Source organism: Saccharopolyspora sp. NFXS83 (assembly GCF_026241095.1).
GTDB lineage: Bacteria > Actinomycetota > Actinomycetes > Mycobacteriales > Pseudonocardiaceae > Saccharopolyspora_C.
The window spans coordinates 66556-124226 of sequence record NZ_JAPFGB010000013.1 but is presented as its reverse complement, the minus strand read 5'-3'; the positions used below and the strand labels follow the sequence as shown (position 1 = coordinate 124226).

The window sequence follows — 57671 nt, the reverse complement described above, 5'->3', positions numbered from 1 at the left end:
TCCGCGCCGAGCCGCACCCGTTGGATGGTGGGCGTGCGGTAGCCGACGAGCGCGAACATCTGCTGCCGCGTCAACGCCAGCTTCACCGGCCGTCCGCCCGCGACCTGAGCGGCCAGCACGGCGAGGACGTTGTGCGCGTGCGCGGTGCCCTTCGACCCGAAGCCGCCACCGACGTGCGGGGCCACCACCCGGATCCGCTCCGGTTCCAGCCCGAGCACCGGCGCGATCCGCGACCGCATCGCGTGCACCCCTTGCGTCGAATCGTGCAACGTGAGGACGCCGTTGCTCCAGGTCGCCATCGTCGCGTGCGGTTCCATCGGGTTGTTGTGCTCCATCGGGGTCGTGTAGGTCTGCTCGACCACGACCTCCGGCCGGGCGGCTTCGACGTCGCCATCCGCGGTGTCCGACGGGAAGGAAGGGTTCACCACTTCCGGCGCGTACAGCGCCTCGTGGTTCTCCCGCAGCACCACGTCGTGCCGTTCTTGCTGGTACTCGACCCGGACCAGGCTTGCGGCCTGCCGCGCGATCTCCGGTGTCTCCGCCAGCACCGCCCCGATCAGCTGGCCGCGGAACGCGATCTCCGGCGACTGCAGCACCCACAGCTCCGCGTCCGAATCGGTCGCCAGCCGAGGAGCGTTCTCGTGCGTGAGCACCGCCGCGACCCCGTCGAGGTCCTCCGCCGCATGAGCATCGATGTACTTCACCCGGCCACGTGCGATCTCCGACTGCAACGGGTGCACGTACAGCGGCGAGCTCGCCGGGTGCTCGACCGCGTAAGGCGCGGTCCCGGTGACCTTCGCCCACCCGTCCAGCCGTTCCAGCGGCATCCCCATGGACCGCGGTCGCAGCAAGTCGGTCATCGCGTCCCTCCCGTCAGCTGCCGCAGCACCGCGACCAGCGTGTTCCTCGCCATCGGCACCTTGAACGCGTTGCCGGTCAGCGGAGCCGCATCGGCCAGCTCGGCCTCCGCCGCATCCCGGAACGCCTCGTCGCCGGCGACCGCTCCGCGCAGCGCTTCTTCCGCCCGGACGGCCCGCCACGGCTTGTGCGCGACGCCGCCCAGCGCGATCCGCGCCTCCCGCACCACACCGCCGTCGAGGTCGACGACGGCGGCCACCGACACCAGCGCGAACGCGTACGTCGCCCGCTCCCGCACCTTCCGGTAGGCCGACCGCGACGCCGTTCCCGGCAGGTCCACCGCCGTGATCAACTCGCCGTGCCGCAGCACCGTGTCCCGCTCCGGTTCGTCGCCCGGAAGCCGGTGGAACTCCGCGACCGGGATGGCGCGCTCACCGTCCTCGCCCTGAACCCGCACCACGGCGTCCAGCGCGACCATCGCCACCGCCATGTCGGAGGGGTGCGTGGCCACGCACTGCCGCGAAGCCCCCAGGATCGCGGCGTCCCGATGATGCCCGCCGATCGCCGAACATCCCGCCCCCGGCAGCCGCTTGTTGCACGGCGTCGTCACGTCCTGGAAGTACGGGCACCGGGTGCGCTGCAGCAGGTTCCCGCCGGTTGTCGCGACGTTGCGCAACTGCCCCGACGCACCCGCGAGCAGCGCCTGCGCCAGCACCGGGAACCGCGTGCGGACCACCGGATGCGCTGCGAGGTCGCTGTTGCGCACCGCCGCACCCACCCGAATCCCGCCGTCCGGCAACTCCCGCACCTCGTCCAGCGGCAACCGGGACACGTCCACCAGCAACTCCGGCGCGCTCACCCCTAACTTCAGGTGATCCACCAGGTTCGTCCCCCCGGCCAGGAACATCGCCCGCGGATTGCCCGCCACCGCCGCCACCGCCCCAGCGGCGTCGGCGGCCCGCTCGTAGTCGAAGGGATTCATCGCGCGCCCTCCCCGGTCCGACGTGCCGCGTGCTCAGCTCGATCGGCCACCTCCCGGATCGCGGCCACGATGTTCACGTAGGCCCCGCACCGGCACAGGTTCCCGCCCATCCGCTCCCGGATCTCGTCGTCGCTGAGCCCGTCGACCTCCGCCGCGACGTCCTCGGTCACGTGGCTCGGCCACCCCTGAGCGGCTTCGTCGAGCATCCCGACCGCCGAGCAGACCTGCCCCGGCGTGCAATACCCGCACTGGAACCCGTCGTGCTCCACGAACGCCCGCGCGATCGGATGCTCCCCCAAACCTCCGGCGGTCGTGATCTCGGCCCCGTCGCACTGCACGGCGAGCGACAGGCACGTCGCCACCCGCCGCCCGTCCACCAGCGCGGTGCACGCCCCGCACTGACCGTGGTCGCACCCCTTCTTCACCGAGATGACCCCCAGGTACTCCCGCAACGCGTCCAGCACCGTCACCCGAGGCTCCACCGCCAGCACGAACAGCTCCCCGTCCACCGTCAACGTGATCTCCATGCCTGGTGCTCCCCTCCTAGACCAGTACCCGACAGGGTGAGCGCCAACCGAGTGGCCCGCTCGCCGCAGCGGTGACGGTGGAGGCGTGTTCGACGGCCCCGGCAGCCCGTTCGAGGTCGCTCTTCAGGGCGGCTCCGGGGATCCGCGAGGAAACTCCACCCGGGGCAGAGCGGCCACCCGTCGCTTCCGCCAATCCCCGAGGGCCGTATTCGAGTTCTGATCGTCGGCGTACGGTGTCGGCCATGGCTTCCCAGCGGCCGTCGGGAGCATCCAGCGAAGGCGTGCGCAAGAGCATGCGGGCCAACAAGGGTCGTGACACGAAACCGGAGCTCGCCTTGCGCAGGGCGGTGCACGCGCTGGGATTGCGCTACCGGGTTTCCACCCGGCCGCTCTCGACGGTGCGTCGAACAGCGGACCTCACGTTCTCGCGAGCCAAGGTCGCGGTCTTCCTCGACGGGTGTTTCTGGCACGGCTGCCCCGAGCACCACACCAAGTCGGCGACGAACTCCGAGTACTGGGCCGAGAAGGTGCACCGGAACCAGGAACGAGACCGCGAGACCGACCGCTTGCTGCGGGATTCGGGCTGGTCGGTCATTCGAATCTGGGAGCACGAGGATCCGGCGTGCGGTGCCGCCGCAGTCGAGCGCGAGGTCAGATCAAGGACTTCAGGACCACGAGACCGTCGGCAGGCACCGCCCTCTTGACGACCGAACAGCTACAAATGAGTCCACAATAGACTTCACCTCACGCCGCCCGGGTCCGGGTGGCGGTGCGGAGTTCGCGGCGTTCGGCCTCGTTGAGGCCTCCCCAGATTCCTGCTGTCTCGCCGTGTTCCAGCGCGTAGCGCAGGCAGTCCTCGCGGACCTCGCAGGACGCGCAGATGCGTTTCGCCAGGTGGGCGGTCCGGCCCTTCTCCGGGAAGAAGGCGTCCGGGTCCGTTTGGGCGCACAGCGCCGATCGGTGCCAGTCGGGCACTTCCACCCGTCCCGGACTCGTTGCGTCGATGAGCCGCATGTCTCGGCCCTCCACTCCCCTCGTTCTTCCACATCGGTGTTCAGGTGTCCTCGCGTTCGGCGAGTTCTCGAACGCAGGACGCGCATCGCGGCCGGTCGGCGAGCGGGTTGCCGAATGCGGGCGCCGTTGCGCAGCCGCATCCGCGGCACGTCCTTCGACAGCGCCGATGCGGACTCGCGGGGCAGCGGAATCCACGCGGTGCAGCACTTTCCGCGCGAGACCGGGCCACCAGCACGGCATCGTTCATGGTCACTTCGTTCGAGCAGGATCCTCGAACCGCCGACGACCGTCCGGAGAACTCCTCGCCAGCAGAGCGGGAAACGCGTTTTTGGTTTTTCGCGCAGCAACGACCGGCCGTCCGCCCGGACGATCGGCGGCGGTTCGGGAAGCCGCCGGATCAGCGGTCCTCAGCATGCCTGGAGTTCACCGGGCCACCACGTTCACGGCACCGCGACGACTCAACGGATCCCGCGTTCACCTGCTAGAACGATCTGAGTCCGCGGTAGGCGCCACATCTCGCGCCGCTCCGGGACGAGCCCGTTTCCGCGCCGGATCCTCGGCACGCGGTCGACCGGGGCGCGGTGCTGCGGTGGGTCAACATCACTCCTGTTCGACGAAGGTGTTCCGCAGCGGGCGAGCGCCGCTGCCCGGTACGGGCGAAGGAAGAGCTCACGTGATGGCGCAACCACTCATCACGGAGCAGAATGAAAGCTCAGATGCCCGAATCCGGGCCGAGCACTCAGCACGTGCGGTCGACAGGTCAATCCGGCGTCAACCGATGCCGTCACTTTAACCACCATAACGATCATTGTCCAGCAGATTATTCGAATCGCGGGGAAGAACCGGAGGACTTTCGACTCTTCTCCCACAGTGGACACCTGATGAACAGCACTGACTCCGCCGATTTCGCGCTGAATCCATCCACGGAGTCCGAGCGCCCAGCGGACGTAGCGCACATCCGGCCGACACGTCGCAGCACACCCCGCCGGAACCTCGATACGCTGCGGTTTCGTTGGCACGCCGCGCAGCGCGCCGGTACCGTGGTTGACGCCGACCGGACGTCGCCGGACGGGGCGGGAGCAGGTTCCGGGGTCACCTGCAGACCATTAGGCGCGCGTCGCCGACGGCGATGCCCCATTCAACTGCGCACCGCGCTGTCCCACCGCAGAAACGGAGATGTGGTGACCATGAGTGGGACACCGAACATCCCGGATGAGCCTTTTCCGCGAACCGGGGCACAAGTGGAGACCGAACGGCTGCTCGGCGCGCTGGCTGCCGACATGCGCGAGTACGCGATTTTCGCGCTGGACACCGAAGGCCGGGTCGCCAGTTGGAACTCGGGTGCACAGCTGATCAAGCAGTACACCAGCCGGGAGATTATCGGGCAGCACTTCTCGATCTTCTACCCCGCCGAGCTCGTCGCGTCCGGCTACCCGGCGTGGGAATTGCGGCAGGCCGCCGCGAACGGCTTCTTCATCGACCGCGGCTGGCGGCTACGCAAGGACGGCACCGCCTTCTGGGCGCACGTCGTGATCACCGCGCAGCGCGCCGACGACGGCCGGCTGGACGGCTTCATCAAGGTCACTCGCGACGAATCCGAGGCCTACGCGCAGCGGGAACGTTCGGACCGGCGGTTCACCGACCTGTTCCAGCTCGCCCCGGCGGGCATCGCGCTGCTGGACCGCCACGACCGGGTCCTCGACGCCAACGGCGCGCTGTGCGACCTGCTCGGCTACCGGCCGCACGACTTGCTCGCACCGGAGCTGATGCACGTCGACGATCCTCGGACCGGGCTGGTCCCGCACGCGGCGCCGGACGACGACGGCAGCGAGCCCGTCTCGCACCGCAGGCTCGCCCGGTCCAACGGTGAGCCGGTGTTCTGCGAAGTGCGGTGCGCAGCCTCGGTGGACTACGACGGCCGGCGCTTCTGGCTGGCGGTGTTCCAAGACCTCACCGAGCAGCAGCGCCGCACCGAGACCCTGCACTTCCAGGCCACCCACGACCAGCCGACGGGCCTGCTGAACCGGCGCGGCGTGCACGAACTGCTGGTGCCGCTGCTGTCCTCGGCCAGCGAGGACGTCGGCGTGCTGTTCTGCGACCTGGACAACTTCAAGCGGTTCAACGATTCGCTGGGCCACGACGCGGGCGATGAGCTGATCAACCTCCTGGCCGAGCGCCTCGTCAACGATCTGCCGAGCTCCTGCACACCCGCCCGCCTCTACGGCGACGAGTTCCTGATCATCTGCTCGGATCTGACGGCGTGCGGCGGGCTCGACACGCTCATCGGTCTCGTCTCGGACCTGCTGTGCGCCGAGATCCCGTTGCGGGACAGGCTGATCGGGGTCACCGCGTCGATCGGCGCGGCGACCCCGCCGGAGGTGGGCACCACCGCCGACGAGCTGATCCGCACCGCCGACGCGGCCATGTTCGCCGCCAAGGAGCAGGGCCACGGCCGCACCGCGCCACCCGCTCCCGTCGGCGGGCTCGCGCTGGAGGAGGACCTCCGCGACGCGTTGCTGCACGACGGCCTCCGGATGCACTACCAACCGATCCTGGCTCGCGACGGGACGATCCTGCTCGCGGAGGCCCTGGTGCGCTGGCCGCACCCGACGCAGGGCTTGCTCAGACCGGACGTGATCCTCCCGGTCGCGAGCCAGGCGAAGCTGCTCGGCGAACTGGACCGGTGGGTGCTGCGCACCGCCCTGCGCGAGGCGAGCCGGTGGCGCTGCCCGCACGGCGCGGCCCCCGGTGTCACGGTGAACCTCGCCGGACTGCGCCCGGATTCGGCGCACTTCCACGCCGAGGTCAGCTCGGCCATCGAGGACAGCGGCATCGAACCGGGCCGGGTGGTGCTGGAAGTCGTCGAGACGGTGCTGGTGGACCTGCCCGCGCAGCCCCGGAAGATGATGCGCCGGCTCAACGACCGGGGCGTGCGGTTCGCGATGGACGACTTCGGCACCGGCTATTCCTCGTTGGCACGGCTCAAAGACCTGCCCACGCAATTGGTGAAGCTGGACCGGAGGTTCGTGGTCGGCATGGAATCGGACCCCACCGATCTCGGCATCGTCCGGGCCGTGATCGAGCTCGCCAGGGGCATGGGGCGCACGTGCATCGCCGAGGGCGTGGAAACCCAGGTGCAGGCCGACCTGCTCAACGAACTCGGCGTCGACGCGCAGCAGGGATTCCTGTACTCCCGGCCCGTTCCGGACGCGCAATTCCGCGACCTGCTCACCGCGCCGCGGTCGATGCCCGCCGAGTGAGGCCGAATTCGATCAGTGGCGATCGGCGCGGAGCCGCCCGAATTGCTCCGATGGTGATCCTGGCGCGGCGCCGACGCCGAAATCGGCGAAGGCGACATCAACCGGCCGAAGAAGACGACAACGGGCGCGGCGGCCCTTTCCCGCGCCTCGGAAACGCACGAGGGCCGCACCGGGATTCCGGTGCGGCCCTCGTCGCGCGGTCACGTCAGCGGCGCGGCGCCTCCAGCGCGAGGCCGGAGCCGATGCCGGTCAGCGAGCGGACCTCCATCTCTGCCTGCTTCGCCGGGTCCTGGTCCTTCTTACCGACCAGCGTGCCGATGAACCCGGCCAGGAAGCCCAGCGGGATCGACACGATCCCCGGGTTCGTGAGCGGGAAGACGTCGAAGTCCGCGTTCGGGAACATCGCCGACGGGCGACCCGACACCGCGGGCGAGAACGCGATCAGCACGATGCACGAGATCAGGCCCGCGTACATCGACCACAACGTCCCCGCGGTGTTGAACCGCCGCCAGAAAAGCGAGTACAGCATCGTCGGCAGGTTCGCCGACGCCGCCAGCGCGAGCGCCAGCGAGACCATGAACGCCGCGTTCTGCCCGATGGCCGCGATCCCACCGACCGTGGACAGCACGCCGACGATCAGCGCGGTGATCCGAGCGACCCTGATCTCCGAGCCGGTGTCGGCCTCGCCGCGCTTGATGATGTTCGCGTACACGTCGTGCGCGAAGGACGCCGACGCGGTCAGGGTGAGACCGGCGACCACCGCGAGGATCGTCGCGAAGGCGATCGCGGCGACCACGCCGAGCAGCGGCGAACCACCGATGCGGTAAGCCAGCAGCAGTGCCGCGGAGTTCTCGCCGCCGGGCGCGTTGGTGATGGCCTCGGAACCGACCAGCGCCGTCGCGCCGAACCCGAGCAGCATCGTGGCCAGGTAGAACACGATCATCGTCCAGGTGATCCAGACGACGGAGCGACGTGCTTCCCGCGCGCTCGGCACCGTGTAGAACCGCATCATGATGTGCGGCAGGCAGGAGATGCCGAGCACGATCGCCATCGCCAGCGAGATGAAGTCGATCCGGGACAGCGAGGTCTGCCCGTACTGCGCGCCGGGCTCCAGCAGCGCCTGCCCGATCGGGCTGTTGTTCGCGGCCTGCTCCAGCAGCGCCGAGAAGTCGTAGGAGAACCGGCCGATCAGGAACACGGCCATCAAGGACACGCAGATCAACAGCAACGTCGCCTTGATGATCTGGACCCAGGTCGTCCCCTTCATGCCGCCGACCAGCACGTAGAAGATCATGATCAAGCCCACGGCCACGACGACCATCGCTTGACCGAATTTGCTCTGCACGTCGAGGAGCAATGCGACGAGACCACCGGCACTCGCCATCTGCGCGACCATGTAGAAGAAAGAAATGACCAGCGTGGTGTTCGCCGCAGCGGCCCGCACCGGACGCTGCCGCATCCGGTAACCGATCACGTCGCCCATCGTGAAACGGCCGGTGTTCCGGACGAGCTCAGCGATGAGCATCAATTCGATGAGCCACGCGACGAGGAATCCGACCGAATAGAGGAATCCGTCGTAGCCGTGCACCGCAATGGCGCCGGCGACTCCGAGGAATGATGCCGCGGAAAGCCAGTCACCGGCCAGTGCGACACCGTTCTGCGCGCCGGTGATATTGCCGCCCGCCACGTAATAATCGGACGCGGTCGCGTTCCGGGTCGACACCCGGTACACCACGAAGAGCGTCAGCAGCACGAATGCCACGAACACGCTGACGGTGGTCGTCGGGTCACCGACGGCCCCCGCCGCGAAGTTGATCGTCATCAGCGGCCGGTCCCTTCCTGCTCCCGAAGGCGCTCGACGAGCGGGTCGATGCGCTTGCGCACGTACCGCCCGTACGCCACGGTGACGATCGCCGTGGTGACGAACTGCAGCAAGCCCAGCACGATCCCCATGTTCACCACGCCGAAGACCGGCTGGCTCATGAAGTCCTCGGCGTAGGCGCCCAGCGCCACGTAGGTGAAGTACCACGCGAGGACGAGCAGCGTCATGGGGAACACGAACCATCGAAAACGACGCCGGAGAGCGACGAAATCGTCACTCTCCTGAATTGCGACGAAATCGGTACCATTCGGGTTGGTGGGGCGCCGAAGGCTGTGCTTCGAGATGTTGCCGAATCTCGGCTCTGGAGGCTGACCTTCAAGCCGACCTCGGCTTCGGTTTTCCGACGTTCGGGTCATGCTGTGGATCCTTCGGGCTTGCTCACGCGTCAAGGAATCAGGAGTCTAGTCCCACGGATGTGCGCGAAGCACACGCGGGGACTACCCGAAGGATTAGCTACATCGCCGCAAACAATTGGTCTCAATATGATCACAACAATGTGAGCGCGAACAGCTCTCCGGATCACTCCGCGTAACCCCCGAAGGGTCGCTTTCATATTGTTCAGTGCGTTTCGTCCGGCTCTCCGAGCCGCTTTCCCGTGCGCAGTAAGGCCCTTCCGCCCCACCAGCGATGATCACTTTTGGTGACGCCTCGCCGAGACCACCGGCCAGCGCATGATGTTTTTTCGCTGATTTCCCGTTTGACCAGGCAGGTAGCATCTCGAATTCGTGCGCCCCGACGTGCCGGGGCGCGTTTCCGGTACCAGACACCGGAACCCCTTGCACCAAGGAGGTTTACTTGTGACAGTGCGTGACGGATTCTCGGTCGTTGCGCCACCGACCTGGAACCGTTGGCTAGTTCCACCCGCCGCGCTGGCCATCCATCTTTCCATCGGGCAGGCCTACGCGTGGAGCGTTTTCAAGAGCCCGCTGGAATCGAGCCTCCAGATCTCCGGTACCGGTAGCGCGCTGCCGTTCCAGGTGGCGATCTTCTTCCTCGGCCTGTCAGCGGCGTTCGGCGGCAAGTTCGTGGAGGCCCGCGGCCCGCGCTGGGCGATGATGGTCTCCACCGTCAGCTTCGCGGCGGGATTCCTGATCTCCGCGTTGGGCATGTACGTGGGCCAGTACTGGCTCGTCGTCGTCGGGTACGGCGTGGTCGGTGGCATCGGTCTCGGCATCGGGTACATCGCGCCCGTGTCCACGCTGATGAAGTGGTTCCCGGACCGTCCCGGTCTCGCCACCGGCATCGCCATCATGGGCTTCGGCGGCGGCGCGATCATCGCCTCGCCGTGGTCGACGGCGATGCTCAGCGCCTTCGGCAAGACCGCGGAAGGCATCGGCACCACGTTCTTCGTGCACGGCGTCGTCTACGCCGTGTTCATGACGCTCGGCATCCTGCTGGTCCGGGTTCCCCCGCCCGGCTGGACCCCTCCCGGCTGGACCCCTGCCGCGGCGGCGAAGAGCGTCAGCACCATCCGCGTTTCGGCCAACAGCGCGATCAAGACGCCGCAGTTCTGGCTGCTCTGGATCGTGCTCTGCCTGAACGTCACTGCGGGCATCGGGATCCTGCAGAAGGCGTCGCCGATGATCCAGGACTTCTTCGCGGACACCAGCACGCCGGTGGTCGTCGCCGCGGCGACCGGCTTCGTGTCCCTGCTGTCGCTGGCCAACATGGGCGGGCGCTTCGTGTGGTCGGCGCTGTCCGACCGCACCGGCCGCAAGAACATCTACCGCGTCTACCTCGGGGTGGGTGCGCTGGCGTACCTGCTGCTGCTGTTCGCGGGCGACAGCAGCGTCGCCCTGTTCGTCGTCGCCGCGATGCTGATCATGTCCTTCTACGGAGCGGGCTTCGCGACGATCCCCGCGTACCTGAAGGACCTGTTCGGGACCTTCGAGGTCGGCGCGATCCACGGGCGGCTGCTGACCGCGTGGTCGATCGCGGGCGTGCTCGGACCGGCCATCGTGGATGCGCTGGCGGACTCCGGTGAGGCCGCGGGCAAGTCCGGTGCCGAGCTGTACACGGTGTCGTTCTACTTGATGACCGGATTCCTGGTGATCGGGTTCGTGGCCAACGAACTGATCCGCCCGGTGAAGGCCAAGTTCCACGAGCCGGCTCCGGAAGCGGTCGAGGCCGCGTCCGACGACGAGACCGGTGCGAAGGACGAATCCGAGGACCAGGTCGCTTCGAAGGACGTGAGCACGTCCGAGGACGAGGCCGAGCCGAAGGACGAGAGCACGTCCGAGGACGAGGCCGACTCCAAGGACGACTCCGGCGACGAGGTCTCCGACAAGGCCGAACCGGCCGACGACGAGGCCGGTGCCGCTGGTTCCGAGGACGAGAAGGCCGACGACACCGTCTCCGACAAGGCCGACGAGGACACCGGCGAGCAGGCAGGCGGATCGGCGGGCGAGCAGGCCGAGGCCGGCGAGTCCGACGAGAAGGCCGGCGACGATGCCCCGAGCACCGAGAAGGCCACCAGCTCTTCCGGCAAGCAGAGCAGCTGAGGGGACAGGCGAGACATGACCGAGCAGAAGACCGCGCCCGAGGGCGGAGTCAAAGTCCGAGCCCTTCTCACCGTGTCCTGGCTGTGGGTGGGCGTCCCGTTCGCCATCGGCGTCTACCAGCTCGTGATCAAGGCGTCGCAGCTGTTCATGTAGTGAACGGCGCCGCGTTGCGAGCAGCGGGAAAGCACAATGAGGCCGACCGTCCGAATCGGACGGTCGGCCTCATTGATCTGTGCTGCGATGACCTAGGAGCGAGGCTCCGCGATCATGCGCTCAGTTCGCCGGAAGGGCGATCAGACCACACGCACGGACTCGGCCTGCGGGCCCTTCGGTCCCTGGGTGACCTCGAAGGAGACCGTCTGGTTCTCCTCCAGGCTGCGGAAACCGGCGGCGTCGATCGCCGAGTAGTGCACGAAAACGTCGGGTCCACCCTCGGACGGCTCGATGAAACCGAAGCCCTTCTCCGAGTTGAACCACTTCACGGTGCCCTGTGCCATGTTGTTCTCCATCCTGGTAGCTGGTTGGTTCCGGTGCCGGTTTCGACACCAGGGTCGCGGATCTCAGACGGCGACTACTCCAGCTACTCCAAAGACAGCAGCGCGCCCGCATCAGCAATCCTGCGAGCGTGCGAAAACACGAACCCAGAAACAACGACCAGGTGCAACACTACACCTCGCCGCGCCACGGGTGGCCCACCGGTGGCTCCACGCAGGCCGCCACACGCCTCAGCCGGTGGGCTTTGCTGGGACTTTGCCGATCACAACCCCGAAAAAAGTGTCCTGAATCACACATTCGGCCGTGTCGGATCCCGCCCAGGTGCCGTCGAGCCGCGGTGGCACCTGGGCGGTGAGCCTCGTTCGGCGAGGCGCTCGACCGTCCCCCGCGGCGACCGGCTTCTCGTCGTGGGTCGGCTCCTCCCGCCCGGACCGGCCTTCCTCGTCTCCGGCGACCACCGGCCGGTCGGTTCGGTTCCGTCCGGCGCGCAGGTGCTGCGGTAGCCGACGACGCCGTCGAACCAGAGCAGGTACTTCCACCCGGCGAACTCCGGCACCTCGCGGACCTCGGCCTTGATCTCGCCCTGAACGCTCTGCTCGTTCCCCGGCGGTCGCTCGTGGCGGTAGGCGGCTCAGCGCGTCGCGGCGAGTCCGCGCTCATCGTGGGTGGCGACCGGCCACGGCCGCCGCGAGTGGTCGAGCGCATGCTCGATCCACGCCAGGACGCCCTCCAGTTCGGCGTTCAAGTCCTCCTGCTCGACCTCGAGGTCCGGCTCGCCGGTGCGCCGCAGGAACGCGGGGAGGTCCTGGAGCCGCTCCCGGATCCAGGCGACGGGGTCGGCGGTAAGAGCGGTGTCGAAGACGCGGTCGCCGGGCTCGCCGTCCCGGACGTCCGGGTGCCAGTGGATGCGGTCGGCGCGCCCCGGTCCGGATTCCAGCAGGTCGAGGCGGCAGAAGGCCGGTCGCACCGTCCACCGGTCGGATGCGTAGATGCTTCCCTCGTGGTGGTCGTCCACGACGCGGAACTCGATCCGCAGCCCTCGCTCCCGCACGTCCGGCCCCGTCCCGGCCGGGTCCCGGAAGTCGACCTCCTCGGCCGTGATCGCCAGCAGCCCGAACTTCCACACCACGTGCATCTCGGCTCCTCCTCGCCCGCTCCCGCCGTCGAACGCCCGCGATGAGGCGCTCCCGCGCGGAACTCAGCCTGTCCCGGCCGGGCCGCCCCCGGCAAGCGCCGGTTCGCGCCGGGCCGGTTCGCGCAGGAAGGCGGAGAGCAGGATCGCGAGCACCGGCACGGTGGCCAGGACCGCGAGCGCGCCACGAGGACCGTGGTGACCGGCGACGACGCCCAGCAGCGGCATGAACAGACCACCGGCGCTGACCGCGAGGCCGAGCGTGACCCCGGCCGCGGTTCCCGGCCTGCTGGGCAGGTAGTCCTGGCCGAGTTTGATCAGCACGGCGAACGGGATGTTCGAGATCAGCCCGACCAGCAACGCCAGCGGCAGCGCGAAGTGCTCGTCGTCGCAGAGCAGCATGAGCCACAGCGCGGGCAGCATGGCGGCGTTGCCGATCTGCACCGTGCGCACCATGCCGATGCGGTCGGCGAGCCTGCCGCCGAGCAGCGTGCCGAGCACACCGCCGCCGAGCTGCAGCGTCAACGCGAGACCGCCGAGGCCGCTGCTCGCGCTCAGGTGGCGGATCCAGTACAGCGCGATGAAGGTGTTCAGCCCGGTCGAGATCGTGGACCGCACGACCTCGACGGCGGTCAGGGTCGCGAACAGGCCGGGCCGGTCCGCGCCCTCGCGCCGGGCCTTCTCGGCGACGGCGACGGACGTGCGGTCGTGGTGGCGCAGCAGGACGAAACCCATGAGCACGGCAGGAGGGATGAACAGCGCGGTCGCACCCAGCCCGAGGTTGTCCAGGGCCGGTGTCACCAGCGCGGGCCCGACGAAGAAGCCGACGCTGCCGCCCGCGGCGAAGTAGCTCATCGCGGTGGCGCTGCCCCCGGCCGCGCAGCGGGCGTCGCGCCCGGCGGGCGGGTGGAACATCGCGATGCCCGCACCCGCCGTCAGCAGCAGCGCGAACACCAGCGGGTAGGACGGCGCGAGTCCGGACAGGCCCGCGCCGATCCCGGCCAGGCAGATTCCCAGCGGTGCCATCCAGCGGAGCCGGTACCGGTCGGCGAGCAGTCCGATCGGCACCTGCGGCAACGCGCTGCCCAACGTCGCGGCGAGCGCCAGCCCTGACGCCTGCACGTAGCTGAAGTCCCGCTGCAGCACGAAGAACGGGACCGCGGCGGGCACGAGGCCCTGGTAGAAGTCGTCGACGGCGTGGGCTCCGGCCCAGAGCCGCATCCGGTGCCAAGGCCCCGGCAGGTCGTGGGAAACGCTGTCGTCCTGGATCGAGGTCACGAGTCCACCCTGGTCAACGGACCGCTGGGCGCGCTTCCCGTAATCTGCCCACCGATGTCGCAGATCCGCCACGCGCCCGTCGCGCCGACCAGCACCCAGTTCCGCGACGGCGGCGACACCATCGACCGGCACCGCCACGACGACCACCAGCTCATCTACGTCAGCTCCGGAGTGCTCGCGATCACCACCGAGCACGGCTGCTGGATCGCCTCCCGCGACCGGGCGCTGTGGGTGCCGGCGAACACCTGGCACGAGCACCGCTTCTACGGCCGGAGCCGGTTCCACACGGCCGGTTTTCCCGTCGGCGGCGGGGCACCGCTGCTCGACGCGGAACGACCGACGGTCATCGCGGTCGACGCCTTGGTGCGCGAACTCCTCATCGCGCTCACCGGCACCACCCTCACGCGGGTGGAGACCCGGCACGTCGAAGCGGTGCTGCGCGACCGCCTGCGCCGGGTGACGGCTCAGCCCGTCGTCCTGCCCACCGCCCGCGATCGGCGCCTGGCCGACGCCTGTCGCCTGGTCGAGGACGATCTCCGCAGGCCACGCACCCTCGCCCAGCTCGCGGGCCAGGTGCACACCAGCGAGCGCACCCTCTCGCGGCTCTACCGCGACGAGTTCGGCATGAGCTTCCCGCAATGGCGCACCCGCGCCCGCACCCTCACCGCGATGATCATGTTGGCCGAAGGCTCCTCCGTCACCGACACCGCGCACGCGTGCGGGTGGGCGACCACCAGCGCCTTCGTCCACACCTTCGCGCGGTCCACGGGCACCACTCCCGGCGCGTACCGCGCGGGCGTGGGAACCGACGCCGCGCCCTAGCCGACGGGGGGCGTGCCGGGTCAGGAGTCGGCCGGGGCCTCGATGCGTTCGATGAGTCCGGACAGCGCGCGGGTCTCCTCCTCGGTGAGCGGTTGCAGCGGGAGCCGCGGGATCCCGGCGTCGATGCCGGTCAAGGACAGTCCGCCCTTCACCGCCGTGGGCAGCCCGCGCGCGACGATCAGGTCCAGCAGCGGCCGGATCCGTCCGAACAGGTCCCGAGCCGTCTCGGTCTCGCCGTCCACGACGGCGCGGTGGAAGGCGCTGATCTGCCGCGGGATCAGGCACGGGGCGGCCGTGCACCATCCGCTGGCCCCGGCCTGGAACGCCTCCAACGCGAGCGGGTTGCTCCCGTTGAAGTACGGCAAGGTGGCGTCGCTGAGTTCGCGCAGCCGGTGCATGCGCGCGATGTCGCCGGTCGATTCCTTGACCATCGTGATGTTCGGGACGTCGCGGACCAGCTCCCACAACGACTCCGGAGCGACGTCGACGCCCGCGGTCGCGGGGTTGTTGTACAGCATGACCGGAATGCTCACGGCGTTCGCGGTGCTCTCGAAGTGCCGCTGGATCTCCAGCGGGGTGAGCTTCCAGTAGGAGACCGGCAGCACCATGATCGCGGTGGCGCCGAGCGCTTCGGCCGCCCGCGCCCGCCGCACGGTCCCGCGAGTGGTCACGTCGGACACGCCCACCACGGTGGGCAGCGCGCCCCGGACGTGCCCGATCATGGCGGCGGCGACCTCGACCCATTCGTCGAAGTCGAGGTAGGCGGATTCCCCGGTGCTGCCCAGCGGGGCGATGGCGTCCGCGCCGCTGTCGACGAGGCGGTCCAGCACCCGGCGCAGCGCGGGGTGGTCGATCGACCCGGTGGCGGTGAACGGAGTCACCGGGTAGGCGACGATCCCGGAAATGGTCATCAGTGGTCAGCTCCTCGCGAGGGGTGTCGGGGGGTCAGATCGCGTCGGGGTGCCTGCGCAGCGCGCGCCGGGCGTAGTACTGGAAGTTCGCGACGCTGCGGCGGGGGCTCAGCGTCCAGTCGTGGGCCTCCTGGGCGAGGCGCGGCGGGAGCGGCTTGATCTCGCCCGCGCTCATCGCGAGCAGTTGCAGCTGGGCGCCGCGTTCGATCAGGTGCGCCAGGGAGCACGCCTCCTCGATGCTCGCGCCCACCACGAGCTGCCCGTGGTGGGCGAGCAGGATGGCCCGCTTGTCGCCGAGCGCGGCGGAGATGATCTCGCCTTCTTCGTTGCCCACCGGGACACCCGGCCAGTCCGGCAGGAACGCGCAATCGTCGTAGAGGGGCGCGATGTCCATCTGCGACACCTCGAGCGGGATCTCCAGCATCGCCAGCGCCGCCGCGTGCAGCGGGTGGGTGTGCACGATGCACTGCACGTCCGGGCGCGCCCGGTAGATCCAGCTGTGGAACCTGTTGGCGGGGTTGGCCATGCCGGATCCTTCGAGGACGGTGAGGTCCTCGTCCACCAGCAGCAGGTTCTGCGCGGTGATCTCGTCGAAGCCGAGTCCGAGGCGTTGGGTCAGGAACGTGCCGGGCGCGTCCGCGCGGGACGAGATCTGCCCGGCGAGTCCCGCGTCGTGGCCGGCGTCGAACAGCGCCCGGCAGGTCAGCGCCAGCTTCTCCCGGTCGGTGCGCTCCGTCGCCGCGAGCTCGGCCTCCATCGAGGCCTCGGCCGAGTCCATCAGGTCCTGCTTTCCCAGGTGCATGGTCATGGCGGCACTGCCCTTCCCGCGTCCGGCCTTCCCTCGTCCGGCCCCGCTCGACTTCCGGGCGGGGCACGGCGACGATATGACACAAGTGTCTTGTCGGCAACTCGTGTCTTTTCACGGGGCGATGGGTACAGTTCCGAGGCCGCTCACGACCGAGGAGGAGAGAGGGTGTCCGCCAAGATCCGGATGTACCGCCTGGGCAAAGGCCTGACGCTGGAAGAGCTCGCGACGGCGGCGGGGCTCACGAAGAGCTACCTGTCCAAGGTCGAACGGGGCAAGAGCTCCCCGTCGATCGCGATCGCGATGCGCATCGCCCAGGAGCTCCAGGTGGACGCGGCGGAGATCTTCGGCCCGACGCCGGGGAATTCCGGCTCGGCGCTGGTCGAGACCGCCGAGGCGCGCCCCGCCGCGCCCGCCCGCGCCGGAACGCCGAGCTACGTGCCGATCGCCGCGACCACGCCGGGCAAGCACATGCACCCGTTCTGGGTGCACCCCGGCGACTCCGGCGACGGCCCCCTCGTCGAGCACGGTGGCGACGAATTCGTCTACGTCGTCTCAGGTTCGGTCGAGCTCACCGTCGACGACGAGGTCCACCGGATGGCGGCAGGGGACACCGCCTACTTCGCGGCGACCCGGCCGCACCGCCTGCGTTCGGTCTCCGGCCCGGAGCGGGCGGTCGCCCTGGTGACCACGACCGTCGACCGGCATCCCCACGGCTCCGGTCCGAGTCCGGAGAGCAGCTCACCGGCTCGCTAGGCCGTCGCGCCGGGTCGACCGACATCGCCGAGCAGGTCAACCGGTGGCGGTTCGACCACGTGATGGTGGTGCGCCGCGCCATGGGCGCCAAGCCCGGCAGCGCCGGTTCCTCCGGGCTGGCCTACTTGGAGAAGCGCGTCCGCCTCGTCGTGTTCCCCGAGATCTGGGAGGCCCGCGGTGCCGTCTAGGACCGTTTCCGCGCACGTTGAGGAGGAGGCGCGAGTCCTGGGCCTGAAGCCCGTCCTCGCGCCGGGCCACGGCAGGTACGGCGACCACCCGCACCACTCCTACGACGCGTGGCCCGCCGAGGATCCGGACGCACCGCTGGTGGTCCTGCTGCACGGCGGGTACTGGCGCTACGACCGGATGCACCTGACGCCGTTCGCCGACTTCCTCGCCCGGCAGGGCTTTTCCGCGCTGCTGCCCGGGTTCCGCCGCTCCGGAGGCGCGGGCGGCTACCCGGAGACCTTCGACGACGTCGCGCGGATCGTGGACACCCTGCCCGCGGACCGGCCGTACGTGCTGGCCGGGCACTGCTCGGGCGGTCACCTCGCGCTGTGGTGCGCCGCGCGCGGACTGCTGCCCGCCGACTCGCCGCGGCGCACGACGCGGCTGCCGAACGCGGTGCTGGCGCTCGCCCCGATCACCGATCTCGACGCCACCCGGCGCGACGACCTCAGCGACGGGGCGGCGCGGCAACTCCTGGGCGGCGAGGAGGAGTTCGAGCGGCGGCTACCGCTGGTCGATCCGGTCACCCCGCTCGACGGCGCCGGTTCGACCGGGTGCGCACCGTGCTGCTGCACGGCGCCGCCGACGAGGAGGTGCCGCTGGAGCAGTTCGCGGACTACGCGGCCGTCCAGGACGACCTGGAGACCGTGGTGCTGCCCGGAACCGGCCAACTACGCGCTGATCGAACCGGAGAACCCGGCCGCCCACCACATCGCCCGAACCCTGTGCAGCCTCACCGGCGAGTGGACGCCGACGCGCGCGGACGGCAGCGCCGCCGGTGCGGTCGTCGCGGAAGCGGCGTCCGCGGAGGCCGACCCGGGCACCGATGCGCCGGGATCATCACCGAGAACGCCACCGGCGAGGACACTGCCGGTACGAGCACGTTCAACGCGGGCACCCGGTCGCGGAGAACGCCGCGGACGAACACCGCTAGGCCGGGATTCCCCGCCACCGCCGGAGATCCCGGCGATGGCACCGCCCACCCGGACACGCCCGACGAAGTGAGACGCGCATGACCACCGCACCCCCGGCACTCGCCGAGCTCGCCGCCGAACTCGACGCCGCCGATCCGCTGGCGCCGATCCGGGACCGCTTCCTGCTGCCCGACGACCTCGTCTACCTCGACGGCAACTCCCTCGGCCCCCTCCCGGCAGCGGTGCCGCCGGTGATCACCGACGTCCTGCACCGGCAGTGGGGCACCGACCTGATCCGGTCGTGGAACGACAACGACTGGTGGGACGCCCCGCTGCGGGTCGGCGACGCCGTCGGCCGCCTCATCGGCGCGTCCCCGGGGCAGACGCTGGTCGGCGATTCCACGAGCGTCCAGCTGTTCACCGCGCTCAGCGCCGCGGCCCGGCTGCGCCCCGGACGCGAGCTGCTGGTCACCGACCCCGGCCACTTCCCCACCGACCGGTACCTCGCGGAATCCGCCGCGCGGCTGCACGGCCTGCGGGTGCGCCACGTCCGCCCGCAGGACCTGGACGGGTTCCTCGCCGCCGAGGGCGAGCAGGCCGCCGTCGTCAGCTACTCCCCGGTCGACTACCGCACCGGCGAACTGCACGACGTGGCGGCGCTGACCCGCGCCGCGCACCGGGCGGGCGCGCTGGTGCTGTGGGACCTGTGCCACGCGGCCGGGGCGATGCCGGTCCGGCTCGACGAGCTCGAAGCGGACTTCGCGGTCGGCTGCGGCTACAAGTTCCTCTCCGGCGGCCCCGGCGCACCGGCTTTCCTCTACGCGGCCCGGAAGCACCACGATTCCTGGGAGACCCCGCTCCACGGCTGGACCGGCCACGCCGACCCCTTCGGCCTCCAGCGGGACTACGCTCCCGCGCCCGGCATCGCCCGCGCCCGCATCGGCACCCCGCCGATCCTGGGCCTGCTGAGCTTGGAAGCCGCCCTGACCGCCTTCGACGGCGTCGAGATGGCCCAGGTCCGCGCCAAGAGCCTGTCGCTGACCGGCTTCTTCCTGCGCTGCACCGCGGAACTGCTGGCGGAGCTGGGCTTCGAGCCGGTCACCCCCGCCGATCCCGCCCGCCGCGCCAGCCAGGTCTCGCTGCGCCACCCGCACGCCTTCGGCCTGGTCCAAGCCCTGACGGCGCAGCACGTGATCGCCGACATGCGCGCCCCCGACATCCTCCGCTTCGGCGTCAACGGCCTCTACACCTCGCACCAGGACCTGCTGACCGCCGCGACGCTCCTGCACCGCACGACGACCACCGGCGCCTACGACCCCACCCCGCCCGACGCGGGGAAGGTCACCTGACCGGCGCGGGAGGACCCGGCCCGCGCGACGCGGAACGCGGGAGCGGAGTCAGGACTTCTGGGCGGCTCGGTGCAGCTGCACGCAGCACTCACCGGCGCGGGGAGCGAGGGTCGCTTCGACCGACGGTGCCTGCAGCCCGGTGAGGAACCCGGCGAGGAACGCGTGGTTGATCCCGCAGACCAGGTCCGGAGCCTTGCCCGCCAGCGGGTGGAAGGGGCAGTTGAGCAACCGCAGGCAGCCCGGCGCCGGGCGGGCGGGTTCGAAACCGTACTCGGCCAGGACGTTCTCGGCGCAGGTGAGCGCGCGTTCGACGCCGAGCCTGCCGGGGCGGGCGCGCTCCCGCTCGGCCGCGCCGAGCTGCCGGCCGCGCTCGTCGGCGGCGCGCAGCGCGGCCTGGCGGGCGGTCTCCCCCTCGCCCTCGGTGAGCACCGCCTCCAGCAGGATGTCGGCGAGCAGGTCGTGCCGGCGCTGCGGGATGTTGATGCGGATGTCGACGTCGGCCGGTTCGTAGACCTTCGGGGTCCGCCCGACCTTGCGGATGCCGCCCGCCGGTTCGAACCGAGCGGTCAGCAGTCCCGCGTCGACGAGCTTGTCGAGGTGGAAGGCGGCGAGCTTGCGGGAGATCCCCACCGCGGTGGCTGCCTCGTCCCGAGCCACCGGCCGCCGGGCGCGGCGGATGAACTCGTACATCCCGCGACGCAGCTCGTCGTCCAAGACGGCCACGGCCGCGATCGGAAGGCCGGCGTCGCCGCCGAGTGCGCTCATCCCGACACCGTAGCGCGGTTTCACCAACACGAGTGGGTTGAATCCGCCCTCCTCGGCTCCAGCATTGGTGTCTTGCTTCTTCCGGCGAATAAAACTAACGTCTCTTGGTGAAAAAGGAAGCGGCGCAAGGGTCGTCCGAGGAGCGCTTCCCGGTCAGCGCGGTCGTCAGGCGCGGCCTGTTCGCGGCGGGCACCGCCACGTGCGCGCCACTGGTGACCCGGCAGTTCCGACCGCCCTGCCCACCGGGCGGTTCGCCCGTTGACCAGTGAGGACCTCGCCCATGCAACCGGCAGCCGCCATGCACGTCGTGCACGAACCCGACCCCGGCATCGATCTCGTCGCCGCCGAGCAGGCCGCGGGCCGGCTCTTGCAGGCGCTGGGGATCTCCACCGACTCCGAGAGCCTCGCCGGCACCCCGGGCAGGATGGCCCGGGCCTACGCCGAGCTGTTCACCCCGCGCCCCTTCGACCTGACCACGTTCCCCAACGACGAGGGCTACGACGAACTGGTGCTGGCCCGGTCCATCCCGGTCCGGTCGGTCTGCGAACACCACCTGCTGCCGTTCGTCGGCGTCGCCCACGTCGGCTACTTGCCAGGTCACCGCATCCTGGGCCTGTCCAAGCTGGCCCGCATCGTCGAGCACTTCGCCTGCCGACCCCAGGTCCAGGAACGGCTGACCAAGCAGATCGCCGACCGGCTGGAAGAACACCTGCAGCCCAAGGGCGTGGGAGTCGTCATCGAAGCCGAGCACACCTGCATGACCCTGCGCGGAGTCCAAGCCACCGGCGCCTGCACCGTGACCTCCACCCTGCTGGGGAGCCTCCGCGAAGACCCCCGCTCCCGCCAGGAGTTCTTCGCCCTCACCGGCGCCCACACCAGCTGACCCCCTGGCAGCACCCGTCCCCACCGGATCGAGCACCGGGGCCTGGGATCGCTGTTCGCCTCGGGAGCTGCCCGGTGGAGGCCGAGGAAGAAGCCTGGCTTCCCCGCGCCCGGCCTCCCCGCCCAGGAGGACGGGGTCAGACCGCGTTGAAGCGCGTCCCGCCCACCTCTGGCAAGGCGTCGAGAACGCTGCGCAGGTGCTCGCGCATCGCCTGCTCGGCGGCCGTCGGGTCGGCCGAGCAGATCGCCTCGATGATGGCCAGGTGCTGCGGCAGCGACACGGCGGGGCGGCCCGGGTGCATGGCCAGCCGGAACTGGTGGCGCACGTTCTGGCCGCGCAGCCTGCTGAGCACCTCGTGCGCGGTCTGCTGCCCGCTGACGCGCAGGACCAGCGAGTGCAGCCGCTTGTTCAGCTCGGAATAGCCCCACACGTCCCCGCCGGAGACCGCGGTGCGCATCTGCTCGCCGATCTCGCGCAGCTCGGCCTTGTCCTCGTCGACTACCCGCTCGGCGGCCCGCGCCGCGCACAGGCCCTCGACGACCATGCGGACTTCGGTGATCTCGATGGCCTCTTGGAGCGAGACCGCGCGCACCCGTGCGCCGCGGTTCTGGACGCGCTCGACCAGCCCTTCGGTGGCCAGCTGCACCAGCGCGTTGCGCACCGCCGCTCGGCTGGCGTCGCACTGCTCGGAGAGCTCGGCTTCCACCAAGCGCTGATTCGGCGCGAACTCGCCCCTGGTGATGGCCTCGCGGATCACGTCGACCACCGGCTCTCGCGGGGCCGGCTGCTCGGCGTCGCGCTTCGCTGTCGTCACTCGCCCTACCCCGTACCGATTATTGGCAACAATTTTGTGCACCAATCCTAACGGGCAGGGGCGAGCCGGTCATGACGTGCTCCTCAGGCGGATTCGGGGGCGGCGCTCTCGCGTTCCGCCTCGGCCCGCATCCGGATCTTGCGGGTCGCCGGGCCGAACAGAGCCAGCGCGAGCGCACCCACGACCCAGGTTCCGGCGATGAAGTAGAAGACGGTCCGGTACCCGTAGCCGCTGTACAGACCGGCGATGATCAGCGGCCCGATGGCGTTGGACAGGCGGCCGACGCCGTAGGAGATCGACGTGCCCAGCGAGCGGCCTCGGGTGTCGTAGAGCTCCGGCGAGTAGGCGTAGGCCAGCGAGGTGTAGCCGCGCTCGAACAGGTTGACCGTGAAGCCGAACACGACGACCAGCGCGGGGACGAAGGTCAACCCGTACAGCAGCCCGGATCCCGCGATGACCAGGCCGAACACGACCAGGCACCACTTGCGCTCGAACCGGTCGGTGACCTGCGCCGCCAAGAACGAGCCCAGCGGAGCTCCGACGGTGGTCAGCGCGACGAAGAAGATGGAGTCCTCCACGCTGATGCCCTCGGCGGCCAGCAGCGTGGGCGCCCAGGACGAGAAGCCGAAGAAGCCGATGGTCTGGGTGATCCACAGCACCGACAGCAGGACGGTCGGCACGAGGAACTTCTTGTCCTTGAGCACGCCCAGCCCGGGTTTCGTCGCGGTCGTGGCGACCGGTGGCCCGGCGGCGGGCAGTTCGCCGTGCTCGGCCGCGGCCCTGCCTTCCAGGTCCCGCAGGACCGCCTCCGCTTCGTCGTGGCGGCCCCGGGATTCCAGCCACTGCGGGGATTCGACGAGCTTGCGCAGGAACAGCAGGAAGAACACGCCCATGGCGCCCCACAGGTAGACCAGGCGCCATGCCTGCTCCCCCATCGGCACCACGAACGCGGCGATGAGGTTCGTGACCGGGGTGCCGCAGATGCCGATCATGATCACGTAGGCCTGGAACTTGCCGCGCTTGGCCCGCGGGTAGAACTCGTTGATGTAGACGACCGCGACCACGGTCATCGCCGACAGCCCGGCGCTGGTCAGGACGCGGAACAACCCCATCGACGGCATGTCCCAGGCGAAGACCGTCGCCAGCGACCACACGGAGAACCACGTCGTGGTCAGCGTCAGGGTCCGCTTCCGGCCGAGCCGGTCGGCCATCGCACCGGCCACGACCGAGCCGATGAACATGCCGACGAACGACAGCGACGTCACGTAGGCGATGTGGCTGACGTCGGATCCCCACAGTTCGCGCACCCTGGGCGCGGTGATGGCGAAGGTGTTGATGTCGGCGAACTCGAAGAAGTAGGCGAACGCCAGCGCGACCATCGTGGTCTTGTGGAACTTGGAGATCGGCAACCGGTCGAGCCGGTTGGCCGAGTTGGTGGCCCGGTCGGCCGAATGGGCGGAGTGCTGCATTGCGGTCTCCTCGCGGCGGGCGTCGTTGCCCTGCCGTCGCTCTGGTGCGGCTCAGGCCGATTCGTCGGGCCAGTACAGGCGCATCGGGTTGTCCACGAGCAGCGCCTGCCGCTGCTCGGCGGTGACCGCGATCCGGGGGACGTGGTCCATGAGCAGCCCGTCGTCGGGCATGTGGCCGGTCAGGTTCGGGTGCGGCCAGTCGGTGCCCCACAGGACGCGGTCGGGGAACGCCTCGACGACCCGGCGCGCGAAGGGGACGACGTCGGCGTAGGCGTGCCGCTCGCCGTCGAGGGCGGGCGGGCCCGTCCGCGACAGGCGTTCGGGGCAGGAGACCTTGACCCACGCGCCGCTGCGGGCGACGAAGTCGAGGAATCCGGCGAACTCCGGGCCTGCGGGGCCCTTCGAGACGTCGGGGCGCCCCAGGTGGTCCACCACGATCGGCACGGGCAGGGACAGGAAGAACTCCTCGTGGGCGGGCAGGTCCTCGGCCTCGAAGTAGAGGACGACGTGCCAGCCCAGCGGGGCGATCTTCTCGGCGATGGTCCGCAACGTCCGCGTCGGAGCCGCGTCGACCAGCCGCTTCACGAAGTTGAACCGCACACCGCGCACCCCCGCGGAATGCAGGTGCTCCAGTTCGCCGGGCGTCACGTCGGCGTCCACCGCGGCCACTCCGCGGGCTCGGCCGTTCGCTGCCCGCAACGCGTCGACCAGGGCGCTGTTGTCCTTGCCGTGGCAGGTCGCCTGCACGATGACGTTGCGGGACAGGCCCAAGTGGTCGCGGAGCGCGAACAACTGCTCCTTGCCGCCGTCCACGGGGGTGTACTTGCGCTCGGGGGCGAACGGGAACCGCGCGGCGGGGCCGAAGACGTGGCAGTGGGCGTCCACGGATCCGGCGGGCGGGACGAACGCGGGACGGCTGGGGGCCGGGTGCCAAGGCAGCCATCCGGGGGTGACGTGGGGTGTGGTGCTCATCGGGTCTCCTCCTGCTGCCCGGCGGACGGCATGCGTCGTTGCACGTGAGGCGATCAGCCGTCAGTCGAGGTAGGTCAGCCCCAGGGCGTCGAGCTTCGGGCGCATGCCGTAGAGGTCCAGGCCGAGCACGCCGTCCTGGAACCGTGCGCGCTTGCCCGCCTCCCCGGCCTCGCGCTTCTCGGCGGCCTCCGCCACGTCGGCGGCTCTGGCCGCGGGCACCACGACGACGCCGTCGGTGTCGGCGACGATGACATCGCCCGGCTCGACCAGCGCGTTGGCCACCGCGACGGGCACGTTGACCGAGCCCAGCGTGGCCTTGACGGTGCCTTTCGCGTTGATGGCGCGGGAGAACACCGGGAAGTCCATCGCGCGCAGCTCGTCCACGTCGCGGCAACCGCCGTCGATGACCAGTCCCCGCGCACCGCGAGCGCGCAGCGAGGTGGCGAGCAGTTCGCCGAAGAAGCCGTCCTCGGACTCCGTCGTGCACCCGGCCACGACCACGTCGCCGTCCTGGACCTGCTCGGCGGCGACGTGCAGCATCCAGTTGTCCCCCGGCTGCAGCAGCACGGTGACGGCCGTGCCGCAGACCTTCGCGCCCTGGTAGACGGGCCGGATGTAGGGCCGCATCAAGCCGACCCTGCCCAAGGCCTCGTGCACGGTGGCCACGCCGAACTGCGACAGGGCTTCGACGGCGGCCCGATCGGCACGCCGGATGTGCTGGTGGACGACTCCGAGTTCGCGCACGGTGCGGACTCCTCTCCGAGCGGGGTGGTGGTTCAGCGGCCCTGCGCGGTCAACCGCGCGTCCAGGCGCGGGTAGGCGCGTCGCGCGTTGCGCTCTTCGACCGCGTCCAGGGATTCGGTGGTGAGCCCGGCGTTCTCGACGTAGCGGCGGGTGTCGTCGAAGTGGTGCCCGGTGCGGGGATCGATGCCGCGCACCGCGCCGACCATCTCCGAGGCGAACAGCACGGACTCGTGCGGGATCACGTCGAGCAGCAGGTCGATGCCCGGCTGGTGGTAGACGCAGGTGTCGAAGAAGACGTTGCCCAGCAACGCTTCCTCCGGCTCCGGCTTGCCCAGCGCCTGCGCCAGGCCGCGGAAACGGCCCCAGTGGTAGGGAACCCCGCCGCCGCCGTGCGGAATCACCAACCGCAGCCCGGGGAAATCGGCGAACAGGTCGCCCTGCAGCAGCTGCATGAACGCGGTCGTGTCGGCGTTGAGGTAGTGCGCGCCCGTGGTGTGGAAAGCCGGGTTGCAGCTGGTGGAGACGTGCACCATGGCCGGGACGTCCAGCTCGACGAGCTTCTCCCACACCGGGTACCAGTGCCGGTCGGTCAACGGCGGCGAGGTCCAGTGCCCGCCGGAGGGATCGGGGTTGACGTTCACCGCGACCGCGCCCAGCTCCCGCACCGCCCGTTCCAGTTCGGGAACGGTGGTGGCCGGATCCGCCCCCGGCGACTGCGGGAGCATCGCCCCGAACGCGAACCGCTCCGGGTAGAGCTCGGCGACCCGGTGGCAGAGGTCGTTGCAGATCCGCGCCCAGGCGGAGGAGATCTCGAAGTCGCCGATGTGGTGAGCCATGAACGACGCTCGCGGCGAGAACACGGTGACGTCGATGCCGCGCTCGTCCATCTGGCGCAGCTGGTGGGCCTCCACCGACTCGCGGATCTCGTCGTCGCCGATGACCGGACCGGCCGGATCGGGCCGCCGCGACGGGTCGGTCAGCCCGGCGACCTGCGCGTCGCGCCAGCGGCCGAGCGGATCCGGGGCGGTGGTGTAGTGACCGTGGACGTCGATGATCACGCGGAGCGCTCCTTCGCGACGGGGTTCCAGACGGACGACGGGACGAGCACGTCGCCGGACATCAGCAGGCGCGCGGTGCGCAGCAACGCCGAGCGCACGACCCGCTGCGGGTCGGCGGGGTCGAGCACGAGGGTGACGCTGAACTCGCCGGAGGGGTGCTCCACCGAGACGACCGGTTCGGTCCCGGACACGCCGCTCGCGACGTCGTGGGCGACGCTGCCCTCCAGCACGCAGGCCGTCGCGGCCGTGACCGCCGCCAGCACTCCGATGGACCGGTGCGCGATCCGCGGGATGAGGCTCCGAGTGGACAGGCTGCCGCCGTGCCGCGGCGGCGCCACCAGGGTCATCTTCGGGTAGTTCTTCGCCGCGACATCACCGAGACCCATGGCGTGCCCGCAGACCAGGCGCAAGGCCTCCACCTTCGCCTTGAGCGCGTCGTCGCCGTCGATCTCGGCGGGGTCCTCGTAACCGGTGGCGCCGAGCCGTCCCGCCTCGACGATCACCAGCGGCTGCCCGTTGTCGATCAACGTCACGTCCACCGGCCCGATGCCGGGGACCTCGACGGTGTCGCGCACCTTTCCCGTCGGCAGCAGGGAACCCGCCACCGAACCCGCGGTGTCGAGGAAGCCGATCTCGATCGGCGCGGCGCCCCCGCGCACCCCGTCGATGCGCGCGTCACCCGCGTACTCGACGTGCCTCGTCCCGTCCGGACCGGCGGGCGTGCGGATCGCGATCTCGGCGACCATGCCGGTGTTGCGGGTCAGCACGCGAGCGGTGGTGCGATCACCGGCCGGGACGACCATGCCGGTCTCGACGGCGAACGGCAGCACGGCGGCGAGCATGTTCCCGCAGTTCGCCGTCACGTCCACGGTGTCCCCGCCCGGCTGGACCTGCCCGAACGTCCACTCCACGTCGACACCGGGCCGCGTGCCCGGCCGCACCACCCCGACCTTGCTCGTCAGCGGGTGCGCTCCCCCGACCCCGTCGATCTGCCGCTCGTCGGGAGACCCGAGCACGGCGAGCAGCACGGCGTCCCGGGTCGAGAGGTCCGCGGGCAGCGCTCGCTCGTCGAAGAAGGGCCCCCGCGAGGTGCCACCTCGCATGAACAGGCACGGGACCGCGGTCTGCGAACCACGGCGGCGCGACCGCGCGGCGACACCGTCGACGTCGACGGGCATGGCACCCCTCCAAGTCCTCCCAGCACGGCGCCCCTCGCCGGCCTGCTCGGTAACCTAAACGACGAACACGATTGTTAACAATCCTTGCGACAAAATTTCTCGCGGATCGGTCACGCCGAGGCTCGCCCCCTTGCGGACGGCGGACCTTCACGAGGACGTCAAGGAGAACCACGCCGCACACCTGGAGGCGGTGGAGCCGCATCGAACCGCCGTCGCCTCGGCGCGGCGAAGCCGGTTGCGCACCTCGGCGCGGCCTCGGCGGGCACGCCACCTTTGTTGACTGATCGGTCCAGATCGGGCAGAGTTATGGACGTTACGGTCCATAATCGAGGGAGGTGGGCGGCATGGCCGTCCTGACGGACAAGGTCGCCGTGGTCACCGGCGGCAGCAGCGGCATCGGGCTCGCGATCGCACGGGCGTACCGCGACGAAGGCGCGCGGGTGTTCATCACCGGCCGCCGCGAGGAAGCGCTCGACGCGGCGATCGCCGAGCTCGGCGAGGAGGTGACCGCCGTGGTCTGCGACTCCGCCGTGCCCGCCGATCTCGACGCGCTCTACGAGACCGTCCGCGAGCAGGCCGGACACGTGGACGTCGTGGTCGCCAACGCCGGCATCGGCATCGAGGCCGCGTTCGGCGAGGTCACCGAGGAGCAGGTCGACGCCCTGTTCGCCACCAACGTCAAGGGAACGATCTTCACCGTCCAGAAGGCGTTGCCGCTGCTGCGCCCAGGGGCGTCCATCATCTTGACGGGCTCGTCCGCCGCGACGCGCCCGCAACAGGGCCTCGAGGTCTACGGCGCGACGAAGGCCGCGGTGCGCAACCTGGCCCGGGGCTGGGCTCACAGCTCGCGCCAGCACGGCTTCCGGGTCAACGTGCTCTCGCCGGGCATGGTCCCCACACCGGGCCTGCTCGATCTCGTCCCCTCGGAAGCCCTGGAGCAGGCCAAGGGAATCATCCCGCTGGGCCGGCACGGCGAGCCCGAGGAGATCGCGGCTGCCGCGACCTTCCTGGCCTCGGACGCGTCGAGCTACGTCAACGGCTCCGAGCTCGCCGCCGACGGCGGAGCAGCTCAAATCTGATGCCGCGGCCGGGCTGGCGCGGGAGGGCTTCGCTCTCGCGCGCCAGCCCGCGCCTTCGTTCGAACCACGAGCGCCACGAAGAGTCGCGCACCCGCAGCCACCAGGCTCGAACCCTGGCCGTTCACCGGTGGTCGGATCACGATCCCGGCGGATGGCAACGAGGCACGCGACCAGTGGCGATCCACCCGCAGCGCGCGTTCTTCCAGGCGCAGGGCCGATATTCGCCGGAGCACCCCGTCCCCTACGAGGGCAGCAACCGCCCCAGGGCGGACTCGGCCGCAGCAGCGAGCACGTCGACGCCCATACCGGTCCGACCGAGCGCGACCACGCCGAGCTGGGCGGCGAGAACCGCGTAGGCGACCGGTCCAGCATCCGCGCCGGGATCGACGTCGCCTTCGCGCTGGGCCCGCTCGATCGCCTCCGCCAGCACCTCGGCGGTCGCGTCGTAGCTGCGCCGGGCTTCGGCCGCGACATCCGGCATGCTCATCGCCAGCTCTGCCGTGCTGTTGGCCAACAGGCATCCGCGCTGGGCGGACGCCCCGGTGGAGTCGCAGCTCGGACCTCGCACGAACTCGCGCACGAAGTCGACGCCCCGCGACGCGGACGCCAACCGTTCCTGGAGCATCCGAGCGTTGGCGTCGTTGTACTCGCGCAAGACCCGCAGGAACAAGGCGCGCTTGTCGCCGAAAGCTCCGTACAAGCTGCCCTTGCCCAGTCCGCTGACGCGCATGAGATCGTCCACCGACGTCGCCGCGTAGCCCTTGTCCCAGAACTCCTGGCGAATCGCCTCGACGACACGATCTTCGTCGAACTCCCGAGGTCTTGGCACACCGCGATGGTACGGGTTCTTGACCGATCAGGCCAGAAACCCCCGGCCACCCCCACCGGGCTCGCGGCTCCGGTCAGATCACAGCAACAGCTGGCTGAGCGGGTACACGAGGTACCGCAGCGAGTACGCCTCCCACACCGCGCCGACGATGAGCAGCACGAGCGCGGGCAGCGCCAGCAGGCCGATCCGCCGCAGTCCTCGGACGTAGCCCTGGCGTCGGTTCTCCGCCCCGCAGGTGCGGGGGAACAGCCAATGCCTGCCCAAGAGGTACGCGCCGAGCAGCAAGAGCACGTAGGCCTGCAACTCGATGATGAGGGTCAGCGAGTGGGGGATGAGCGCCACCCACCCACCTGGGGAAGTCGGAACCAGCGTGATGCCGGTCTCGACAGCCCAGTACCCGAAGAACGCGAGTCCCGCGAAGGGCACGATGAGGGACGGCACCACGATGGTCAGCAGGCTGAGCCGGAAGAGGTTGACGCCGAGGATCGTGAGCGCGAACAGCGGCGGAGTGTTCACCAGCCATCGCACCAGGTCGCCGGTGCCGTCCGCTTCCATGGACGCGGACTGCGCCGCCTGGAGCTCTGGGACGGCGAGTCCGATCGCGAACCCGATGAGGGCGAGGCCGTAAGCGGCCACGTTGATGACGAGGTAGGACCGCATGTTCTCGCGGATGAGCCGGAAGGGTCGCCGCCGGAACGGCACGTGCGCGGAATGCTCGCCGGGAGTCGGCTCGAAAGTCATGCCCCCATCGCATCCCATCGCCCGACACGCGTGCAGTGCCACGGTGTAACCCGAAGACATGACATGGTGTCATGAACCGCAGTCGGGCGGCGGCCACGAACGCGGAGCACCCAAGAAGATCCTCGTTCCCGCGCTCACCGCGATCATCGTCGTTGGTCGTCCTCGCCCGCATCCGGCCTGGCGAAGGAACTTCCTGGTCGGCGGCGAGCGTGATGACCACGGTTCACGGCGCGCGGACGTCTCTCCACCGCATCGACGACGTCACCCGAAAAGACCGGTCGACGTCAGCACCGAAGCGGCATCCCACTACCGCGACCCGCTTGCCCGTCCGGAATTCCTGATCGACGAACTTCGCAGTTCGGGCACCCGGGCGTCCGCGCGATCCGAGGGGCGCCCCCGGCCCGATCACGCCGAGGGTGCCGCGCGCACCTGCCACCCGGTCAGCGCGGGTGAACACAACGAGGGGAAGATCTGGGCAAGGAAGTGGCTCGACCGCCGTCGCGGGAGCGTTTCGACGCCACGACGAGCAGCGCGGCGAGATCAAGATCGAGAACAGGTTAGAACATGACGCAGCCGGACCAGACGACGGACGGCGGCTCACGCGCTGGACGATTGCGCGTGCTGGTCGTGGAGGACGATCACGCGGTGGCCCAGGTGATCTCGGACTACCTGCAACGGGCCGACTACAACCCGGTGGTCGTCTCGGACGGCATGGTCGGCTTGGAGCTGGCCCACCAGATGGCACCCGACCTGGTGATCCTCGACGTGATGCTGCCCGGTTTGAACGGCGTCCAAGTCCTGCAACAGCTGCGCACCCGCAGTCAGGTGCCGGTGATCATGCTGACCTCGCTGGGCGCCGAGGACGACCGGCTGCGCGGGCTGGGTGCCGGCGCGGACGACTACCTGACCAAGCCGTTCAGCCCGCGCGAGCTGGTGCTGCGGGTGCAGGCGGTGCTGCGCCGGACCACCACGATGCCGGTCGCCCCGGCCGGCGAGGTGGCGCGGGTGGGCGACTTGGAGGTGGACCGGGCCGCGCGGGTGGTCAGCAAGGCCGGGCGCAGGCTGACGATGACGAACAAGGAATTCGACCTCCTGGTGTTCCTGCTGGAGCATCCCGGCCGGGTGTTCCGCCGGGACGAGCTGCTGCGCGAGGTGTGGTCCTACGATTTCGGCGATGCCTCCACCGTCACCGTGCACGTGCGCCGGTTGCGGTCCAAGATCGAAGACGATCCCGCACGCCCCACGGCTCTGGTGACCGTCTGGGGCGTCGGGTACCGGTTCGACCCGCCCGGTGGCGTCGGGGCACCCCGGTGAACGCGGTTCTGATCGCGCTGATCGCGATCTGCGAGTCGGTCGGGGTCGGTGTGATCGGCGCGGCGGTGCTGCGCGTGCTCCGGCGGCACTCGGTCCACCTGTCCTTGGTCGCCGTCGTCGTGATCACCGTGTGCGCGATGGACGCGAGCATGCTCACCATCGTGCTGGTGGGGCAGTCGGATCAACTGCCGGTGTCGACGAACCTGGCGGTGAACTTCGTGGCCGGAATCGTCTCCATCGGGATCGGGGTGGTGCTGGGCCGCTCGGTGGTGCGGGGCAGTCGGCAGCTGACCGACGCCGCGCGAACCTTCGGCCAGGAACAGCACTTCCGGCTGGCTGACGACCCGCCGACCGCGGAACTGGCCGAGCTGGCCCGGGAGCTGCGCGTGACCAGCGCCAAACTCGCGGAGTCCCGGAGCCGGGAGCAGGCCGTCGAGGCGTCCCGGCGGCAGCTGGTCGCGTGGATCTCGCACGACCTGCGCAGCCCGCTGGCCCGGTTGCGCGCGATGACCGAGTCCCTCGAAGACGGGGTGGCCGACGACCTGCCGCACTACTGCCGCAAGATCCGCGGCGACGCCGACCGGCTGACCGGCATGGTCGACGACCTGTTCGAGTTGTCCCGGCTCCAGTCCGGAACGCTGCGCCTGACGCTGCGGGAAGTGGCGCTCGACGACCTGGTCAGCGACGTGGTGGCCGGTCTCGACGTGCTGGCCGGACAGCGCTCGATCCGGCTGCGGCCGAACCGGATCGAGCCGGTGACCGCCGCCGTGGACGACCGGATGATGACCCGCGTGTTCAACAATCTGCTGGTGAACGCGATGCAGTACGCGCCGGCGAACACGACCGTGTCGCTCGACGTTCTGGCCGACCGCGGCTGGGCGATGGTCTGGATCTCCGATCAGTGCGGCGGGATCCCACTGGAGAACATCGGCTCGGTGTTCGATGTGGGCTGGCGGGGCGCGCAACGCGCACCCGGCACGGAGCGGGGCGGTGGGCTCGGACTCTCCATCGTGCAGGGGGTCGTGCAGGCCCACGGAGGCACCGTGTCGGTGCGCAACGTACCGGGCGGCTGCCGCTTCGAGGTCCGGTTGCCGCTGCACGCGCGCTGAGCACGAATGCTCCGCGTCACGGGGAACATTCGTCCATATCGTTTCAGCGAAACCCCGGAAGCCGAAAAAAATTGCATCGGGCAGAGCGCTTTCACTGCAATCGCGAATACCGGCGCGAGCTGAATCGATTTCTGCGAGAAGACCGCGATTGGCCCATCCCCGACCACTCAGCCGGGCGGCGACGCGAGGAATCCAACGTGGACATATGTACATGCCATTCGCGCGTCGGCGACGCTCCGATCGCCCGGCCGGACCTCATCGCCGCCCCGCCCGCAGCCGGGGACGCCGACCATGACGCAGCGGCACACTTCACCGGGAACCGGGCTCGACGCACCGAGCGAGCACCACTCGCGATGACCTCGGATGCGTGGCGGCGAACGACCACAGTGACCATCCACAATGGTGTGGTCGCGCGGCGGGATCACCTGCGCGCCCAGGACGCGCCGAGCGAGTACATCGCCGAGTCCCGTATTGCCCGCTCATGCGCACTCCGCTCAAGAATGCGCCAACCCTGTGCGACCGACCCGACCTCAACAGTGGTAAATTTCCATCTCAGATGGCCAAATTTGCATGGCGTGGAGGTGGCTAGTGCCTCTGTTCTCGGTCAACGACCAGTCCGGAAATTCTCCATCCAGGCGCGATTCCGCTGAGCCCGGCCAATGGCCCGGGTTCGACGAGTCTCCGACCACCCCCCTGCCCAAGATCCGTTCCCGGAGCGGCGAGCGGAAGCGCTTGGTCGTGGCCTGCCTCGTCGGAGCCGCCCTGATCGCGACACCGATCGCACTGGTCGGCCTCGTCAGATCGTCGGTGGTGAGCGCCGGGGCGCCGGGTGTCCTGGGCGAGCCGCCGTTCCCGGCTGTGCTGGAAGAGGACGGATACAAGCCGGGGTATTCGACGCAGCCGGCGGCGCGGGCGAGCCTGGACAGCAAGTGGCGCTTGCTGCACGTGGCCCGGAGCGAGCACGACACCGTGGTGCGGACCCACCAGCTCGTGCCCGCGGAGGACGCCATGTCCGGGTGGACCGACCTCGGCGGGAGCGCCGCGGGGAACCCCGTGACCGTCGCCGACATCCACGGGCGGATGGCGGCGTTCGTGGTCGGCACCGACGGCTCCTTGTCGTACAACCCGCAGATCGAAGCGGACGCCGAGTCGCCGGGCAGGTGGACGGACCTCGGCGGTGCGGGGCTGACGGGCACTCCCGCCGCGGCCCAGGACGCCATGGGCAGGCTGCACGTGTTCACCCGGTCCACCACCGGAGAGCTCTGGGAGACACACGAGGACGTGGCCGGCGAGGGCGTCTGGAGCGAACCGAGGGCGCTACCCGGACCTGCGATCGAGGACGATCCGGCGGTGCACGTCGACGACGAGCACGCGCTGCATGTTTTCGCGCTGGGTCGCAACGGAGTGGTCCGAACCCACGTGCAGTCCGGTGGGGACGACTGGGGCCCGGCGTCGAAGGTGCCCGGAATCGCGGACACCTCACCGGCGGTGGTCCTCGACCAGGCGGGCAACCTGCAGTTGTTCGCGCGAGACCCGAACGGTGCGCTCGTGCAGAGCAGCGAACGCGCCACCCCGACCGACGCGTGGACGAGTTGGCGCAACTGGCGCGAGTGGCAGAGCGGTCCCGGGACGTTCGCCGGTCGGCCGGTCGTCGCGATGGGCGCCAAAGGTGGGCTCGTGGTCTTCGCCCACGACGCCGACGGAGCGGTCTACGAGAGCTTTCAGGTCGAGCCGGAACGCATCGATTGGGCGACCTGGCGCTCCCACGAGGGCGACGTCGTCGAACTGACCGCCGCGGTCAAGGACTCCGTCGGGAAGATGGTCGTGTACGGGATCGGCAAAGACGGGGCCTTGACGCGAGCGCGCCAGAACGGACCCGCGACCGGGCCGTGGCACCAGTGGGCCACGGACCTCGGCGGCGACCTCGCGGCCACCCCCGCGAGCTGAGCCTCACCACCGCTGTCCCGGTCGAGGCTCCGGCGGCACGTTCGCCGTGGCACGAGTGAAGATTCCGCCACCCGCCGCCCCGCTGCGTGCGCGATCCCACCCACCGGAATCACGGGACACGGCCATCAGCGAGTCCGCACCGTCTCGTGTTCACCGGCAGCGTCGCCGGCCCCGGTCGCGAACGCGTCCTTGAGCGCTCCGGCCTCGACCCGCATCGACGCCGGAGCGTTGGGGTTCAGCAGCACGTCGAGGCCGGACTCCGGCAGCCCATCGGCCAGTTCGTCGACGGTCACCTCCACCCACCGCGCTTCCGGCACCCGGCGCTGGTGCGCCGGGGACGTGGCCACGAGCACCGAGAGCACGTCGTCGGGAGAGGTGGTCACCACCGTCTTGTTCTCCTCATCGACCGCTAGCGCCAGCACCACCTGCGAGAGCCGCTCCAGCACCTCGGCGCCGTCGATCCGGTCCTCGACCGCCAATTGGAGGGCGGCGTCGACCGGATCGGTCGGCAGACCTGGCCGGGACGGTTCGTAGCTCGGATTGGCCCGGAACAGGGCCGTCTCGCCGGCGCCGTCCACGAACCAGCCGCCGACCACGGCCGCGGGCGGCGGATCGTCCTCCTGCTCCCAAGCGGGGTCGAGCAGGAAATACCACCGATCGCCCTCCCCGAACTCCGCGCGCTCAGCCGCGTCGGCCAGCGCGTCGTCCCAGATCTGCTCGTCGGTCCTGGCCTGCTCGTCCACCCGGTCTCCTCGGTCTCCGGTTCGCACCCGCTACTCGAAGCGCACGACGTGCAGTCCCAGCGGCTCTTGGTCGAAGGCGGGGAAACCCTGCTCGGCCAACGAATCGACCACGCGCACCCCGCCGTCCCGCTGCGTCGCCACCAGCAGGTTGCCCACCGTTTCGCGCTCGCGGGCGTCCTGGCGGCGAACCCACACCAGCGCCCTGGCGCCCTCCGGCGCCTCCGACAGCTCCGACAGGACGTCGCCCCAGTGCTGGTGCACGGAGGTGCTCAGCGGTTCACCGAGCTCGCGGACCGTGGGCTCGTACCACGCCGCGTTGGCGGGCAGCGGCGGTTCGGGCAGGTCATCGGCACCGCCGTCCCACGTCGACAGGTAGGCCCACGGGTCGTCGTTGGGCAGTCCGAACGGGGCCTCGCCGCTCTCCTTCGGCACCACCAGCGCGGCGTCGAGCATCTGGTCCCGCCAGTCACCCGACTCCAGGAACCGGGGCGTGGTGCAGGCGAACAGCCAGCCCCGCTCCATCTCGTCCGCGGCGTCCGGTTCGACGAGCACCGCGTCGCCGAGGTAGGTGTGGGCCAGCCAGCTCTCCGCCTTGCCGATCGCGGACTCCAGGTCCTCCGCGGCGCCTTCCCACGGCGCTACGGGGATCTCGACCGCCCCGGGCAGCGGACGGTGGAAGCGGGCCACTTCGATCTGCGCGACCTCGTCGTCGTTCAGGCTGGCCAGCGTTCCCTGCTGCCCGTCGAGGACGATGACCTGGTCCTCGTCGTGGAACGCGTACAGCAGGTGCCCGGTGATCTCGACCCCGCCGAGCTGCCTGCGCAGCCACATCACGCCCCGGGTGCCCGGTCCGCCCTCCACGATCATCGAGGTGGCGTCCTGCCAGGTCGAGCAGGTGCTCAGCTCGGCGTCCGGGAAGTGCTTGGCCAGCATCCGGCCCCACCAGCCCGGCGCCTCGTCCATCGGCTCCCACGGCAGCGCCGAAGCCGGGCGGTGGTCCACCGCCGCGTCGGTCGCGATCAGGCAGCCCCGCGCGTTGCTGCGCCAGCGCCACGACCCGGCGCCGGCGTCGGCGACGTTGATGTCCTCGTTCAGCGGTTCCGCGTTGGCCACGGGGAACGGGTCTCGACCGTCCTTGGGTACGGCGATCGTGGCTGCCAGCAGCGGTTCGGAGGAACCGGTCGCGTAGTCGCAGCCGAACAGCAGGTTGCGCTCGCCATCGACCAGCGGCTCGTCGCTGGTGAGGGTGACCAGCCCGCCGTAGGTGCGTTCCAGCCACTCGGCGCCGCGGCGGGCGGGATCGTCGCTCATCATCACCTCGGTCGTTCGTGGCAATCTTCGTTGCCCGGGAAGTCCTCGTCATCGTGGACGGCGAGGGCTCGACCCGTATCGGGTGACGCCGCCCGCAGCGGGGAACCCCCCACGGGCGGCCCGGACCCCGCCAGCCGTTGCCCTGGCTCGCCGTACGCGAGATCCGCCCGATCGGACACCGCGCCGGTGCCCGATCGGGCGGTCCCCACCGCCGGCCCTAGGAAGACTCGTAATCCGAATCGCTCGGTGCGTTCTTGACGTAGTCGACCATTCCCTCGGCATCGTGCCGTTTCAGGCGGAACAGCTCGACCAGGTCTTCGGACAGCTCGACCAGGTCTTCGGGAGTACATGGCTCGCCCAAGTAGGGTTGCGCGCGCACGTACTCCAACGCCGCATGGCGGAGAGTGTTATAGCCGAGGCCGAGTTGCATGACCACCTGGGCATACGAGAGACGACCGGGCCGGTCACTGCGGCTGGGCGCGATTCGTCTGATGACGGAAAGCACCTCCGCATGGCCCACTCGGTAGTGCCGGGCAACATCACGCGCGGAGTACCAGTCACCGTTCCGCAGCGATTCCCGCATGTGGTCGAACTTGATTTCGTCAATCGCGTCTACGGCCTCGTCAAAACTGAGCCGGAAAGCAGTTTTCATGTCAGATCTGGAGGGGCATCGCATGCCATGATCCAGCGTCTCCCGCACGTGGTTTCGCGCGGCGGCGCGCCGGGCCCGCAGCTCCCGCTCCTCGTCCATTCCGAACACCGTGGCCAAGCTCGCCTGCCCCCATGGATTGGCCACCGCGGCATCAGCCACAAACTCCTGCGCCGCGGCATCGATTTGCTCGATCGCCCAGGACCGTCCCCTGTCGTACTTCTCGGCCAGCGCCACGTCGCTGATCGGCAGCTTGAAGTCCGCCGCCTCGCGGACGTCGAGCCGGGCGAGCGCATCGCGATGCCGGTCCAGCGCCTCCTCGCTGAGGCCGTAACGCTGGGCGAACGCCGCGACGTTGTGGGACTGACCTGCGGCGTGCGCATCGTCGAACACGGCAGCGGCGATGGCTCGCTCCGCCACATCGCGGCCGATACCGCGCCTCCGCGCGAGCGCCTCGACGGTGCGCGCAGGCCCGCCGTTGCGCACCACCGCGCGGGCATCATCGCGCGCGGCATGCAAGATCCGGTCCGCACCCCAGCGGACGACCATGTGGTAGCGCTTGGCGAGTTCCTCCGCGGTGTACGGCTCCACGCCGGGCCGGGGAAGCAGGTCAGCCTCCGCCGCGAGATTGATCCGTTCCAGCGTGCTGTTTCTCGGCATCTTCTTAATATGCGTGATGCGACCCAGCGCGAAGGCGGTAAACCTGGGCTTATTGTGCGTAGCGAGATCGCCACCGCGCGGACCGTAGACGGCGATATCCTCCATCCGCTCGTGGAGCCATTCCACCGGCCTGCCGGTGAGCTCCTGCAGGCGGTTGAAGGTATTTTCTTGTCCCAAATTGGTGTTCAGCAAACGCAAGCCCGTGAGCGCGGTCGCCGTCTTCACCAGGTGTTCGGCCTCCGCCTCGTCGATCGCGTACAGCTCGGCCAGGGCCGCAGCCGAATGCCCCAATTGGGCATCCTCCAATATAGCGATACCGATCCAGAACAGTCCGCCTTCCCGGCTATGACCGAGGGATTCGGTCAACCTGTCGAGCTTGCGGTCAGAAGGATGCAGAGATTTCACCCACCGCTTCCATCCATCGGCGTCGAGGGAGCCGAAATTGCGCACCATGCGGTCGCTCGCCACGCGAACGTCGGCAAGAGGATCCGGGTCGAGATGGTGCTCGACCGCCGCGACGCTGATGCCGTACCGCTCGGCCAAGGCGGCGGTGTCGAACCCAAAATCGCGGGCGTCGGCACGGATCGCGGCACCGATGCGGTAGAAACCCCACCTGGAATCCTTGCCGAACCTCTCGCCCAGTTCGTCAGCCGAGTAGGGCACGTGCTCTTGCGCCGCCGCGCGGGCGAGGAGGCTCGCCGCCGACCTGATCTGCTCCGCAGCGTGATCCACGCTGATCTTCAGGCGACTCGCGAAACTTCTCGCGGTGATTCCGCCCACGCGGGATTCGCTGCCGGAGTCGTCATCGGATTCGCTATCGGAGTCGTCATCGGACTCGACGACGAAGTCATCGGTATCGCGCTCGCGCTCGTAATCCATGATGCCGCCGGACTGAAAGGCGTTAACGAGCCGCCTGCGGTGCAGTTCGTCGAACGGAGTGCGCAGTGCCAAGGCCCTTGCCGCCGCCAGCGCCGCGCTCATCTCGTCCGCGCGGATAAAACCGGAAGCGTCTCGCACGCGGCGGGCGGCGGACTTCTCCATCGCGTCCCGGGCCAAGGCGGCGCGGATCTGCTCGTTGGCCCAGTCCGTGGACCTGGCGTAACGCTCGGCCAGCCCTTCGGGATCGGCCATGTTTCGGGGCTCGCCCGGGAAGCTCTGATTGAGGTCGATCACGTCCTGCCGCGCGGCCTCATCGATCAAGTCCGTCACCGTCTCCGGACGCAGGTCGAACTTGGCGGCCACTTGTCGTTGCGTCTCTTCCCCGAACGAGCGACCGGTGCCGACGAACCGCCGAACCAGCGCCACGGCGGCGGCCAATTGACTTCGCGTCTCTTCCCCGAACAGTTGACCGGTGTCGGCGTACCGCCGAATCTGCGCGACGGCGGCGTCCTTCTTGTCCTGCTCGAGCGCGAACGCGTCGCTGATCCGGCGATGAGCCCACCGGATGTCCAGGCCGTAATTGGCGGCCAGTGCTTCGGGGCGGTACCGCTCGCCACGCCCTGCCGCTTCGATCACGTCGACGTGAGCGACGTGATCGATCTGGTCGAAGGCCCACGCTAGTGGTTGGCCGAAGCTCTCGGCCAACTCCTCCGCGGTGAGCGGTCGCTTGTCAGCGGCTGCTGCGCGCACCTCCGCACGTGCCTGCCGGGCCGCCGCCGATACGGTGCCGAGGCCGTCCGCCAACGGCCGGGAAACCCGCCGGAACGGCCACGGCTGCACGAGTCCCGAGGTGTCGCGAGCGTCCTCGATCCGCTCGAACGCCCAACGACGGCTCATGCCGTATCGAGTGGCCAGGTCGGCAACCGTGATGGAACCGCCGCCATCGATGGCCTCCCGCGCGTCCGCAAGCGCGGCGAAACCGATCAACTCCGTCGCACGGGTCAAGGACAAGCCGTACTTCCGAGCGAGTGCGGCCGGGGTGTACGGCCGACCGTCGCGGGCGGCCTCGCGCGCATCGAACGCCCCCGCGATGGCGATGAGCGTAGCCGCCGGAAGCTGGTAACCAACGAGCCTCCTGTTGAGTTCGTGGGGATCGTAGGGGCGGCCGAGATCAGCGGCTGCCCGCACCTCGGCCACCACAGCGGCTTCGAGGAATTTCGTTCCTTGCTCCTCCTCGGCTCCGAACCGCTCGTACAGCGAGCGGGCGCCGGACACGTGACCTTCCCCTGCCGCCCGCAGCTCGGCTCCGAACACATCGACGGCGACGCGGAACACCACGTCCTGCGCCCACTCGGCGTTCCTGCCGTACTTCTCCGCCAGGTCGTCCGGGCTCAGCGGCCGATGCCTTCCCACGGCGGCCAGCACGTCGGCGCGCGCGACGGCGTCGATCTGCTCGAACGCCCACTGTCGGTTCTTCCCGAAGCGCGCGGCCAGGTGCCCGGCGCTGACCGGAACACCTTTTTCCGCGGCTGCGCGAATCTCGTGCTGCGCGCGGGCCGCGGCATCGTCGAGGCCGACGGCATCCACCGACATCACCGCTCGCCCGGCGGGGGCTCCGACCAGCAGCTTCGGATCCAGCTTCGAGCCGGTGAACTCACCTTCCATCGGCTCGACCATCGGCAGCATTCCCACTACCGTGTGCGGGCTCGCGTCAGGCACTGTCGCGCGGTCGCCGTCCAAGAACATGAGCACACCGTCCGGCGAGGTCGCCCCGACAACGCCGTGCAGCATGCCCTCTGAACCGCGCAAGAACACCGGTGCCTTCTGGTTCGGCAACCTGCGCAGGTGCGCGACCACCTCGTCGAACGAGGCCTCAACCCCCTCTGGCGGGTGCTCATGCAACCGCTGCAAGTCGTCGATGTTGGCCCGCACGCCATTCCACTCCCGGTACAGCGCATTGACCTCTCGCTGCCACTGGCGCTCAGGCAATTCCTCCATTCGCTGCGCCTGCTCATCCGACAAGCCGTAGCCCTCTTCGCCGAATTGCTCGTGGCGCGCCCGCAAGGCGTCGATGCGCTCCGCGATGGAGAGGTTGCGGGCACTCCGCTGCCGTTGGGGGTCCGCCGCGTAGAACACCGCCTCCAACTCAGCGAGAGACCGCTGCATGAGCGGCTCCACAACCCGCTGCTGCAGGTGTCCGACGGTCATCGGGCCGTCCGCGTCCATGGCCACCGTCACACCATCGGCCAGCGTCAGCATCGTCGCGATCAGCGACGGGCCGCAACTGTTCACACGCCGGCCTCCCGGGTTGATCCCGAGCAGCGTCGGGAACGTCGCCCTGATGAAGGCATCAGCATCCGCCGGGCTGGCGAAGCTCGCCCTCGTGAGCGCGCCGTTCAGCAGCCTCGGACGCCCGAATTCCGTACCACCTTCCGGACGAACCGGCTCGCCGTCGTCCGGCAGCTCGGAATAGTGCGGAGGCAGCCCCAACTCCGCGTGACTCGGCGAGATCCTGGTGTACGGCGGGGGCACGCCCTGAGCCGGGTTCGCGCCTCCGGACACGCCCGGAACGGAACTCTCCAGCAACCGGCCGAACGGCCCCCGCGACCCCGGCGCACCGGCGGACGTCGGTCCGCTCCGCTCCGGCCGCCGCAGCACTTGAAGGAATCGCTCGCGACGGCTCGACGACGAGCCGCCCTCACCAGCGCGCGCACCGCTGGCGTCAGGCCGCAGCGTCCCGACCACCAGGTCCTGGGGCAGCGGCACGCCCGCCAACGGAGTCGCACCCGAGCCCAAGTTCGGCAGATACCCGACCACCTCGTCCGGCTTCGGCTCGACCTCCACCCCGCGCTGCGGATCCGGCCACCTCACCCGGCCATCAGCGCCACGCTCGATCAGAGCGGCGTGCAGCATCCCCCGCACCTCAGTGCGCAGCAGCACCATGCCCGACGCCCCCTCGGGCTGCCGTTCGACATGCGCGACCAACCGGTCGTAGGACGCCGCCACAGGCCACGCATTGAAAAGATCGCGAATTTCCCGCACCGTCCAGGCGCCGCTCGGACCCGCGGCCACCGTGATCCCGGCGCCCTCCGACTCCCACGCCGCCTGCACCGACGGCACGCAGTTCTCCGTGTACCCCGTCTCACCACTCCGGTACTTCTCCCCGTTCACCCCCGCCAAGAGCGGGAAGTCCCGCGCGAAGGCCGCGAAATCCTCCGCCTCCACCGCATCGAAGCTCGGCGGCTCCCCGGTCGGCGGGCTGTACGCGGGCGGCTCGACCCGCGCCGACGCCGAAGAAACCCTCGGCCCCCGCAACCGCGCGAGCAGTTCCCGGCTCAGAGATCGCAAGCCGCGCCCCTCCAGCACATCGACCAGCGCGCGCCTACCCGACCCGGACGGAACCCCCACCGGGCCGGAAAACTGCAGCTTGTTCTCCGACATCAGATCTAACCCCAAGTCCATACCGGGATGCTCCCGGAGCAGCCCGAGGTCACCGACGACGTTGTCCGGGCGCGCCGGAGCCATCAACCCGGTGTGCGGGTCGAAGAAGTAGAAGGCTTTCCCGCCGTCCTCACTCGGTTTCCTCAGCAGCAGCACGATGTGCAGGTCTTCGTCGCGGTTCTGGATGTACACCGCTCGCGTCACCGAATTCGGGTCATCGCGCATGCTGTCGAGAACCTGGTCGTACGTTGCGCACAACACCCTCGGCGGCCAGCCATTAATGATGCTCCGCGCCATATCGATCTTTAGCCGCGCCGAGGCAAACCGATCCCTGACCGCGTCGCACGCGTCGCGCACCTCTGAGTTGGTTGCATTCGTCCACGTGTAAGTATGCAGGATCGATTCGTCCTCAGCCTCGCGGGCCTGTTCCAACGCGTCGTCACAACGACGATTGGAGAACGGGGCATCCCGCAACGCCGCGCGATGGTCGGGGTCACCCTCGAAGATGACGGCTTCCGCTTCCTGCATGAGATTCGGGAGCAGCAGCTGACCGTGCAGGAGCTCGAACTCCTCTATCAGCATCGCCTCCCCCGACGGCGCCGCCACGGTCGTCCCGCGCTCCGCCGTCAACGCGCCGGCCAGCACGGACCACCCGCCGTTGCGCGTGTGCCCCGGCACCCTCCGGGCATACGGCAACGCGTTGACTCCCAAGAATTCCGCGAAGTGCTTCACCACGAACGCGGCATTCGCGGCATCGCTGTCGAAGTAATCCGCCCCCACCACAGAATCCGCCGCTACCGGCCGCCACGAAGCATCGGTGCCCGGAACACTGATCGACGCCCCGTACTCCGGAGACGCCTCAGCATAATCCGGCAGCCTGCCACGAGAAGTAGTTCTCGGCACGTCGAAAAGACCCCTATCGGCGCCCGCCGCTTCCAGAAATTGGGTGAGCCGAATGTGACCATAAGGAAACTCGCCCAGCCCCCGATCCATCATTTCCTGGGAGGTGAGCCAGCCCGGATTAAATTGCGAGCCCGGCCGCAACCGGGCATACGCAGCCCGGATGCGACTCGCCCGCGGTCGGCCGGGGCCGCCCTCGCGTGAACCGCTGCTCTCACCGCGTGAACCGCTGCTCTCGCCCTCGCGTGAACCGCTGCTCTCGCCCACGGGGTACTTCTGCATCCCGATCAGCAGGTTCCGGTCCAGCGGCGCACCCTCCAGCGGAGTCGCACCCGAAACCCGGAGCGGTACATACCCCACCACGTCCTCCGGATTCGGCTCGTAATCCATCCCGCTCTGCGGATCCGACCACTCCACCCGGCCATCAGCGTCTAGCCCGATCATCATGCCGTGCAACATCCCCGGCACCGGACCGTTCACCAGCGGCATACCAACCGCGCCCTCGGGCTGCAGTTTGGCATGCGCGACCACCGCTTTGTAGGACACCTCCACAGCCTCCGCGCGGAAAAGCTTGTTCACGGCCCCCACCGTCCAGGCGCCGCTCGGATCCGCTGCCACCGTGACACCCGTGGCACGCGACTTCCACGCCGCCAAAACCGACGGGACGCAGTTCTCCGTGTACCCCGTCTCACCGCGCGCGTACCGCGCCGCGTTCACGCCCGCGAGCTCCGGATAGCGCGACCGGAACTCCGGGCTGCCCGCCCACGGTCCCCGGCCATGCCCACCGGAATCGACATCGTCCGAATCGGAACTGCCGGAGTACTCCGAATCGGAGCTGTCGTCCCGCAGCAAGGGCCGCTGGCGACGCGAGCTCACCGGCTCCGGCCCGGATTCAGGTGCGGAGGTCTGATTCGGCACCCGAGGGCTCCGGGAGTCCTCGGTCGTGTTCCGCGTCTCGGCGGGGAAGAGCTTTGCGTAGGCACCGCGCACGGCCTTCGGCGTGGCGAACAGCGCCTCCAGATCGGCGTGGTCGCGTCGGATGCGCGACGAGTACGCGAAGAGTCGGCCGTCGGACATGGTGACGAGATCGTCGTTCTCGTCGGTCTCGAAGTCCGCTACGTCGCGCTCCGCCTGGTGCAGCTGGTGCAGCTCCACGAACGTCCGTTGCACATCCCGCACCGCGTCGTCGGAGAGCCGGGCGGGCAGGCCCCGGCCCGGTAGGTCCCGGCCGGTTAGTCGCAGCGCTGTGCGCGCGACGAACTCGAACACCGAATCCGCACCGGCGAACCCGTCGTGGAAGCGCCCGATCGGATCCGACGCCACCAGCACCCGAGCCGCGTCCAGGTCGTCTCCGTCGAACAGGCCGCGGTAGCGCCCAGCGAGTTCGGACGCCACCGCGTGGTGCGGCACCACGTCGAGCCGCCGTTGGTGCGCCGCGGATTCGTTCGCGATGAGCTCCCACTCCTCGCTACCCGGCGCTACGCCGTCGACGAAGAACTGCTCGGGCGGGAACTGGTCCTTGTACTGCTCGTACCGACCGGCCAGCTGCCGCCGCCCGCTCTCGGATCCGATGCCGCGGAACAGGATCGCCTTGACCACCGCGTCCACCGGGATCACCCGGCCGGAATCCGATTCCTCCCGCGCCAGCTCCAGGTACCGCCCCAGCGAACGCCGCACCCGCTGCCGGTGGACGCTGGACCGCTCGCCGCCGAAGTGCGGCCCGTCCCGGTGCAGGAGCTCCGGCACGTGCTCACCGACGGCCGCGACGATCCGCTTCGGGTCCGCCTGGCCTTGCCACCGCGCGGTGATCGCCGCACCCGCCGACCGCTGCCGGGCCCGCTGTTCCGGCAGTTCCGCCAGCAAGGCGGCGAATTCGTTCTCCGCGCCCTTGGCCGTGATGCCGAGATCGCCCAGCATCCGGCCGTGATCCTCGGCCAAGGCCACGACGATGGCCGCCTGGTCGGCCCAGGGGCGCACCGTGCGCTCCATGAAGTCGTCCAGCTCGCACGGACGCGCCGGCGTGCTTCCGTGGTGATCGGCACAGGAATCCAGCCGGTCGCCGAGATCGTGGTCGTCGAGGAAGTCCCGCAGCTCCTCGGTCCGCTCGTCGATCGGCACGACCGGATCACCCTCGCGCAGTTCGACCGCCGCGTCCCGCCGCGACGGGGACACCAGCTCCAGCCAGGTCGAGTAGTGCTGCCGCAGCCCTCGTGCGATCCGGCGGGATTGCCAGGTGGAACCGGTCTCCAGCTCTTCCAGCGACGGCCAGGCCCGCCAGTTAGGTGCGAGCTCGCGGTCGGTGCGCGGCACGCCCAACCGGTCCCGCAGACCGTCCACGTGCTCGACCGCACCCGCCCAGTCCCCGCGCAACAGCCCGTCCCGGCCGGTGCCCGAGGTGTAGGTGACCATCGAACCCGGCACGAGCTCGCGCGCGAGGCCGGGCAGTGCTTCCTGCGGGACGGTGAACAGGTTCGGCCCCGCCTTGGGCCACACGTTCACGGTCCGTCCGTCGTGCTGGTGCGGGAACTGCTCCCGCGCCGCCGCATCGGTGCTCAACTTCCGCACCACGTCCAACGGCGCCAGGTACGACCGGATCACCGGCGGATTCACCGACCGCCACGGCAGCACCTCACCCAGCACGTCCTCAGCCGCCGACAACAACTGCACCGCCGAGAGCGGACGTCCCGCGATCACCGACAACGGACGCCCGACCTGCGAGGTCAGCACGGTGATCTTCCCGGTCACCGGATCCTGCTGCACATCACCCACCGACGCCGCGGTCGGCTCGTTGCTCAGCACGTCGAGCTGCGGCAACTGCGCCGCCGACACCACGGTGTACAGCCGCACGTGCGGCTGCCCGCCGAAGGTCTCCACCTCGAACTCGCCACGATGCACCACCGGCGGAAGCGGCCGGTCACGTCCCGGCTCCGGATCCGCGAGCAGGCCGGGTCGGCTCGGACCGGGATAAGACACCCCGGCCACTCCCAACCCGGGTCCCGATACCTGTCCCCGCGGCACCACCGGAGCCACCGACGGCGACGGCTGCGCGGAAGCCGGGTGCGACCGGTAGGCCGGGTTCCGGACGTACTCGACCCGGCCGTCGTCGTACCGCAGCTCGACACCCCGGATGAACTCCGGCCGGACGCCGCCTGGGAAAACCACCTCCTGCTGCTTGGGCATGGCGTACCGGTTCAGCGACGTCACCAGGTCGATCCCGCCGGGAGCATCGATCTCGAACACCTGGATCCGGTCGCTCTCCCGGATCTCATCCTCGAAGTCGTAGCGGTGATCACCCCATTCGGCCGAGAATTCCTTTCTCCGGCTGACCGAGACGAAAGACGTTCGCTGGCCCAGCGTCGCCTGGTAATCGTCGAGCGAGGACGGCAGCACCGATTCTTCCCACGGGACGACGCCGAGCCGGAAGACCGCCTGGTAGGGCCGGTCGTCCTCCCGGTAGAGCAACTCGTCGTCCGTGCGCCACAGCATCCCGCCCGGACCGGCGGAAAGCTCGATCATCCGCAAACCGGACGGATCGACCGGGCGCACCGCCGCGTCGAGCGCGTTCGCCGGACGGATCGCCGAGACGCGGCGACCCGGCACATCGAACTCGGCCGCCGTGTCACTGAAGACCGAATCCTTCACCCTGATGTCGGACTTCTTCGCGAGGAACCTCTCCAGCGAGCTGGACACCTGCGCGAATTCGGATTCGTAGGAGTCCTCCAGGCTCTTCAGCCCGCTGTAGAGCTGAGCCAGCGACGCATACCGATCGGGGTCGATCGGCTGCCCGGAAATCGCCTCCGCCCGCCAGGCGTACAGCTCGGCGAACAGGCGCCGGAAACCGCGTTGGATGCGCAGGTGCGCTCCCCGGTGTTCGGTGCCGGCACCGATGTCGCCGAGCGTGTCCCCCATCTGGTCCAGCCACGACTTCGACCACGTCGCATGGTCCACCACGTCGTGGATCAGCCACTTCAGCCTTCTCGTCGTGGGCTGGTCGGGGTGATCCACCGCGGGGTTGATCTTCTCGACCACGCGGTGGCCGCGTCTCCCTAGTTCGAGTTCCCGCTTCAAGGTCTCGACGCGGTTCTCCAGCACGTAGGGCTGCCGGAGGGACCGCTCGGCGCCGTGCTCGGCGTTCCACTGCTTGAGCAGGTTCACGCCGCGGTCGAGGAGGTCACCCCATTCCCGCTCGCTCCCCCTGCGGTCCTGCCCGTCCGCACCGCGCCAGATGTGGGTGCTGTCCGGTTCGCGGACCGCGAGGTAGTCGTTGACCTCGGCGAGCATCCGCCGGAGCCGGCGCTCGTTGAACCGGGCGACGGGATCGTCGTCGTCCGAGCTCGGTTCGGGGGCGTGCTGGCCGGTGGGCTCGTGGTCAGGTCCCCGATAGGACGTCGGGGAAGCCAGCGCACCCGAGATCACCCGGCCGAGCTGGCTCAGGTGCCGCGACCGCACGTGCGGGGCCACCGTCAGGTCCCGCGCGTCGATCCCGCCCATCACGTTGGTTCCGGTGTTGTGCGCGTGCCGCATCACACCGCCCCACTCCGCCATGTGCCGGGCCACCAGTTGCTTGTGATTGCGGATGTGCTGGAGCAGACCGGCGGGCAGCCGCCGCTCGCCCGCGTTCTCATCGCGCAACCCGAACCGGTGCAGCACCTCGTGCGCGTAGATCAACGGCGACTTGCCCACCGGCAAGCGGTCGTCCTGCGCCCGCGCTCCCGGCGAGGTCACCGCCATCCGGCGATGCGCCGAATCACCTGCGGCGCGCTCGGCCCGCACCAGCAACCGCTCCCCGGCCAGCTCCGCGCCCTCCGGGAACAGCAATCCCTGGCTGTTGACCAGGTAGTTCACCCCGAACACCGTCGACCGCCACACACCGTCGACCTGCTCATCGGTGACACCCGCGGCCGGATCGAGATCGAGCCGCAGCGTGCCCTCCACGACCCGCTCGCCACCGACGTCGAAACGACGCACGTCGAAGTACGCGCGCGGCCCCTGCCCCACCGGGGAGAACGGCAGCCGGAGATCGGCGTCCACAGTGGCCACCGCCGCCTGCTCACGTGCCGCGTCGTACTCCGCGACGTCGAAGCCCGCGCTGCGCGCCGGGTGATCCTCCCGCAGCCGCGGGTCAGGGTGGATCGGCCAAGACCCCTCCACGGACGACGCGATCCCGGAAAGCCGCTCGGGACCGAGCACGTCCGCGCCGTCCTCGGCGGGAGGCGCACCGAGTCGCTGGAGAACACCGTCGAGCAGTTCGTCACCGGTGCTGTCCAGCGACCACTGGCCGTCCGACGCGGGCCCGTCGACGACGGTGAACCCGGCGTGCGCCGCGCCGCCCGCCCGGTCATCGCGCTGAACGTCCAAGACGAAACGCGCGCCGGCGAAGTCACCGGTCGGGAACTTCGTCCCCGCATCGTTGACGCGTCGCTCGGCCGCGTCCAGCAACGACCGGTGCAGCGCCGCCACCTGATCCGGGCGCACCCCCGCACCAGGACGCAAGCTCAGCCGCACCGTCGCGGCGAGGAACCGCTCCCCACCCGACGTGACACGACGCACCTCGAACGACGGGGCCAGCCCGTCGGCCGACACCACGTGCACCCGAGCCGACCGCCACTCCGGATCCTCCGGCGACACCCGCGCATCCTCGACCGCTCGATCCGCGGACGGGGACGACGGCTGCGCTGCCGCGTCCCGCGTGGAGCCTCGCGGCTCGTCGCCGGCCACCGGGTCGTCCTGGCCGTCTTCCTCGGCGCGATCGAGCGGCGCCGAGTCGGCGTCCGAATCCGACACGTCCGCACCGGGAGCGGAATCCGCGACATCACGCCGGACGGCGGTGTCGAAGTGCTCCGAGAGCAGCCGCGTCGCCGTCTCGTCGTCCAGGCCGGAGCCGTCGTCTCCGGTCAGCAACCGGATCAAGTCCTCGCGACCGGCGTGCCTGGCGAACGGGCCGCCACCCGCCGACCGGTCGAGCTCTCGCGCCACGGCCAGTTCGTGCTCGTCCAGGTTCCGGTCGGGCGCCAGGCCGTACAACCGCCGCACCCGGTCCTGCTCGGCCGCGTCGGCCTCGCCCGGCTCTCCGAGTTCCTTGCCCAACTCGACGGTCAGCTCCGGGCGCGCGGATCGCAGGTCCGCGGCCAGCTGTTCGGCCTCGGCACGAGTGAGGCTCGGCTGAGTGCCCTCATGGGCGCTGACGCGTCCCCAATTGATCACGACCTTCTCCGCGAAGGACAGGTCCAACGGGCCGTGGATCTGCGCTTCCAGGTAGTCGTGCGTGCTCGGCCCCGGGGCACCCGCCAGCTCGGGGTCGTAGCGGAAATCGGTGGCCTCGGCCACGAGGTGCCGGACCAACTGCTCGTCGCCGTAAGCGAGCAACGTGTACAGGTGCTCTTTGTCGGTGTACTTGACCGTGTTCGCGTTCGCGTCGTCGCTGAGCGCGAGACCGGTGTCTCCGGGCGTGAACGTGGTGCGAGCACGGACGTCGTCGTTCCAGTGCAGCACGACCGTGCCCCACTGGACGGCGGTGCCTTCGGTCCGGTTCGGCGGAATCACCGCGCCGTAGCGCGGCATCTCCGACGGATCCGCGGCCGTCGTGCCGTCGCCCTGCTGGAAAGCGGAGGAGTAGCCGAACCACCATTCCACGTTGGCGCGATGACTCGCGTCGGTGCCCTCCAGGACACCCCTCTCCCACCCGTTCTGGACCGGCTGCCCTTCGGCGAGCAACCGCATCAGCGGGGCGGGCCCACTGTTGCCGTCGGACGCGAGCGCGTGCGGGAACAAGTTCTGGGCGATGGGCCAGGACTTGAGCTTCTCGTGCGCGGCGGCGGCGATCTCGGCGCGTGCTTGCTCGCTGTCCGGGTAGGACGCGCCGAACCGCTGGTTGAGCCGGCGGATGCGGGTGATGGCCCTGCGGCGGTCGCGCTGGTGGAATTGCGCGCCGCGCAGCTCGGCGGCCATCAGGGCCCACGACTGCGCCGGGGTGAGCTGATCCCAGCCCTGCCGGTAGTTCGGCGATTCGGGGTCGCGCGCCTGCGCGAGCCGCACCACCTCCGCGCCGTCGGGCACCATCCAGCGGTTCTCGTTCTCCGGATCCTCGAGGTCGTCCAGGTCCCGGCTGCGCATGCCGAGCGGGAGCGTGCGCCCCTCATCGAAGCGGACCTCGATCTCGTGGTCCGAGGCCGGGTCGGCCTGAACCGCCGGCGGGGAGGCCGGATCCGCTTCGGAGTCCTCGCGGCCGAGCTCGCCTCGCGGCGAGGGCTCCTGCTGGTCCGAGGGTTGATCGAAGACCGGGTCCGAATCCTGTCGGCTACCCGGGCCCGACCAGATGGGGTGCTCGGCGGATTCGACGAGGAGCTCGTTCTCGTCCTGGTTCCCGGTTCCGGAAAGCTCATCCCGCTCCGAAACCTGCGCCCGGTCGTGCGCGTCGGAACCCGGAACCTCGAAGCCGAGGTCGATGAGCCCCTGCCGGTCGACCAGGAGCGGAATCGGGTGGTCCCTGCCGGTGCTGATCGGTTGGTTCCACGCCGACGGGTTGCCCTTGCCCCGGTAGCTCGGTTCGAGCCTCCACCGGGGAACCGCCGAGACCAGGTACATCGTCCGATGCTCGGTGTTCGCGGCCTTTATCTTCGCGGACAACGCCGTGGATTGCTTCCGCTTCCGCTCACCGCCGACGTTCTCGAAGTCAGCGGCCTGCTGGATGGGCCGGAAGTTCGAGTCGTGGATGTTCTGCTCGCGGAACTGGAGCGTGAAGGTGGTCCCCCAGTCGAGCCCTTGATCGGCAGCCCACTTCACGAGGCGTTCCTCGACCGCGCTCGGCTTCAGCGAACCGTCTATGACCTGGTGCAGCTTGCGTTGCGTCAACCCCGCCTTGAGCACCACCCGGGCGAGGGGCCCGCTGGTCAGCTCGGCCTGGTAACCCTGCTCGGACATGCTCGCGGACAGGTTGGTGCGCAGCTTGTCGACGTGCATCTCGGTCAGCAAGGAGTACGCGTCGCCGGGACGGAGCCGGGGACGGCCCTCCTGGTCGCCCCCGAGGACGAGGCCCTTCAACACCGCGCGCAGGTTCGGCGCCTCGAAGCGGCCGACGTGGACGGCGGCGTTCGCCGAGAATCCGAGCGGCACTCCCCGTTGCCGCTGGTCGTGCCGCAGCGAGAAGGACTGCTCCGCGAGCGGTTCCGGCGCGGGGGAATCGAGCGGGACGGTCTCCTCGACCGGCACCGTCGAGCGGATCGCGTCGGGCACGGTGAACCTGCCCGACCACGGCTCGCTCAGCACCGGGGAGTTCAGTCCGGAGAACCAGTCCGGCAGCAGCTTGCGGTACGCGCCCGGTGACGCGTACGGGTAGACGTCGATCTCGACGTCGAGGTCGTGGACGAACTGGTGGCTGGAGCCCCGCTGCTCGGCGAACGCACCGGTGGTGTGCTCGCGCACGTGCTCCGGCTGGCTCACCGTGTTGTAGGTGACCGCGCCGCCGGGAGCGAGCACAGCCGCCGGAGCCCCGTTCTTCGCCGGGTAGGCGATGACGGCGGCGGTGAGCGTGCCCAGGAAACCTCGCGTGTCGTACTCGCGCTTCTGGCGGGTGAGTTCGTGCCCGGCGGAGCGCTCCGGCGCGCCGGGGTCCGACCGCTGTTCGATCGTCTGGTGGTAGTGACCTCCGCCCAGGTTGCCGCGCACCACCACGAGCTGCTCGACCCGGCCGAAGGCCTGGTCGGTGACCACCAGCAGCGGCCACCCTCCGTTGATCATCTCCCGCAGCACCGGGTCGCCCTTCAGCGAACCGAGCACCGGCCACACCGAGTCCCGCATCATGCGGTCGTTGAGCGAGTCGAACAGGCGCTGAGCGGGCGGCGGGGTGACCGACGCGTCCGCCTGGCGCAGCGCCCGCAGCACGGCGGCCACCGACCCGAACGGCGTGGTCGTCGACCGCCCGGCGGCCCGCGACCAGCGGGCCAGCTCCCGGCTGATCCCGTCGGCCAGTTCACCGCCCGCCTTCAAGCGGTGCGCGGTGATGTCACCCCTGCCACGCCCGACGTCGTCCGGCGGCCGAACCGCGGGGGCCTCGCGCGGCGACTCGGCCCGAGGCCCGTGCTCGCTCGGCTCCGCTTCCCGATCCGATCCCGGATCGTCCGACCGCGGGTTCGCGACCTCGGCCTCCGCGAGCCCGGCGAACGGCAACGCGTCCGGCGACTCGGGCCGAAGCCCGTCCCGGTCCTGCTCCGCCGGAGCGCTCTCCGGCGTGGTCTCCGCCGGGTCGGAGGCTCCCCGAGCACGGCGGTACCGCTCGGCGTCCTCCGGCCGCAGCTTCGCGATGTCCGCCTCGGCGAGTTCCCCGACCTGATCGATCGCGCTGGCCGGGACCCACACCTGGGCGTAGCCGGGCTGCTGGAGCGACTTGGTCGCCCGCACCGGGGTGCCGTCGTGCAGCCTGCGGAGGGTGCTCTCCCAGCGGCGTCGCACCGAGGTCTGCGCCGTGTGCGCGCCGTCGTAGCGGATCAGGTATCCGCGTTCGTAGTGGCCGGCCTCGTCGGTGCTCTTGGCGATGCCGGTTTCCGCCTTGCCGGAACCTCGGGTGTAGGAGAGATCGGCACCCGCCGCCGCGCCCACGCTGAATTCCTTGTTCACCGGGAAGAACGCGAACAGCCCTGCCCGCAGTCGGCCCCTGAGCGACTTCTCCACGCTGACCGCGCGGGCGGTCTCCGAGGCGCTCTTGTCCGCGAACCAGTGGTGGTCGTCGACGCGGAGCGGGGTCGGGTTGCTCAGCCGCGTCCGCAGCGAGATGTCCCCGTGCAGTTCGCGGGTACCGGCGAGCCCGCCGTGGTTGTGGGTCTTGAGCTCACGGCGGTCGCCGAGCAGCACAGCCCCGCTGAAACCGGCCATCCGCTCTTCCGGCGAGCTGAAGACCTCCAGCCCGCCCAAACCGGCGTTGCGCTCGTTCAGCGCGTCCTCACCGGGCTCGTTCGACCGGCCCGCGTTGAGGCGCAGCCAATGCCGCCGGTGCTCGTCGAACCGCGCGGGGGTGCGCCCGATGAACGGCAGCTTCAGCCACTCCCGCCACCGGTGTGTCGGGATCCCGCCCAGCATGTCCGCCGTGGTCCGCCGCAACCCGGGCACCGGGGCCAGCGAATCCAGGTCGTAACCGGCGGGCAGGTCACCTTCGCGCCCGTGCTGCTCGGCCGCACCGTCCTGCCAGGTGTGCTCCGGTGCGTCGTCGCGGGGCGACTCGTCGAGCACGGTGCCGGGCGAGTCCGACACCTCCACGTCGACGGCGCCGGTGACGGTGGGCAGCGCCCTTCCGGGGTTCGACCAGGTGCCACCGAGGCGAGTGGTGAACTCGGCCGGGTACCCGTACCGCCGCACCCGGCCCTTGCCGGGGAACGACTGCTCATCAGCGACCTTGCGCGCGATGGTGTCCCCGGCGAGGTTGGTGTGTTCCAGGACCGCCCCGGGTAGGCCGGGCCAGAGGTTGTCGACGTAGCCCATTCCGGCGACCCCACCGGCACGTGTCCGGTCCTTGTCCTGCCCGGTGATGCGCTGGTGGGTGGAGACGAGGTTGCCGCCGATGGTCGTGCCGGGCTCCTCGACGGCGGGCTTCGCCCGATCGAGGTCCATGGTCCCGTGGAAGAACACGTCCGGCGCGGCGTCGTGCAACGCGCTCAGCGGGAACCTGACGCCCTCGCCACGGGCGATCTCCCTCGCGTGATCCTGGACGAAGCGCCGCATCCGCTGGGCGAGGCGCGGCAGCTCACGTGCGGCCACGTGTCCCTGGACGGCCAGTTCGGACAGCGCGGGGCCGACGAGCGCGTCGACGGTGGCCTTCGGCAGGCGGTGGACCGCGTCCACCCGGTCCGGGGCGTTGCGGGCCTGGTCGGCGTCGGTGTCCTGCTCGGGAGCGGTCGTCGGCGTGGTGGAAGCGCTGTTGGTCCACCCGTGCTGTTCGGCGTTGTGCGGCTTGAGCCGGCTGGTCACCGTCCCGGCGACCAGGGTCGGATCGCCCGACGAGCCACGGACCTTACGGGGCACGACGTCGACCACGAACTTCAGGTTCGCCAGGTGTTCGTCGAGCGGGCCCTCGTACTTCTCCGCGGTCTCGTGCTCGTGGCTCCCCACTGAGGCGCCGCTGTGCATCTTGGCCCGGATCTCCTCGCCGGTGGGGCCGAACAGCAGGCCGGTCACGCCGGTGACGTCCCCACCCGCGACTCCGCCGCCGCCGCCGTGCTTGAAGGTGATCCCTTCCCCGGACGAGATCTCGCCGCCGGTCACCTCCTTGCGCATGAGCATCGCCTCGGCCGTGGCTGCCCGCAGCGGCCGGACATCGGCGAGTCCGATGAGGACGTCGACCGGCTTGCGGACGTTCGCGAAGTCGAAGGCCTTGCGCAGCACCTGGCCGCTGAGCAGCGACTTGCCATCGTCGCCGAGTTCGGTCAGCACGGTCCGGAACTCGAGCTCCGCCGGGTCGTTCGGGCGGAAGTCGCCACCGAGCTTGTCGCGCACCGCCTGGTAGATGCCGCCGACGCCGGAGAAGCCGACGTGCTCGACCGCCTCCGGATTTCCCATCCGGGGACCGCCTTCGGGGTTCAGCTCCGCGCGCCGGGGCCACTTCAGCCGCAGGTCGACCAGCGCCTCGCCGGAGTACTTCCGGGTACGGCGTCCCGCCGAGGTCACCGAGATCCGGTAGCGGGCCTGGTGCGAGGCACCGGTGACGGGCAGGTCCGGTTCGATGATCTCGATCGACGTACCGCGCTTCGCGGCGGAGCCCATGCTGGACCCGCGCTGGTGGGCGGACCCGGCGAGCTTGCCCGACACCGCCACGAACGGCGTCGGCACCCGGACCGCCGCGGATTCGGTGCGCGCCTTGGCTCGGCTGCTGGAGACCTGGTGCAGCACCCGCTCCCGGCCGCCGGAGGTCCGCACGTCGCCCCAGCCCGGCAGCGGGCTTCCCGGCTCGGACAGTTCGGTCACGTCCAGCACGACGCGCGGGCCCCGGCCGAGCTTGTCCCCGAGGTCCACGATGTGCAGACCTTCGAGACCCGAACGGAAGTCGTCCTTCAGGTTCTGGTCCGAGAAGGCGATGTCGACCCGCTCGTCCAACTTGGTGTCGTCCGACTGCGGGTCGCGCACCAGGTCCTTGATCACCGATCGGAGCCGGGTGCCGTCGATCTCGCCGTCGACCTCGGGTCGTTCGAGCAGGGCCTGCTGGACCATCGAGCTCTGCGGAGCCGTGTCCTGCTCGGCGGGGTCCTGCTCGGCGGGGTCCTGCTCGGTGGTGTGGTCGGCGGGGTCCTCGGGGATCGTCTCCAGACCGCCCTGTCCCACGCCGCGCCCGGCGACGACGCGATCGCCACCTCCGCCCGGCCGCGTCGAGTCCGACTCCGCCAAGTCCTCCCGCGCCCGGGCCAGCACCTCCGAAGGAGACTCGGGCTCCGGTCCACCGGCCTGGTCAGCGGTCTCCGGCTCGGCGGACTCCGTCGCGAACGTCGTCAGCTCGTCCGCCTCGACCCCGTCCATGCCCAGCGGCGTCTCAGGCCGGTGACCTCCCTCGCCCTCCGGCTCGGCGGTCGACGACGGACCGCCACGCGGCGCGCGCAGCGGATCGAACTCCAACAGGGCGAACCGGGCCCGCTGCTCGTCCGTACCGCGGTGTTCGGTCGACGGTCGCGGCGGCAGTCCGTGCACCCAGTAATTGCGCTCGATCTGTCGCAGCTCGTACTCGTCGTACTGGGACTCCAACCACGGCTCGGACGGGGCCCGCATCGGGTTCCGGGCATCGGCCCGGGAAAAGCTGCGGAAGCCGCGGTTGTTCGAGACACCGACCACGAGGTGGTTCTCGTCGAAACTCAGGTGCAGTCCCAAGATGTCCCTGGGGAAAACCGCCGGGAACGGGAATCCGGCCGAACGCAGCTGTCTCATGAAGTAGAGCGCGTGCTGGTTCTGGGTCATCGCGCACGCCATCGCGAACAGCGAGCCCTGCCGGTTCAGCGAGTAGGCGTCCTGGAAGTACCGGGAGTGCTGGTGCACGATGGCCGCGCTCTGGCCGCCCGCGACGACCTCCATCGGCTGGTTCAGCGCCTTGCGGCGCAGGTACACCGCCCCGGGGGGAAGGCTGAAGTGCGCGCCGTCGGAGTCGGACCGGAGGTCGGTGACGATCGGGTACTGGTCACCCCAGAGCGGCTGCACGGTGCCGTGGGGCCGGTCCTGCCGCAGCGCGTCCGCCAGGTCCTCGACCGGGGTCGTCCGCACCACCCCGTCCATCAACGGCATGCCGACGCTGGTGTAGAAGTCCGCCAGCGGAGTCCGGACGAAGCTGACGCCGATCGGGACCCGGCCGCGCGGATCGAACCGGGCCTGGCTGAAGATCGGCCGCTGCTGCACGAGATTCGGGCGGAACCAGACTTCCTCCCAGTACGACATCCCGTCGGAGATGAACTCCGACTCACCCCGCACCAGACCGAGAGCCTCCGGTGAGACGCTCGGCCCCGCGCTCGGGCGCGTGTGCTCGCGTTCCCGCCGGGTGTCCTGCTCGAACCCGGTCTGCCGGCGGCGGGGACGCTCGTGCCGGGGCCGCGTCCCGGCATCAGGGGCGGTGCCCCGACGCTCGGGGGGCCGGCGTCCGGCTCGGTGGGAAGGCCCAGGACCGGCACCGTACTCCGCGTTGAATTGGGCCCGGATTTCATGCAGCTTGAGCATGTCGTCGTACCTCGCGCGCTGCTCCGGATCCGACAAGACCTCCCATGCCTTGTTGATCGCGACCGTGTTGGCCTCCGCCGCCTCCCTGTTGCCGGGGTTCTTGTCCGGGTGGTTCGCCAGCAGCAGCTTGCGCCACTTCTTCCTGATGTCGGCGATCTCCTCGTCGCGCTTGGCTCCCAGCACGGCGTAGTGGTCCGTGTTCGACGCCAGGTTGGGGTCCAGCTCCGGCTTCGGCTCGGACTTCTGCTCCGGCTTGGGTTCCGGCTTCGGCTCGGACTTCGGTTCAGGCTTCGGATCCGGCTTGGGCTTCGATTCCGGCTTCGGCTCGGACTTGGGCTGCGGCTTGGGCTCGGGCTGCGGTTGCGACTGGCGCTTGGCCTGCGGCTCCGGCTGGGGCGCAGGCTTCGGCTCCGGCTTGGACCGCGCGTCGGCCTTCGACCGATCCCCCGCGCTCCGCCCCGCGTGCTCCCTGTCGTACCGCGCCCGCTCCGCCGAGTCCGACAACACCCAGAACGCGTCCTTCGCCTCCTGGTAACGCCGCTGATCCTCCGCGGAGAGCCGCTCGTCCTGCGGATAACGCAGCTCGATAGCGCGCCACGCTTGGTCCAGCTCCCGCTGGGAAGCACCGACCTTTACGTTCAATGCGGCGTAGAGCTGATCAGACGGACGCTCCTGCCGCTGCGCCTCGGGCTTCGGCTGTTCCTTCGGCTGCGGCTTCGACTGCTCCGCCTTCGGCTTGGGCTGTTCCGCCTTCGGCTTGGGCTGCGGCTTGGGATCGGGCTTCCGCGCGGGCTCCGC

The 57671-nt window shown here is 70.0% G+C and carries 36 protein-coding genes and 1 pseudogene (1 of these 37 running past the window's edge); 14 read left to right on the top strand and 23 right to left on the bottom strand.

Features of this window, described 5'->3' with window-relative positions; all coding sequences use genetic code 11:
* The 3 genes in view from OOZ19_RS16250 to OOZ19_RS16240 are tightly spaced (each overlapping or abutting the next) and all read right to left on the bottom strand, a layout consistent with a single transcriptional unit that may run on beyond the window.
* On the bottom strand, positions 1-860 hold the 5' end (the start) of the coding sequence (locus OOZ19_RS16250; protein ID WP_266090948.1) for a xanthine dehydrogenase family protein molybdopterin-binding subunit. It extends 1219 nt beyond the left edge of the window; the window shows 860 of its 2079 coding nt (coding positions 1-860); the start codon lies at positions 858-860; the stop codon falls past the left edge of the window.
* The gene (locus tag OOZ19_RS16245) at positions 857-1840 is read right to left on the bottom strand and encodes an FAD binding domain-containing protein (RefSeq protein ID WP_266090947.1); all 984 of its coding nucleotides are present in this window, start codon (positions 1838-1840) and stop codon (positions 857-859) included. The genes OOZ19_RS16250 and OOZ19_RS16245 overlap by 4 nt, the downstream gene beginning before the upstream one ends.
* On the bottom strand, positions 1837-2367 hold the full coding sequence (locus OOZ19_RS16240) for a 2Fe-2S iron-sulfur cluster-binding protein (protein ID WP_266090946.1): 531 nt from the start codon (positions 2365-2367) through the stop codon (positions 1837-1839). Before OOZ19_RS16240 ends, OOZ19_RS16245 begins: the two co-directional genes overlap by 4 nt.
* 242 nt (positions 2368-2609) lie before the next feature.
* On the opposite strand from OOZ19_RS16240, the gene OOZ19_RS16235 reads away from it, so the two are divergent.
* Positions 2610-3071 carry a very short patch repair endonuclease gene (locus OOZ19_RS16235; RefSeq protein WP_266090945.1) on the top strand — a complete coding sequence of 154 codons (462 nt, stop codon included), beginning with the start codon at positions 2610-2612 and terminating at the stop codon, positions 3069-3071.
* 40 nt (positions 3072-3111) lie between these two features.
* On the opposite strand, the gene OOZ19_RS16230 is transcribed toward OOZ19_RS16235, so the two are convergent.
* Positions 3112-3381, bottom strand: coding sequence for a WhiB family transcriptional regulator (locus tag OOZ19_RS16230; RefSeq protein WP_266090944.1), 270 nt, complete (start codon positions 3379-3381; stop codon positions 3112-3114).
* 1187 nt (positions 3382-4568) lie between these two features.
* On the opposite strand from OOZ19_RS16230, the gene OOZ19_RS16225 reads away from it, so the two are divergent.
* Positions 4569-6641, top strand: a complete 2073-nt coding sequence (locus OOZ19_RS16225) for a putative bifunctional diguanylate cyclase/phosphodiesterase (protein WP_266090943.1) — start codon at positions 4569-4571, stop codon at positions 6639-6641.
* A gap of 205 nt (positions 6642-6846) precedes the next feature.
* Here the strand turns inward: OOZ19_RS16225 and OOZ19_RS16220 are convergent, their stop codons facing one another.
* Both OOZ19_RS16220 and OOZ19_RS30175 read right to left on the bottom strand, forming a co-directional pair.
* Positions 6847-8463 carry a monocarboxylic acid transporter gene (locus OOZ19_RS16220; RefSeq protein WP_266090942.1) on the bottom strand — a complete coding sequence of 539 codons (1617 nt, stop codon included), beginning with the start codon at positions 8461-8463 and terminating at the stop codon, positions 6847-6849.
* Positions 8463-8879, bottom strand: coding sequence for a DUF485 domain-containing protein (locus OOZ19_RS30175; RefSeq protein WP_416309442.1), 417 nt, complete (start codon positions 8877-8879; stop codon positions 8463-8465). Before OOZ19_RS30175 ends, OOZ19_RS16220 begins: the two co-directional genes overlap by 1 nt.
* A gap of 441 nt (positions 8880-9320) precedes the next feature.
* Between OOZ19_RS30175 and OOZ19_RS16210 the strand changes: the two are divergent.
* Together OOZ19_RS16210 and OOZ19_RS16205 are read left to right on the top strand one after the other, a co-directional pair.
* Positions 9321-10652 (top strand): annotated as a pseudogene (locus OOZ19_RS16210) (L-lactate MFS transporter); the annotation flags it as partial.
* A gap of 387 nt (positions 10653-11039) precedes the next feature.
* Positions 11040-11177: an MFS transporter small subunit gene (locus tag OOZ19_RS16205; protein ID WP_184477801.1), complete on the top strand. Its 138-nt coding sequence runs from the start codon at positions 11040-11042 to the stop codon at positions 11175-11177.
* A 140-nt stretch (positions 11178-11317) separates the two neighbouring features.
* Here OOZ19_RS16205 and OOZ19_RS16200 read toward each other — a convergent pair whose 3' ends face one another.
* The 3 genes from OOZ19_RS16200 to OOZ19_RS16190 all read right to left on the bottom strand — a co-directional run bounded on the left by OOZ19_RS16200 (position 11318) and on the right by OOZ19_RS16190 (position 13929).
* On the bottom strand, positions 11318-11521 hold the full coding sequence (locus tag OOZ19_RS16200) for a cold-shock protein (protein ID WP_184477800.1): 204 nt from the start codon (positions 11519-11521) through the stop codon (positions 11318-11320).
* A gap of 629 nt (positions 11522-12150) precedes the next feature.
* Positions 12151-12654, bottom strand: a complete 504-nt coding sequence (locus OOZ19_RS16195) for a hypothetical protein (protein ID WP_266090940.1) — start codon at positions 12652-12654, stop codon at positions 12151-12153.
* Between the two features lie 63 nt (positions 12655-12717).
* Positions 12718-13929, bottom strand: a complete 1212-nt coding sequence (locus tag OOZ19_RS16190; protein ID WP_266090939.1) for an MFS transporter — start codon at positions 13927-13929, stop codon at positions 12718-12720.
* A gap of 54 nt (positions 13930-13983) precedes the next feature.
* Here OOZ19_RS16190 and OOZ19_RS16185 point away from each other — a divergent pair, with 54 nt between their 5' ends.
* A complete protein-coding gene (locus OOZ19_RS16185; RefSeq protein ID WP_266090938.1) occupies positions 13984-14751 on the top strand; it encodes a helix-turn-helix transcriptional regulator in 768 nt (255 codons plus the stop codon).
* Positions 14752-14771: 20 nt separating this feature from the next.
* Here the strand turns inward: OOZ19_RS16185 and OOZ19_RS16180 are convergent, their stop codons facing one another.
* A complete protein-coding gene (locus OOZ19_RS16180; RefSeq protein ID WP_266090937.1) occupies positions 14772-15662 on the bottom strand; it encodes a dihydrodipicolinate synthase family protein in 891 nt (296 codons plus the stop codon).
* 34 nt (positions 15663-15696) lie between these two features.
* Positions 15697-16470 carry an aldolase gene (locus tag OOZ19_RS16175; protein ID WP_266090936.1) on the bottom strand — a complete coding sequence of 258 codons (774 nt, stop codon included), beginning with the start codon at positions 16468-16470 and terminating at the stop codon, positions 15697-15699.
* Positions 16471-16635: 165 nt separating this feature from the next.
* Between OOZ19_RS16175 and OOZ19_RS16170 the strand changes: the two genes are divergently transcribed.
* The 4 genes from OOZ19_RS16170 to kynU all read left to right on the top strand — a co-directional run bounded on the left by OOZ19_RS16170 (position 16636) and on the right by kynU (position 19714).
* Positions 16636-17223, top strand: a complete 588-nt coding sequence (locus tag OOZ19_RS16170) for a helix-turn-helix domain-containing protein (protein WP_266090935.1) — start codon at positions 16636-16638, stop codon at positions 17221-17223.
* Between the two features lie 62 nt (positions 17224-17285).
* Positions 17286-17411, top strand: coding sequence for a tryptophan 2,3-dioxygenase family protein (locus OOZ19_RS16165; RefSeq protein WP_266091001.1), 126 nt, complete (start codon positions 17286-17288; stop codon positions 17409-17411).
* Positions 17401-18456, top strand: coding sequence for an alpha/beta hydrolase family protein (locus tag OOZ19_RS16160; protein ID WP_266090934.1), 1056 nt, complete (start codon positions 17401-17403; stop codon positions 18454-18456). Before OOZ19_RS16165 ends, OOZ19_RS16160 begins: the two co-directional genes overlap by 11 nt.
* A gap of 7 nt (positions 18457-18463) precedes the next feature.
* Positions 18464-19714, top strand: a complete 1251-nt coding sequence (gene kynU / locus OOZ19_RS16155; RefSeq protein WP_266090933.1) for a kynureninase — start codon at positions 18464-18466, stop codon at positions 19712-19714.
* A 48-nt stretch (positions 19715-19762) separates the two neighbouring features.
* Here kynU and OOZ19_RS16150 read toward each other — a convergent pair whose 3' ends face one another.
* Positions 19763-20479, bottom strand: coding sequence for a helix-turn-helix transcriptional regulator (locus OOZ19_RS16150; protein ID WP_266090932.1), 717 nt, complete (start codon positions 20477-20479; stop codon positions 19763-19765).
* A gap of 280 nt (positions 20480-20759) precedes the next feature.
* Here OOZ19_RS16150 and folE point away from each other — a divergent pair, with 280 nt between their 5' ends.
* On the top strand, positions 20760-21362 hold the full coding sequence (folE, locus tag OOZ19_RS16145; protein ID WP_266090931.1) for a GTP cyclohydrolase I FolE: 603 nt from the start codon (positions 20760-20762) through the stop codon (positions 21360-21362).
* Between the two features lie 136 nt (positions 21363-21498).
* Here folE and OOZ19_RS16140 read toward each other — a convergent pair whose 3' ends face one another.
* From OOZ19_RS16140 to OOZ19_RS16115, 6 genes are all read right to left on the bottom strand, one after another.
* Positions 21499-22176 carry a GntR family transcriptional regulator gene (locus OOZ19_RS16140; RefSeq protein WP_266090930.1) on the bottom strand — a complete coding sequence of 226 codons (678 nt, stop codon included), beginning with the start codon at positions 22174-22176 and terminating at the stop codon, positions 21499-21501.
* A gap of 83 nt (positions 22177-22259) precedes the next feature.
* Complete coding sequence (locus tag OOZ19_RS16135; RefSeq protein WP_266090929.1) at positions 22260-23645, bottom strand: MFS transporter; 1386 nt, start codon at positions 23643-23645, stop codon at positions 22260-22262.
* Positions 23646-23696: 51 nt separating this feature from the next.
* Entirely contained in the window at positions 23697-24617 is a 921-nt protein-coding gene (locus OOZ19_RS16130; protein WP_266090928.1) for an amidohydrolase family protein, read from the bottom strand.
* Between the two features lie 60 nt (positions 24618-24677).
* The gene (ligK, locus tag OOZ19_RS16125; protein WP_266090927.1) at positions 24678-25361 is read right to left on the bottom strand and encodes a 4-carboxy-4-hydroxy-2-oxoadipate aldolase/oxaloacetate decarboxylase; all 684 of its coding nucleotides are present in this window, start codon (positions 25359-25361) and stop codon (positions 24678-24680) included.
* Between the two features lie 32 nt (positions 25362-25393).
* Positions 25394-26419, bottom strand: coding sequence for an amidohydrolase family protein (locus tag OOZ19_RS16120; RefSeq protein WP_266090926.1), 1026 nt, complete (start codon positions 26417-26419; stop codon positions 25394-25396).
* A complete protein-coding gene (locus OOZ19_RS16115) occupies positions 26416-27597 on the bottom strand; it encodes a 4-oxalomesaconate tautomerase (protein WP_266090925.1) in 1182 nt (393 codons plus the stop codon). The genes OOZ19_RS16120 and OOZ19_RS16115 overlap by 4 nt, the downstream gene beginning before the upstream one ends.
* 344 nt (positions 27598-27941) lie before the next feature.
* On the opposite strand from OOZ19_RS16115, the gene OOZ19_RS16110 reads away from it, so the two are divergent.
* The gene (locus tag OOZ19_RS16110; RefSeq protein WP_266090924.1) at positions 27942-28676 is read left to right on the top strand and encodes an SDR family NAD(P)-dependent oxidoreductase; all 735 of its coding nucleotides are present in this window, start codon (positions 27942-27944) and stop codon (positions 28674-28676) included.
* Positions 28677-28917: 241 nt separating this feature from the next.
* Here OOZ19_RS16110 and OOZ19_RS16105 read toward each other — a convergent pair whose 3' ends face one another.
* Both OOZ19_RS16105 and OOZ19_RS16100 read right to left on the bottom strand, forming a co-directional pair.
* Positions 28918-29505 carry a TetR/AcrR family transcriptional regulator gene (locus tag OOZ19_RS16105; protein ID WP_266090923.1) on the bottom strand — a complete coding sequence of 196 codons (588 nt, stop codon included), beginning with the start codon at positions 29503-29505 and terminating at the stop codon, positions 28918-28920.
* A 78-nt stretch (positions 29506-29583) separates the two neighbouring features.
* A complete protein-coding gene (locus OOZ19_RS16100) occupies positions 29584-30246 on the bottom strand; it encodes a stage II sporulation protein M (protein ID WP_266090922.1) in 663 nt (220 codons plus the stop codon).
* 564 nt (positions 30247-30810) lie between these two features.
* On the opposite strand from OOZ19_RS16100, the gene OOZ19_RS16095 reads away from it, so the two are divergent.
* The 3 genes from OOZ19_RS16095 (at position 30811) to OOZ19_RS16085 (ending at position 34616) form a co-directional block, all read left to right on the top strand.
* Positions 30811-31560: a response regulator transcription factor gene (locus OOZ19_RS16095; protein WP_266090921.1), complete on the top strand. Its 750-nt coding sequence runs from the start codon at positions 30811-30813 to the stop codon at positions 31558-31560.
* A complete protein-coding gene (locus OOZ19_RS16090; RefSeq protein ID WP_266090920.1) occupies positions 31557-32669 on the top strand; it encodes a sensor histidine kinase in 1113 nt (370 codons plus the stop codon). The genes OOZ19_RS16095 and OOZ19_RS16090 overlap by 4 nt, the downstream gene beginning before the upstream one ends.
* An 810-nt stretch (positions 32670-33479) precedes the next feature.
* On the top strand, positions 33480-34616 hold the full coding sequence (locus OOZ19_RS16085; RefSeq protein ID WP_266090919.1) for a DUF8189 domain-containing protein: 1137 nt from the start codon (positions 33480-33482) through the stop codon (positions 34614-34616).
* A gap of 125 nt (positions 34617-34741) precedes the next feature.
* Here the strand turns inward: OOZ19_RS16085 and OOZ19_RS16080 are convergent, their stop codons facing one another.
* The 3 genes from OOZ19_RS16080 to OOZ19_RS16070 form a co-directional block, all read right to left on the bottom strand.
* Positions 34742-35359 (bottom strand): type VII secretion system-associated protein, encoded by a 618-nt coding sequence (locus OOZ19_RS16080; protein WP_266090918.1) that lies wholly within the window; start codon positions 35357-35359, stop codon positions 34742-34744.
* 30 nt (positions 35360-35389) lie between these two features.
* Entirely contained in the window at positions 35390-36670 is a 1281-nt protein-coding gene (locus OOZ19_RS16075; protein ID WP_266090917.1) for a YrhB domain-containing protein, read from the bottom strand.
* Positions 36671-36887: 217 nt separating this feature from the next.
* A complete protein-coding gene (locus OOZ19_RS16070) occupies positions 36888-57515 on the bottom strand; it encodes a DnaJ domain-containing protein (protein ID WP_266090916.1) in 20628 nt (6875 codons plus the stop codon).
* Positions 57516-57671 lie beyond the last annotated feature (156 nt).

What these genes read in the sequence shown, in the direction of transcription:
- OOZ19_RS16245 (WP_266090947.1), bottom strand. Translation starts at nt 1,840, where the DNA reads ATGAATCCCTTCGACTACGAGCGGGCCGCCGACGCCGCTGGGGCGGTG.
- OOZ19_RS16240 (WP_266090946.1), bottom strand. Translation starts at nt 2,367, where the DNA reads ATGGAGATCACGTTGACGGTGGACGGGGAGCTGTTCGTGCTGGCGGTG.
- OOZ19_RS16235 (WP_266090945.1), top strand. Translation starts at nt 2,610, where the DNA reads ATGGCTTCCCAGCGGCCGTCGGGAGCATCCAGCGAAGGCGTGCGCAAG.
- OOZ19_RS16230 (WP_266090944.1), bottom strand. Translation starts at nt 3,381, where the DNA reads ATGCGGCTCATCGACGCAACGAGTCCGGGACGGGTGGAAGTGCCCGAC.
- OOZ19_RS16225 (WP_266090943.1), top strand. Translation starts at nt 4,569, where the DNA reads ATGAGTGGGACACCGAACATCCCGGATGAGCCTTTTCCGCGAACCGGG.
- OOZ19_RS16220 (WP_266090942.1), bottom strand. Translation starts at nt 8,463, where the DNA reads ATGACGATCAACTTCGCGGCGGGGGCCGTCGGTGACCCGACGACCACC.
- OOZ19_RS30175 (WP_416309442.1), bottom strand. Translation starts at nt 8,879, where the DNA reads ATGACCCGAACGTCGGAAAACCGAAGCCGAGGTCGGCTTGAAGGTCAG.
- OOZ19_RS16205 (WP_184477801.1), top strand. Translation starts at nt 11,040, where the DNA reads ATGACCGAGCAGAAGACCGCGCCCGAGGGCGGAGTCAAAGTCCGAGCC.
- OOZ19_RS16200 (WP_184477800.1), bottom strand. Translation starts at nt 11,521, where the DNA reads ATGGCACAGGGCACCGTGAAGTGGTTCAACTCGGAGAAGGGCTTCGGT.
- OOZ19_RS16195 (WP_266090940.1), bottom strand. Translation starts at nt 12,654, where the DNA reads ATGCACGTGGTGTGGAAGTTCGGGCTGCTGGCGATCACGGCCGAGGAG.
- OOZ19_RS16185 (WP_266090938.1), top strand. Translation starts at nt 13,984, where the DNA reads ATGTCGCAGATCCGCCACGCGCCCGTCGCGCCGACCAGCACCCAGTTC.
- OOZ19_RS16180 (WP_266090937.1), bottom strand. Translation starts at nt 15,662, where the DNA reads ATGACCATTTCCGGGATCGTCGCCTACCCGGTGACTCCGTTCACCGCC.
- OOZ19_RS16175 (WP_266090936.1), bottom strand. Translation starts at nt 16,470, where the DNA reads ATGACCATGCACCTGGGAAAGCAGGACCTGATGGACTCGGCCGAGGCC.
- OOZ19_RS16165 (WP_266091001.1), top strand. Translation starts at nt 17,286, where the DNA reads ATGGTGGTGCGCCGCGCCATGGGCGCCAAGCCCGGCAGCGCCGGTTCC.
- kynU (WP_266090933.1), top strand. Translation starts at nt 18,464, where the DNA reads ATGACCACCGCACCCCCGGCACTCGCCGAGCTCGCCGCCGAACTCGAC.
- OOZ19_RS16150 (WP_266090932.1), bottom strand. Translation starts at nt 20,479, where the DNA reads ATGAGCGCACTCGGCGGCGACGCCGGCCTTCCGATCGCGGCCGTGGCC.
- folE (WP_266090931.1), top strand. Translation starts at nt 20,760, where the DNA reads ATGCAACCGGCAGCCGCCATGCACGTCGTGCACGAACCCGACCCCGGC.
- OOZ19_RS16135 (WP_266090929.1), bottom strand. Translation starts at nt 23,645, where the DNA reads ATGCAGCACTCCGCCCATTCGGCCGACCGGGCCACCAACTCGGCCAAC.
- OOZ19_RS16130 (WP_266090928.1), bottom strand. Translation starts at nt 24,617, where the DNA reads ATGAGCACCACACCCCACGTCACCCCCGGATGGCTGCCTTGGCACCCG.
- OOZ19_RS16115 (WP_266090925.1), bottom strand. Translation starts at nt 27,597, where the DNA reads ATGCCCGTCGACGTCGACGGTGTCGCCGCGCGGTCGCGCCGCCGTGGT.
- OOZ19_RS16110 (WP_266090924.1), top strand. Translation starts at nt 27,942, where the DNA reads ATGGCCGTCCTGACGGACAAGGTCGCCGTGGTCACCGGCGGCAGCAGC.
- OOZ19_RS16100 (WP_266090922.1), bottom strand. Translation starts at nt 30,246, where the DNA reads ATGACTTTCGAGCCGACTCCCGGCGAGCATTCCGCGCACGTGCCGTTC.
- OOZ19_RS16095 (WP_266090921.1), top strand. Translation starts at nt 30,811, where the DNA reads ATGACGCAGCCGGACCAGACGACGGACGGCGGCTCACGCGCTGGACGA.
- OOZ19_RS16075 (WP_266090917.1), bottom strand. Translation starts at nt 36,670, where the DNA reads ATGAGCGACGATCCCGCCCGCCGCGGCGCCGAGTGGCTGGAACGCACC.